The 54813-nt window shown below is 69.0% G+C and carries 52 protein-coding genes (1 of these 52 only partly in view); 17 read left to right on the forward strand and 35 right to left on the reverse strand.

The features are described from left to right. Positions 1-35, reverse strand: the start of a protein-coding gene (locus F3T56_RS30485; protein WP_149828555.1) for a YnfA family protein. 307 nt of this gene lie to the left of the window's left edge; 35 of the gene's 342 nt are visible here — the first part of the coding sequence; its start codon is at positions 33-35; its stop codon lies off the left edge, out of view. Positions 36-122: 87 nt separating this feature from the next. After that, positions 123-1316: an RtcB family protein gene (locus F3T56_RS30490; RefSeq protein ID WP_149828614.1), complete on the reverse strand. Its 1194-nt coding sequence runs from the start codon at positions 1314-1316 to the stop codon at positions 123-125. Positions 1317-1520: 204 nt separating this feature from the next. Between F3T56_RS30490 and F3T56_RS30495 the strand changes: the two genes are divergently transcribed. From F3T56_RS30495 to F3T56_RS30505, 3 genes are all read left to right on the forward strand, one after another. Beyond that, entirely contained in the window at positions 1521-2360 is an 840-nt protein-coding gene (locus tag F3T56_RS30495; RefSeq protein WP_149828556.1) for a DUF3558 domain-containing protein, read from the forward strand. A gap of 102 nt (positions 2361-2462) precedes the next feature. Continuing rightward, positions 2463-3452, forward strand: a complete 990-nt coding sequence (locus F3T56_RS30500; RefSeq protein ID WP_172639218.1) for a hypothetical protein — start codon at positions 2463-2465, stop codon at positions 3450-3452. 191 nt (positions 3453-3643) lie between these two features. Then, entirely contained in the window at positions 3644-4975 is a 1332-nt protein-coding gene (locus F3T56_RS30505) for a DUF2637 domain-containing protein (protein WP_149828615.1), read from the forward strand. Between the two features lie 22 nt (positions 4976-4997). Here the strand turns inward: F3T56_RS30505 and lysS are convergent, their stop codons facing one another. Beyond that, positions 4998-6743 (reverse strand): lysine--tRNA ligase, encoded by a 1746-nt coding sequence (gene lysS / locus F3T56_RS30510; RefSeq protein WP_149828558.1) that lies wholly within the window; start codon positions 6741-6743, stop codon positions 4998-5000. Positions 6744-7147: 404 nt separating this feature from the next. Here lysS and argS point away from each other — a divergent pair, with 404 nt between their 5' ends. Continuing rightward, a complete protein-coding gene (gene argS, locus F3T56_RS30515; RefSeq protein WP_149828559.1) occupies positions 7148-8923 on the forward strand; it encodes an arginine--tRNA ligase in 1776 nt (591 codons plus the stop codon). A gap of 77 nt (positions 8924-9000) precedes the next feature. On the opposite strand, the gene F3T56_RS30520 is transcribed toward argS, so the two are convergent. After that, entirely contained in the window at positions 9001-9708 is a 708-nt protein-coding gene (locus F3T56_RS30520; RefSeq protein WP_149828560.1) for a hypothetical protein, read from the reverse strand. 145 nt (positions 9709-9853) lie between these two features. Here F3T56_RS30520 and F3T56_RS30525 point away from each other — a divergent pair, with 145 nt between their 5' ends. Both F3T56_RS30525 and F3T56_RS30530 read left to right on the forward strand, forming a co-directional pair. Next, a complete protein-coding gene (locus F3T56_RS30525; RefSeq protein WP_425473662.1) occupies positions 9854-10111 on the forward strand; it encodes a hypothetical protein in 258 nt (85 codons plus the stop codon). Positions 10112-10329: 218 nt separating this feature from the next. Continuing rightward, positions 10330-10554 (forward strand): DUF4253 domain-containing protein, encoded by a 225-nt coding sequence (locus F3T56_RS30530; protein ID WP_149828561.1) that lies wholly within the window; start codon positions 10330-10332, stop codon positions 10552-10554. A gap of 13 nt (positions 10555-10567) precedes the next feature. On the opposite strand, the gene F3T56_RS30535 is transcribed toward F3T56_RS30530, so the two are convergent. Continuing rightward, positions 10568-11740, reverse strand: a complete 1173-nt coding sequence (locus F3T56_RS30535; RefSeq protein WP_172639223.1) for an aminotransferase-like domain-containing protein — start codon at positions 11738-11740, stop codon at positions 10568-10570. 234 nt (positions 11741-11974) lie between these two features. On the opposite strand from F3T56_RS30535, the gene F3T56_RS30540 reads away from it, so the two are divergent. Next, complete coding sequence (locus F3T56_RS30540) at positions 11975-12904, forward strand: phosphotransferase family protein (protein ID WP_149828563.1); 930 nt, start codon at positions 11975-11977, stop codon at positions 12902-12904. A 151-nt stretch (positions 12905-13055) separates the two neighbouring features. Here F3T56_RS30540 and F3T56_RS30545 read toward each other — a convergent pair whose 3' ends face one another. Continuing rightward, positions 13056-13958, reverse strand: coding sequence for an SAM-dependent methyltransferase (locus F3T56_RS30545; RefSeq protein ID WP_149828564.1), 903 nt, complete (start codon positions 13956-13958; stop codon positions 13056-13058). A gap of 250 nt (positions 13959-14208) precedes the next feature. Between F3T56_RS30545 and F3T56_RS46480 the strand changes: the two genes are divergently transcribed. Then, on the forward strand, positions 14209-14370 hold the full coding sequence (locus F3T56_RS46480) for a hypothetical protein (protein ID WP_172639219.1): 162 nt from the start codon (positions 14209-14211) through the stop codon (positions 14368-14370). Between the two features lie 6 nt (positions 14371-14376). Here the strand turns inward: F3T56_RS46480 and F3T56_RS30550 are convergent, their stop codons facing one another. After that, a complete protein-coding gene (locus tag F3T56_RS30550; protein ID WP_149828565.1) occupies positions 14377-14742 on the reverse strand; it encodes a DUF805 domain-containing protein in 366 nt (121 codons plus the stop codon). 87 nt (positions 14743-14829) lie between these two features. After that, complete coding sequence (locus tag F3T56_RS30555) at positions 14830-16206, reverse strand: helix-turn-helix domain-containing protein (protein WP_149828616.1); 1377 nt, start codon at positions 16204-16206, stop codon at positions 14830-14832. A 265-nt stretch (positions 16207-16471) separates the two neighbouring features. Between F3T56_RS30555 and F3T56_RS30560 the strand changes: the two genes are divergently transcribed. Further along, positions 16472-17245, forward strand: a complete 774-nt coding sequence (locus F3T56_RS30560; RefSeq protein ID WP_149828566.1) for a DUF4232 domain-containing protein — start codon at positions 16472-16474, stop codon at positions 17243-17245. Positions 17246-17438: 193 nt separating this feature from the next. Here the strand turns inward: F3T56_RS30560 and F3T56_RS30565 are convergent, their stop codons facing one another. After that, complete coding sequence (locus F3T56_RS30565) at positions 17439-17840, reverse strand: ATP-binding protein (RefSeq protein ID WP_149828567.1); 402 nt, start codon at positions 17838-17840, stop codon at positions 17439-17441. A 121-nt stretch (positions 17841-17961) separates the two neighbouring features. Here F3T56_RS30565 and F3T56_RS30570 point away from each other — a divergent pair, with 121 nt between their 5' ends. Next, a complete protein-coding gene (locus F3T56_RS30570; RefSeq protein ID WP_149828568.1) occupies positions 17962-18150 on the forward strand; it encodes a DUF397 domain-containing protein in 189 nt (62 codons plus the stop codon). 18 nt (positions 18151-18168) lie between these two features. Here the strand turns inward: F3T56_RS30570 and hemB are convergent, their stop codons facing one another. Next, positions 18169-19161, reverse strand: a complete 993-nt coding sequence (gene hemB / locus F3T56_RS30575; protein ID WP_149828569.1) for a porphobilinogen synthase — start codon at positions 19159-19161, stop codon at positions 18169-18171. 241 nt (positions 19162-19402) lie between these two features. Between hemB and F3T56_RS30580 the strand changes: the two genes are divergently transcribed. Then, positions 19403-21169, forward strand: a complete 1767-nt coding sequence (locus tag F3T56_RS30580) for an APC family permease (RefSeq protein WP_149828570.1) — start codon at positions 19403-19405, stop codon at positions 21167-21169. On the opposite strand, the gene F3T56_RS30585 is transcribed toward F3T56_RS30580, so the two are convergent. From F3T56_RS30585 to F3T56_RS30620, 7 genes are all read right to left on the reverse strand, one after another. Then, on the reverse strand, positions 21153-22856 hold the full coding sequence (locus F3T56_RS30585) for a hypothetical protein (protein ID WP_149828571.1): 1704 nt from the start codon (positions 22854-22856) through the stop codon (positions 21153-21155). The genes F3T56_RS30580 and F3T56_RS30585 overlap by 17 nt on opposite strands. Further along, a complete protein-coding gene (locus tag F3T56_RS30590) occupies positions 22853-23881 on the reverse strand; it encodes a hypothetical protein (protein ID WP_149828572.1) in 1029 nt (342 codons plus the stop codon). The genes F3T56_RS30585 and F3T56_RS30590 overlap by 4 nt, the downstream gene beginning before the upstream one ends. A 5-nt stretch (positions 23882-23886) precedes the next feature. Further along, positions 23887-24258 (reverse strand): hypothetical protein, encoded by a 372-nt coding sequence (locus F3T56_RS30595; RefSeq protein ID WP_149828573.1) that lies wholly within the window; start codon positions 24256-24258, stop codon positions 23887-23889. 97 nt (positions 24259-24355) lie between these two features. Next, entirely contained in the window at positions 24356-24706 is a 351-nt protein-coding gene (locus F3T56_RS30600; protein ID WP_149828574.1) for a hypothetical protein, read from the reverse strand. A 67-nt stretch (positions 24707-24773) separates the two neighbouring features. Further along, complete coding sequence (locus F3T56_RS49850) at positions 24774-25286, reverse strand: hypothetical protein (protein WP_342787005.1); 513 nt, start codon at positions 25284-25286, stop codon at positions 24774-24776. Between the two features lie 956 nt (positions 25287-26242). Then, positions 26243-26917 carry a class I SAM-dependent methyltransferase gene (locus F3T56_RS30615; protein WP_149828575.1) on the reverse strand — a complete coding sequence of 225 codons (675 nt, stop codon included), beginning with the start codon at positions 26915-26917 and terminating at the stop codon, positions 26243-26245. A 156-nt stretch (positions 26918-27073) separates the two neighbouring features. Next, positions 27074-27601, reverse strand: coding sequence for a glycine-rich domain-containing protein (locus F3T56_RS30620; protein ID WP_246204045.1), 528 nt, complete (start codon positions 27599-27601; stop codon positions 27074-27076). A 105-nt stretch (positions 27602-27706) separates the two neighbouring features. On the opposite strand from F3T56_RS30620, the gene F3T56_RS30625 reads away from it, so the two are divergent. Beyond that, positions 27707-29002: a helix-turn-helix domain-containing protein gene (locus F3T56_RS30625; protein WP_149828576.1), complete on the forward strand. Its 1296-nt coding sequence runs from the start codon at positions 27707-27709 to the stop codon at positions 29000-29002. A 495-nt stretch (positions 29003-29497) separates the two neighbouring features. Here the strand turns inward: F3T56_RS30625 and F3T56_RS30635 are convergent, their stop codons facing one another. Then, a complete protein-coding gene (locus F3T56_RS30635; RefSeq protein ID WP_246204047.1) occupies positions 29498-29734 on the reverse strand; it encodes a hypothetical protein in 237 nt (78 codons plus the stop codon). Then, positions 29731-29943 carry a hypothetical protein gene (locus tag F3T56_RS30640; protein ID WP_149828578.1) on the reverse strand — a complete coding sequence of 71 codons (213 nt, stop codon included), beginning with the start codon at positions 29941-29943 and terminating at the stop codon, positions 29731-29733. Before F3T56_RS30640 ends, F3T56_RS30635 begins: the two co-directional genes overlap by 4 nt. Positions 29944-30231: 288 nt before the next feature. Between F3T56_RS30640 and F3T56_RS30645 the strand changes: the two genes are divergently transcribed. After that, a complete protein-coding gene (locus F3T56_RS30645; protein ID WP_149828579.1) occupies positions 30232-31068 on the forward strand; it encodes a helix-turn-helix domain-containing protein in 837 nt (278 codons plus the stop codon). After that, on the forward strand, positions 31065-31274 hold the full coding sequence (locus tag F3T56_RS30650) for a DUF397 domain-containing protein (protein ID WP_149828580.1): 210 nt from the start codon (positions 31065-31067) through the stop codon (positions 31272-31274). Before F3T56_RS30645 ends, F3T56_RS30650 begins: the two co-directional genes overlap by 4 nt. 177 nt (positions 31275-31451) lie before the next feature. Here F3T56_RS30650 and F3T56_RS30660 read toward each other — a convergent pair whose 3' ends face one another. The 9 genes from F3T56_RS30660 to F3T56_RS30695 all read right to left on the reverse strand — a co-directional run bounded on the left by F3T56_RS30660 (position 31452) and on the right by F3T56_RS30695 (position 44054). Continuing rightward, positions 31452-33002 carry an HsdM family class I SAM-dependent methyltransferase gene (locus tag F3T56_RS30660; protein WP_149828581.1) on the reverse strand — a complete coding sequence of 517 codons (1551 nt, stop codon included), beginning with the start codon at positions 33000-33002 and terminating at the stop codon, positions 31452-31454. 1215 nt (positions 33003-34217) lie between these two features. Beyond that, positions 34218-34475: a restriction endonuclease subunit S domain-containing protein gene (locus tag F3T56_RS30665; protein ID WP_149828582.1), complete on the reverse strand. Its 258-nt coding sequence runs from the start codon at positions 34473-34475 to the stop codon at positions 34218-34220. After that, positions 34472-36748, reverse strand: a complete 2277-nt coding sequence (locus F3T56_RS30670; RefSeq protein WP_342787006.1) for a DEAD/DEAH box helicase family protein — start codon at positions 36746-36748, stop codon at positions 34472-34474. The genes F3T56_RS30665 and F3T56_RS30670 overlap by 4 nt, the downstream gene beginning before the upstream one ends. Further along, the gene (locus F3T56_RS48400; protein ID WP_246204049.1) at positions 36676-37764 is read right to left on the reverse strand and encodes a type I restriction endonuclease; all 1089 of its coding nucleotides are present in this window, start codon (positions 37762-37764) and stop codon (positions 36676-36678) included. The genes F3T56_RS30670 and F3T56_RS48400 overlap by 73 nt, the downstream gene beginning before the upstream one ends. Positions 37765-38231: 467 nt before the next feature. Then, on the reverse strand, positions 38232-39968 hold the full coding sequence (locus F3T56_RS30675) for a bifunctional uroporphyrinogen-III C-methyltransferase/uroporphyrinogen-III synthase (protein WP_149828583.1): 1737 nt from the start codon (positions 39966-39968) through the stop codon (positions 38232-38234). After that, positions 39965-40933 (reverse strand): hydroxymethylbilane synthase, encoded by a 969-nt coding sequence (gene hemC, locus F3T56_RS30680; RefSeq protein ID WP_149828584.1) that lies wholly within the window; start codon positions 40931-40933, stop codon positions 39965-39967. The genes F3T56_RS30675 and hemC overlap by 4 nt, the downstream gene beginning before the upstream one ends. Further along, a complete protein-coding gene (locus tag F3T56_RS30685) occupies positions 40930-42642 on the reverse strand; it encodes a glutamyl-tRNA reductase (protein WP_149828585.1) in 1713 nt (570 codons plus the stop codon). Before F3T56_RS30685 ends, hemC begins: the two co-directional genes overlap by 4 nt. Beyond that, positions 42639-43394 (reverse strand): redox-sensing transcriptional repressor Rex, encoded by a 756-nt coding sequence (locus F3T56_RS30690; protein WP_149828586.1) that lies wholly within the window; start codon positions 43392-43394, stop codon positions 42639-42641. The genes F3T56_RS30685 and F3T56_RS30690 overlap by 4 nt, the downstream gene beginning before the upstream one ends. A gap of 369 nt (positions 43395-43763) precedes the next feature. After that, on the reverse strand, positions 43764-44054 hold the full coding sequence (locus F3T56_RS30695; protein WP_149828587.1) for a glutaredoxin family protein: 291 nt from the start codon (positions 44052-44054) through the stop codon (positions 43764-43766). A 140-nt stretch (positions 44055-44194) separates the two neighbouring features. Between F3T56_RS30695 and F3T56_RS30700 the strand changes: the two genes are divergently transcribed. The 3 genes from F3T56_RS30700 to F3T56_RS30710 all read left to right on the forward strand — a co-directional run bounded on the left by F3T56_RS30700 (position 44195) and on the right by F3T56_RS30710 (position 47952). Continuing rightward, complete coding sequence (locus F3T56_RS30700) at positions 44195-45133, forward strand: HAD family hydrolase (RefSeq protein ID WP_149828588.1); 939 nt, start codon at positions 44195-44197, stop codon at positions 45131-45133. Between the two features lie 567 nt (positions 45134-45700). Further along, positions 45701-46477: an ECF subfamily RNA polymerase sigma factor, BldN family gene (locus F3T56_RS30705; protein WP_149828589.1), complete on the forward strand. Its 777-nt coding sequence runs from the start codon at positions 45701-45703 to the stop codon at positions 46475-46477. Positions 46478-46728: 251 nt separating this feature from the next. Next, entirely contained in the window at positions 46729-47952 is a 1224-nt protein-coding gene (locus tag F3T56_RS30710) for a DUF5667 domain-containing protein (protein WP_149828590.1), read from the forward strand. Positions 47953-48176: 224 nt separating this feature from the next. On the opposite strand, the gene F3T56_RS30715 is transcribed toward F3T56_RS30710, so the two are convergent. The 7 genes from F3T56_RS30715 to F3T56_RS30745 all read right to left on the reverse strand — a co-directional run bounded on the left by F3T56_RS30715 (position 48177) and on the right by F3T56_RS30745 (position 54663). Continuing rightward, a complete protein-coding gene (locus F3T56_RS30715) occupies positions 48177-49292 on the reverse strand; it encodes a lysophospholipid acyltransferase family protein (RefSeq protein WP_149828591.1) in 1116 nt (371 codons plus the stop codon). 14 nt (positions 49293-49306) lie between these two features. Continuing rightward, positions 49307-50389, reverse strand: a complete 1083-nt coding sequence (locus F3T56_RS30720; protein WP_149828592.1) for an NAD-dependent epimerase/dehydratase family protein — start codon at positions 50387-50389, stop codon at positions 49307-49309. A 272-nt stretch (positions 50390-50661) separates the two neighbouring features. Then, positions 50662-50760, reverse strand: a complete 99-nt coding sequence (locus F3T56_RS30725; RefSeq protein WP_003948845.1) for a 30S ribosomal protein bS22 — start codon at positions 50758-50760, stop codon at positions 50662-50664. Between the two features lie 165 nt (positions 50761-50925). After that, positions 50926-51138, reverse strand: coding sequence for a helix-turn-helix domain-containing protein (locus tag F3T56_RS30730; RefSeq protein WP_172639220.1), 213 nt, complete (start codon positions 51136-51138; stop codon positions 50926-50928). Between the two features lie 129 nt (positions 51139-51267). After that, positions 51268-52101, reverse strand: a complete 834-nt coding sequence (locus F3T56_RS30735) for a phosphatase (RefSeq protein WP_172639221.1) — start codon at positions 52099-52101, stop codon at positions 51268-51270. 212 nt (positions 52102-52313) lie between these two features. After that, positions 52314-53489, reverse strand: a complete 1176-nt coding sequence (locus F3T56_RS30740; RefSeq protein WP_149828595.1) for an acetoin utilization protein AcuC — start codon at positions 53487-53489, stop codon at positions 52314-52316. Next, the gene (locus tag F3T56_RS30745) at positions 53440-54663 is read right to left on the reverse strand and encodes an MFS transporter (protein ID WP_149828596.1); all 1224 of its coding nucleotides are present in this window, start codon (positions 54661-54663) and stop codon (positions 53440-53442) included. Before F3T56_RS30745 ends, F3T56_RS30740 begins: the two co-directional genes overlap by 50 nt. Positions 54664-54813: the final 150 nt, after the last annotated feature.

A 54813-nucleotide genomic window follows, 5' to 3' on the forward strand; every position in this document is an offset into this window, starting at 1 on the left:
AGCACGAACAGAACGACGGAACGGGCGATCACCATGCCGGCAGCTTCGCACGGCGCTCCGGGTGGGGGTTCTTGGCCGCCAGGCAAGTGAGGCCCCCGGTATCGACCGGGGGCCTCGCCCCTTCAGCCCTTCACACAGACGACCTGCTTCAGTTTCGCCACGACTTGCACAAGGTCCCGCTGTTGGTCGATGACCTGCTCGATCGGCTTGTACGCGCCCGGGATCTCGTCCACGACGCCGGAGTCCTTGCGGCACTCCACGCCCCGCGTCTGCTCCTCCAGGTCCTTCGTCGAGAAGCGGCGCTTGGCCGCCATCCGACTCATACGCCGACCGGCCCCGTGCGACGCCGAGTTGAAGGCCTTCTCGTTGCCGAGCCCCTTCACGATGTACGAACCCGTGCCCATCGAGCCCGGGATGATCCCGTACTCGCCGGAGCCCGCGCGGATGGCGCCCTTGCGGGTCACGAGCAGGTCCATCCCGTCGTAGCGCTCCTCGGCCACGTAGTTGTGGTGCGCGCTGATCTCCGGCTCGAAGGTCGGCTTGGCCTTCTTGAACTCCTTGCGGATCACGCCCTTCAGCAGCGCCATCATGATCGAGCGGTTGTACTTCGCGTACTCCTGCGCCCAGAACAGGTCGTTGCGGTACGCCGCCATTTGCGGAGTGTCCGCGACGAAGACAGCGAGGTCGCGGTCGACCAGATTCTGGTTGTGCGGAAGCTTCTGGGCTATGCCGATGTGGTGCTCGGCGAGTTCCTTGCCGATGTTCCGGGAACCGGAGTGGAGCATGAGCCAGACAGACCCGATCGAATCAATGCAGACCTCGACAAAATGGTTGCCGGAACCAAGCGTTCCCATCTGCCTTCCCGCCCGTTCGTGACGGAATTTGACCGATTCCGCCACCCCGTCGAACCTCCCCCAGAAGTCGTCCCACCCCGCGGTCCCGAACCCGTGCAGCTGCCCGGGATCCACGGGATCGGCATGCATCCCCCGCCCCACCGGAATCGCCTGCTCGATCTTCGACCGAAGCCGAGACAGGTCCCCCGGCAGGTCATTGGCCGTCAGGGACGTCTTCACCGCCGACATCCCGCAGCCGATGTCCACGCCGACCGCCGCCGGACACACGGCGCCCCGCATCGCGATGACCGACCCAACCGTCGCGCCCTTGCCGTAGTGGACGTCCGGCATCACCGCCAGCCCCTTGATCCACGGCAGAGTCGCGACGTTCCGCAGTTGCTGGAGTGCTCCGTCCTCGACCGACGCGGGGTCGGTCCACATGCGGATGGGTACCTTCGCGCCCGGTATCTCGACGTACGACATCTCGTCCTCAAATCCCCCGAAAGAAAGCAAAAGCATGAGAAGGCAAAACCGGCGCCAAGGTCGACGAAAGGGATGCCGGACCGGCGTTCACGGCATTGCGTGCGATACACATGGTGCCCGGGGGTCACCCCCGGGCGGCAAGTGAATAAGCACAGGACAGCGCAGCGCAGGTGTCCCCAGGGACCCGTCGAGAGGAGCCTCACCGTGCAGCGGAAGGCGTACGTACCGGGCGTCGCCATGCTCCTCGCGGCAGTGCTCACCGCGTGCACCGGCTCGGAGGACAGCGGTTCGGCGGACGACCCGCTCCCGGGCGACGCCGCCGCGACGGCGTCCACCGCCGAGCCCGGCCGCTACGACACACTCCCCGAGCCCTGCGGTTCCATCGAGCACGGCACCCTCGACTCCTTCCTCCCCGGCATCAAGCAGCTCACGGACGAGGAGCAGCGGCAGCAGGCGTACGAGGGCGCAGCGACGCAGACGTACGACACGGACCGGAAGGCGGGCTGCCGCTGGAAGGTGGAGTCGGCGACGGCGACGGACTATCTGTTCGTCGATTTCGAGCGTGTGGTGTCGTACGACGGCGCGGTCAGCGACGACAGCAAGGCACAGGAGGTGTACGGCGGCAAGGTGGAGGCGGCGGACCTGCCGGAGCCGTCGCCCAGCGAGTCGGCCGATGAGTCCGCAGACGACTCCACCGCCTCGCCGTCGGACGGCACCGCCTCGGGGTCCGCATCCGCGTCCGATTCGCCCGATTCCTCCAATTCGCCCACCCCTTCCACCACGGCCAGCCCGACCGCCTCCGAGACCCCGGCCTCCCTCCAGCCCCGTACACTCGACGGTCTCGGTGACGAGGCGTTCCTGGACGACGCGCTCGGGACGAGCCGGCAGCGGACGGTGACTGTGGTCTTCCGCACGTCGAATGTGATCGTGACGGTGGAGTACGAGGAGCAGCCGGCGACCACGACGGACGTGCCGGACAGTGAGGAAATGCAGGACAGGGCATGGAAACTGGCCGAGCGGCTGGCGGAGTCGTTCGACGACTGAGCGGCCGGTGGGGGTGGTCCGGGCGTCCGGTCGAACCCCCTGAATCAGGACCGCACTTCTTCCTCACCGCGTACGGTGGCCCCTCGGACCCGTTTGGACGTCATGAGTGAAGGAACCATGCAGCGAGCCGCAGAGTCAGTTCAGCATCAGTCGCGAATCGAGCGAATGGAGCGAGTCGAGCGTTCCGTGCGTGCCCCTCGCGCGCGGGTCCTCGTGGGTGCCGCCGTCGTCCCGATGATGCTGTTGGCGGTCGGCTGCTCCTCGGGCTCGGACTCCGACAGTGCCTCCGCCGACGACGCGCCGTCGGAGGTGGCCGAGTCGGCGCTGAACGACACGTCCACGCCGGAGGTGGTCGAGGCGGCGTACGCGGTGCTGCCGAACGCGTGTGAGGTGTTCTCGCAGAAGACGTTGAAGTCGCTGGTCCCGGAGGGCGCGAAGTCCGGAAAGGCGATCAACACCGCCGAGGCGAACGTGACCGGCGACTGCCGTTGGACCAGCCTCGACGACAACGGTGTGGACGGCTCCCAGTACCGCTGGTTGAGCGTGTCGCTGCATCTGCTGGAGTCGAACGCGGCGAACGGTCCCGGTGAGGACCGGGCGCACACGGCGTTCGAGTCGAAGGTGACGGCGGCGCAGGCCGTGGACGGTGCGAAGAAGGTCAAGTCGGAGCCGGTGACGGGCACGGGCGACGAGGCGACGGCGGTGAGCTACGACCTGGAGAAGAAGGACGAGGGCACCTTCAAGCAGCAGACGATCGTGGTGCGTACGGAGAACGTCGTCATCACGCTCGACTACAACGGCGCGGGCCTGGCCGGTGAGAAGGCCCCGGACGCGGCCGCGTTGCTGAAGTCCGCGAAGTCCGCCGCCAAGGAGGTCGTGGAGGCGGTCGAGGAGGCGAACGAGAGCGACAGCGCCGCCTCGAAGTCCCCGTCGTCCGGTGCGACGAAGACTCCGTCGAAGGGCGCGACCAAGGGTTCGTCGTCCTCGGACGGTTCCGGATCGGACGTGAGTTCCGACTCCGACTCCTCGGGCTCGGGCAGCTCGACGACCGGAGGCTCTTCGTCCAGTGACAGCCGCAAGAGCTCGCGGTAGTGCCCAACTCGTAATGATCGACTGGTAAGTCGCAGTCCCACCAGGACTTTTGCCCGAGCCCGGCCCCCTGTCGAGGCCGGGCTCACCCCACGCCGGCAACGAGTTCGCCGCACACATGTGCCACCCTGTTGCGCGCAACAACACGCAAGGGGAGGGGAGTACGGGTGGCCGCGCCAATGCAGCTGACTCGAATGCACCGCGTTCTCATCGGCGTGGTCGTGTTCGGCGCCGTCATCATCGCCGGGATCGGCTTCGCGGGTTCGTACGCGGCCGTGCGGGAGCTGGCCCTGCAGAAGGGCTTCGGGAACTTCTCGTACGTCTTCCCGATCGGTATCGACGCCGGTATCTGCGTCCTCCTCGCCCTGGACCTGCTCCTGACGTGGATCCGCATCCCTTTCCCGCTGCTGCGTCAGACGGCGTGGGTGCTGACGCTGGCGACGATCGCGTTCAACGGCGCGGCGGCGTGGCCGGACCCGCTGGGTGTGGGTATGCACGCGGTGATCCCGGTCCTCTTCGTGGTGTCGGTCGAGGCCGCCCGCCACGCCATCGGCCGCATCGCGGACATCACCGCCGACAAGCACATGGAGGGCGTCCGCCTCACCCGCTGGCTCCTCTCCCCCCTCCCCACGTTCCTCCTCTGGCGCCGCATGAAGCTGTGGGAGCTCCGCTCCTACGACCAGGTCATCAAGCTGGAGCAGGAACGTCTCGTCTACCAGGCCCGCCTCCGCTCCCGTTACGGCCGAGCCTGGCGCCGAAAGGCCCCGGTCGAGTCCCTGATGCCCCTCCGCCTGGCCCGCTACGGCGTCCCGTTGGCGGACACGGCCTCGGCGGGCTTGGCAGCGGCGGGCATCGAGCCGGCCCTGCTCCCCCCGGCGCCCGTCGAGATAGCTGCGGGCAGTCGTGCCGCTGGGGCGGCGCCCGTCCCACAGAAAGCGGCACCTCCCAGCGGGCAGCGCCCCCAACTCGGCAGCGCCCCCACCCAGCAGCCTGAACTCGTCCTGTACGAGGAGCAGGCCCCCCAGGAACCCCCGGCCGACGAAAGCCCTTGGCTCCACGCCCGCCACCCCCAGGAGGTCCCCTACCAGGGCGGCTACGACCCCTCGTACGAACCCGAGGAACAGTACGGCGAGTGGTACGAGGAGCAGGACCCGGAGCAGTACCAGCAGTACGAGCCGGACCCCCGGGACCCCCGCTACCGGCAGCAACAGTTCGAGGCCCCCGAGCCCCAGGACGGCGAACCCTCTCCGGAGGAGACCGGCAGCTTCCCCGTCCCGGCGGGCCCCGGCCGCATCCGCGAGCTGGGCGAGGGCGGCGGCACCCCGGAACCGCCGCAGCCGGACGAGGAGTCGTACTACCAGGTCTTCAAGCAGTCGATAAACGGCAGCTACCCGACCCCTCGCGAGCTCATCGACAACGTGGCGGCCGAGTTCGGCGTCACCCTCCCCGCGGAGGAGTCGAAGCGCATGGTCAACCGCTTCACCAACCGCCACACGGCGGAACTGGAAGAGGACCACATCGCGTAACCCGCATACGTACGACTCGGAGTTACTCCCCGAGCAGGGCCCGCACCCGCTCCTGCCCCACCGCGAGCAGCAGCGTGGGCAGTCGCGGGCCGGTGTCGCGCCCGACGAGCAGGTGGTAGAGCAGCGCGAAGAACGACCGCTGCGCGGTCTTGATCTCCGGCGGCAGCTCCTTGGGCGTGGCGTCGGCGGCGAACCCGGCCTGGACCTTGGGCACGCCGTAGACGAGGTGGGTGAGCCCGTCGAGGGACCAGTGCGACGAGAGCCCCTCCAGCAGCCGCCGCAGCGAGCCCTGTGCCTCCTCGTCGAGGGACTTCAGCAGGTCGAGGTCGGGTTCGGTGCGCACGATGGTCCGCTGGTCGGCGGGCACGTGCGTGTTGATCCAGGCCTCGGCCTTGTCGAGCCGCGGCCGTACGTCGTCGAGCGTGGCCAGCGGGTCGGTGGGGTCGAGTTCGCTGAGGATGCGCAGGGTCTGATCCTCGGCGCCCGCGGTGATGTCGGCGACGGACGCGAGGGTCCGGTACGGCAGCGGGCGGGGCGTACGAGGCAGCTCACCGCCGGCGGTCCGTACGGCCCGCGAGTGCGCGGCGATGTCGGCGGGCAGTGCGGACCCCTCCGCCACCTTCGCGTCGAGCTTGTCCCACTCGTCGTAGAGCCGCTGGATCTCCTGGTCGAAGGCGATCTTGAACGACTGGTTGGGCCGGCGGCGGGCGTAGAGCCAGCGCAGGATCTGCGGCTCCATGATCTTCAGCGCGTCGCCGGGAGTCGGCACGCCACCCTTCGACGACGACATCTTCGCCATCCCGCTGATGCCGACGAAGGCGTACATCGGCCCGATGGGCTGCTTGCCCCCGAAGATCCCGACGATCTGCCCGCCCACCTGGAACGACGAACCGGGGGACGAGTGATCCACCCCGCTCGGCTCGAACACGACGCCCTCGTACGCCCACCGCATCGGCCAGTCGACCTTCCAGACCAGCTTGCCGCGGTTGAACTCGTTCAGCGCGACGGTCTCGGAGAAGCCGCAGGCGGTGCAGGTGTAGGCCAGCTCGGTGGTGTCGGCGTCGTAGGCGGTGACGGTGGTGAGGTCCTTCTCGCACCGCCCGCAGTAGGGCTTGTACGGGAAGTACCCGGCGGAGCCGCTGCTGCCGTCGTCCTCGGCGGCGGCACCGGACCCCTCGGCGGCCTCCAGCTCGGCCTCGTCAACAGGCTTCTGCTGCTTCTTCGCCGCCGCCGGGCCCTTCTTGGTCCGGTACTGGTCGAGGATCGCGTCGATGTCACCGCGGTGCTTCATGGCGTGCAGGATCTGCTCGCGGTAGACCCCGGAGGTGTACTGCGCGGTCTGGCTGATCCCGTCGAACTCCACGCCCAGCTCGGCGAGCGCGTCGATCATGGCGGCCTTGAAGTGCTCGGCCCAGTTGGGGTGGGCGGAGCCCTGGGGGGCGGGCACGGAGGTGAGCGGCTTGCCGATGTGCTCGGCCCAGGACGCGTCGATGCCGTCGACGCCGTTCGGGACCTTGCGGTACCGGTCGTAGTCGTCCCAGGAGATGAGGTGCCGGACCTCGTGGCCGCGCCGCCGGATCTCGTCGGCGACGAGGTGGGGCGTCATGACCTCCCGGAGATTGCCCAGGTGGATGGGCCCGGACGGGGAGAGCCCGGACGCGACGACAACGGGTTTGCCCGGGGCCCGACGCTCCGACTCCTCGATGACCTCATCCGCGAAACGGGAGACCCAGTCGGTGGTCTCGGTGCTCTGAGCCACGATCGGCACGTCCTCTTTTTCTTAGTTCTCCAAGATCGACCGGTACGGTCCCCGGCCGACGTGGCCATTCTCCCAGCTCTGGCCAGAACAACGAAAACGCCTTTTCACTCCGTGGGTCAGCCGGGGCGCCTGGTAGCTCGGGACTGCGGGTGCGACTGGCGGCTACCGGCCCGGTGGGGGCTGGTCGCGCCACGCGGCGGAGCCGCATATCGATACAGCCCCGCGCCCCTTGAAAGCTACGGGGTGCCGCCGGTCTTTCAGGGGCGCGGGGAACAGCGCGAGCAACCACAACCCACCCGCAGCCGCCATCGAAGCGAACCCCCACCCCATGAGGCGGGCCCGAAAAACCCCTTTACCCCCCGTGGGATACTGACTCTCTATCCATCCCCACGAGGAGAACGGCACCCACTCCTATGGCCCCGGTCACGTCCCTCACCGCCTCCGTCAACGCGCGCCTCGCCGACGCCCTCTCGGCCACCCTGCCGGAGGCCGACGTCGACCCGCTGCTGCGGCGCAGCGACAGGGCGGACTACCAGGCCAACGGAATCCTCACCCTGGCGAAGAAGGCGAAGGCCAACCCCAGGGAGCTGGCCGCCCAGGTCCTGGCGAAGGTCGAGTCGGGTGACCTGCTGAAGGAGATCGAGGTCTCGGGCCCCGGCTTCCTCAACATCACGCTCACCGACAAGGCGATCGCCCGGAACCTCGCGGAGCGCTACGCGGACCCGGACCGCCTCGGCGTGGCCCCCGCGGAGCACCCCGGCACGACGGTCATCGACTACGCCCAGCCGAACGTGGCGAAGGAGATGCACGTCGGCCACCTCCGCTCCGCGGTGATCGGCGACGCGGTCGTCCAGATCCTGGAGTTCACCGGCGAGAACGTGGTCCGCAGGCACCACATCGGCGACTGGGGCACCCAGTTCGGCATGCTGATCCAGTACCTGGACGAGCACCCGCACGAGCTGGACCACGAGAAGAGCGACGACCTCCAGGCGTCCGGCGAGGAGGCGATGTCGAACCTGGACCGCCTCTACAAGGCGGCCCGGAGGCTGTTCGACGCGGACGAGGAGTTCAAGACGAGGGCCCGCCGCAGGGTGGTGGACCTCCAGGCCGGCGACCCGGCGACGCTGGCCGCGTGGCAGAAGTTCGTGGACGAGTCGAAGATCTACTTCTTCTCCGTCTTCGAGAAGCTGGACATGGAGATCCGGGACCCCGACATCGTCGGCGAGTCCGGCTACAACGACATGCTCGCCGAGACCTGCCGTCTGCTGGAGGAGTCGGGCGTCGCGGTCCGCTCCAAGGGCGCGCTGTGCGTGTTCTTCGACGACGTCAAGGGCCCGGACGGCAACCCGGTCCCGCTGATCGTGCAGAAGTCCGACGGCGGCTACGGCTACGCGGCGACGGACCTCTCCGCGATCCGCGACCGCGTCTTCAACCTGAAGTCGAACACCCTCCTGTACGTGGTGGACGCGCGCCAGTCCCTCCACTTCAAGATGGTCTTCGAGACGGCCCGCCGCGCCGGCTGGCTGAGCGACGGCGTCAAGGCGCAGCAGCTCGCCTTCGGCACGGTCCTCGGCAAGGACGGCAAGCCGTTCAAGACCCGTGAGGGCGAGACGGTCCGCCTGGTCGACCTGCTGGACGAGGCGATCGACCGCGCCACGACGGTGGTCCGGGAGAAGGCCGAGAAGGTGGGCCTGACTGAGCAGGAGATCGTCGAGAACGGCCGTTACGTGGGCATCGGCGCCGTCAAGTACGCCGATCTGTCGACGTCCGCCGTCCGGGACTACAAGTTCGACCTGGACCAGATGGTCTCGCTGAACGGCGACACGTCCGTCTACCTCCAGTACGCGTACGCCCGTATCCAGTCGATCCTCCGCAAGGCGGGCGCGGCCGCCGCCCCGGCCGCGCACCCGGAGCTCGAACTGGCCCCGGCGGAGCGCGCGCTGGGCCTGCACCTGGACCAGTTCGGCGAGACCCTCACCGAGGTCGCGGAGGGGTACGAGCCGCACAAGCTGGCCGCGTACCTCTTCAAGCTGGCGACCCACCTCACGACGTTCTACGACCAGTGCCCGGTTCTGAAGGCGGACACCCCCGCCCAGATGGAGAACCGTCTGTTCCTGGTCGACCTGACGGCCCGCACCCTGCACCGGGGGATGGCTCTGCTGGGGATCCGGACGCCCGAGAAGCTGTAGCAGCCAACAGCGCGTCGCCGGCCTGTTGGAGCGCCCCCCGTGGCGCCCCAACAGGCCGGTGGATCAGAGGTTGCGGATCACTTGTTGACGAGCCTGGCCGTGTACTTCGCGTTGACGACGACGGTCCGCTGCTCCTTGACGAGCGAACCGGCACCGGCGGACTTGTAGAGCGGGGTGGCCTTCCAGGTGCTGACGGCCCAGATGTTGTTGCCGGAGGCCTTGAGGCTGTCCTTCTTCGCCGGCGTGATGGCGTAGGCGCCGTTGAGGTTGGTGACGGACCTCTTGAGCTTCGGCGACTTGACGCCGCCCTTGACCGTGTAGGACAGAACGGTCTTCTTGGTGATGACCGGCAGGTCGTAGATGCGCTCGGTGGCGGTGAAGGTCAGGGTGATGTGCCGCCCGGCCTTGTCGGTCTTGTTCACGGCCTTGACGTTCGCGACGAAGCGGACGTCCACGTTGTGGAGGGTCTGGCTGGTGCCGCCCCGGGTCACATAGCCGCCGTTCCTGACGTCGAACGCCTTCTGGATCCTCTGGTTCTGCAGGTAGTCGACGAACTTCTGCTGCTTGGCCTTGGGCAGCTTGTCGAACGCCTTGAGCAGCTTTATGGAGGCGGCGGCTTCGTCGTTGTTCTTCAGCCAGGCGCGGTACTTGGCGACGGTGAGCTTGGCCGGCTTGCCCTGCGGTGCGGCGACGGCGGTGCCCTGGGCGGCGATACCGGTGAACAGCAGGGCGCCCGCGCCTACGGCGAGCACGCCGGAGCGGGTGAGAGTGGTGAGTGTGCGCATGGCAACGACCCTATTTTTCTCGGCAGTTGACCGAAATCGGCTCTTCGGGCACTGCCCTTCTGGACACCACCGAACGGCACACAAGGGACAGCACACGGGCGGGCCCGGGGAGTGACTGTCAGTGCCTGCCCCCACAGTCACCGGCATGGCGACACTTCCCAACCCGCTGCCGAGGCTGGCGGCCGACCCGAGCGGTCGCGTGCTCGGGCTTGAACTCCCGCTGCCCCCAGGGAGGTTGATCGACACGACGGACGAGGGCCCCTGGCACGAGCCGCTGCTGTGGTGCGCCGACGAACCGGCCGCGCCCAGCGCCTGGACCGCCGTCCAGCCCGCACGCCGCACGGCCGGCCTCCTCCCGGTGCTGCTGGACGTCGGCGGCGGTCAGGGCGGCCCGGAGGAGTAGGAGCTGATGCCCGGGGAGATGTCCTACCGTTCCGGGAGGCCAGTTCCCTGACGCGATCTGGCCAGTTGGCTTCGGCCAGAGGCGACGGGGAGGCCCCGGACCATCTCTCTGGTGGAGCGGGGGCCCCGCACGCTGGCGCCGTACCCGGCGTCCCAGATCGCACGGCAACGCTAACCCGACTGGCCTACGGTGCTGCAAGCCTGCGAGCTGACCATCACATGATCGAGTTAAAGCGGCCTCATGTGCACTCCTCGGCGAACAGTTGCCAGTTGATCGTCTCGGTGGCGGCCCCGCCCACCACCGAGGCCGATGCCGAAGCGGTGGCCGCCGAGCACTTCGCCTTCTGCCCCGACAACATCCACCAGGGCACCGCGGACGGCTCCCTGCGCACCTACGTCCAAAGCCTGCTGGGCGAACACACGTGGTCCTTCTGGTGGGACTGATCCAAGCCCCGGCCTACGCCCCCAGCCCCTTCCCCAGCCTCCGCAGCCCCTCCCGAATCTCCTCCGGCGCCTGCGTCACGAAGCAGAGCCGCAGGGTCGCCCGGTCCGGTTCCCCGGCGTAGAAGGGCGCCCCGGGCACGTACGCGACGTCCTGTTCGACCACGCGGGGGAGGAGGGCGGTGGTGTCGTACGAGGAGGGCAGGCGGGCCCAGAGGAACATGCCGCCCTCGGGGCGGTTCCAGGTGGAGCCCTCGGGGAGGGCGTCCGGCAGTCCCGCGAGCATGGCGTCGCGTCGCTCGCGGTAGGCCGCCGCGACCCGGTCCACATGCGCGTCGAGGTCACGGTCGGCCAGGTAGCGTGCCGCGGCGAGCTGGTTGAGGGTCGGGGTGTGCAGGTCGGCCGCCTGCTTGGCGACCGCGCAGGCGCGGCGGAGCCCGGCGGGGGCGCGCAGCCAGCCCAGCCGCAGACCCGGGGCCATAACCTTGGAGAAGGAGCCCAGCAGCGCCGTACGGTCCTCGGCGCCCGGGTGGGCGGCGATCCACGGCAACCGCTCGCCCTCGAAGCGGAGTTCGCCGTACGGGTCGTCTTCGACGATCCACAGGCCGAGCCGGGCCGCGACGGCGGCGACGGCGGCCCGTCGCTCGGCCGGCAGAGTGCGTCCGGTGGGGTTCTGGAAGGTGGGGACGGTGTAGAAGAGCTTGGCCCGGGTCCGCGCGACGAGCTCCTCCAGCGCGTCCGGATCCACTCCGCCCTCGTCGCCCGGCACGGCCACCACCCGCGCCCCCGCGAACCGGAACACCTGAAGCGCCGCCAGATAGCACGGGTCCTCGACCAGCACGACATCGCCCGGGTCGACGAGCGCGGTGGCGAGCAGCGACAGTGCCTGCTGCGACCCGGTGGTGACGAGTACGTCGTCGGCGCCCGTCGGCAGCCCGCGGGCCCGGTACCGCGCGGCGAGCGCCTCCCGCAGCACCGGCTCGCCCTCGGTCGTCGCGTACTGCAGGGCCTGCCCGGCCGACCCGGCGAGGACATCCCGGTACGCCGCCGCCATCCCCTCGGTGTCGAAGAGCTCCGGCGCGGGCAACCCACCCGCGAAGTTGACGACTTGAGGCCGCGAGGTGACGGCGAGGATATCCCGTACGGGGGAACCCTGGACGGCCGTCACCCGCCCCGCGAAGCCGGGCACGGGTGCGCCGGCGCCGACCGTCGCCCCATCCCCTTCACCGCCCACGACCCCCGCGCCCCCGACAAACCGCACGTCATCCACGCCTCGCCCAGCATCCACTGCACCCACCCCACAGCTCTCGGCACGAACGGACGGCAGGACCCCGTCCCGCCCATACCATAGATCGATACATGCCCCCTACATCCACCCATTCCGCGATGCGAGCACCCGCCCGCACCCCCTAGGCTGCCGCGCATGCTGCCCAGCGTGGACACGAACGACGAGTTGCGAGAAGTCGTCAGTGACGAGGCGCTGCTGCGGCCGGCTGCCCAGGATCTCTGTGGTCAGCTCGGCCTCGCAGGCGCCCGGATCGTACGTTTCCCAGAGGGCTCGCTGCCCGTGTACTCGGTCGGCGACGCCCTCGTACTGAAGCTCTATCCGGGTTTCGAAGCGGCCGAAGCCGTCAGAGAGGCCCACCTGTTGGCCCGCCTGTGGGGTCAACTTCCCCTGCCGACACCCCGATTGCACGCGGCCGACCAGTACAAGAACGGCTGGCGCTATGTGCTGATGTCCCGGCTGCCTGGCGAGGACCTCAACGAGGCCTGGCCGCGCGCCTCCCGGGCGTATCAGGAGCGGATCGTCGCCGAGGCGGCCGAGTGCCTCGCCGCCCTGCACGACCTGGACGCCGCCCCGATGGCCGCGCTCGTCGGACCTCCGGACTGGGCCAGGTTCATGGCCGGACAGCGCGCGGCCGCGGTCGAACAGCAGGTCGGCGGCGGTCTGTCGGCGCCCTGGCTGGAACAGATCCCGGACTTCCTGCGCTCCGTCCCACTACCCGCCCCGCGCCGCCCGGTGCTGCTGCACACCGAGTTCATGCGCGAGCACCTCACCGTCGACCCGAACGACGGCTGGCGCCTCACCGGCCTGTTCGACTTCGAACCCGCCATGGTCGGCGCCCCCGCGTACGACTTCGTGAGCGTCGGCCTGTTCCTCACCCGCGCCGACCCCCACCTCCTCAAACTCTTCTACGAGGCCTACGGCCAGCTCCCGTTCGCCCCCCGCGAACTCATGGCCTATGCCCTGCTGCACGTCTACAGCGACCTGAACTGGTACCTACGCACCCTGCCGACGCCCCCGCGCAAGGACTTCGAGTCGTTGGCGGAAACATGGTTCAGCGTCCCGTAAGGGGCTTTAGGTGCGCAGGCCCGGTCTTTTCGAGGGGCGCAGCCCGAGTCTTTTAGGGGCGCGGGGCTGTGCCGATATGCGGCTCCGCCGCGTGGGCGCGACCAGCCCCCACCGGCCCGCAGCTACCCACAGCCCAATCCGCCCCTACGTCTTACGCCTTCCGCCCCATCGCCGCATACACATTGATGTCCGCGTCAGTCACATCGTTGATGTCCCGATACCGAACCTTGTCAATATCGTCCAGCTCAGCCAAGGTCTGCGGCTCAACCGCCGGAGGCACAGGCGCACCACCCGAGAACCGCCAGTGATGCGCGGGCACAACCCCCGGCTCATCCACCACGAGGTCGCTCTGCTCGAAGAAGCGGGCGACCTCGTCCTTGGTCCGCAGCACGAAAGTGAACCCCCGCTCGGTGTACGTCCGCTGCACCGCACGGATGCTCGCGGGGTTGAGGTCCTCCGTGAGGTGGCTCAGCACCAGCCGGCTCCCGGAGGGCAGCGCGTCGACCAGCTCACGTACGACGGGGTAGGCCTTCTCGTCCTCGACGAAGTGCAGGATCGCCACGAGGCAGAGCGCGATCGGCTGGTCGAAGTCGAGGGTCTTGGCGGCCTGTTCGAGGATGTGCGCCGGCGACTTGAGATCGGCGTCGATGTAGTCGGTGGCGCCCTGGGGCCCACTGGTCAGCAACGCGCGGGCGTGGGCGAGCACCACCGGGTCGTTGTCGACGTACACGACCCGCGACTCGGGGGCGATGGCCTGGGCGATCTGGTGGACGTTCTCCGCGGTCGGCAGCCCGGTGCCGATGTCGAGGAACTGCCGGATGCCCTCGTCCTGGGTGAGCGTGGTCACCGCGCGGCGCATGAAGTCGCGGTTGTGCCGTACATCGAGGTACCCGCGCGGGTTGGCGGCGAGCCCGGCCGCGGCGGCCTCGCGGTCGACGGGGTAGTTGTCCTTGCCGCCGAGGAAGACGTCGTAGACCCGTGCGGGGTGGGCCTTGGTGGTGTCGATCCTCTTCCGCAGCTCGGCGGGGTCCTGGCTGAGCGCGTCACCGGCCATAAAGCTCTCCCTGGAGAGTCGCATCGTTAAAGGAGCAACAACTTAACTCTCAGGGCGACTTGATAGTGCCCGGATGCGGTTCCCGGTCTTGCGGGGCGTCCCGTACCGCTCCCCCATGGGACGCCCTTTTCGCAGGTCAGGGCGTGGGACACGGCTTGGACGTCCCATGTGTGCCCACTCCTGTGGCGTACGGGACGGATCACATCACATGCTGGCCCCACACCCAACGCCCCCCATGGAAGGGACCGTCATGCCTGCCCGCGTCGCCTCCCCCACCGTCACCCGTCTCTTCGCCCCGGCGCTCGCTCTCGTCCTCGCCGGATTCCTGACGCTGACGGCATGCGAGGACGGCCAGGGCGTACGGGACGAGGGCCCGGCGGCAACGGCACGCGTCACCGCCGACCGCTCCTAGGCTCTCCTAGCCGGCGTCGGCGAGCGTCTGAAGTTCCTTGGGGTTGGGACCGTACTTGTTCTGCCCCCGCTCACCCTCGGTGGCGGTGAAGACGAGCATGACGATGGTGCCGATGCAGGGGATGAACGAGATGAGGACGAACCAACCGGTGCGCCCGGTGTCGTGCAGCCGCCGAACGGTGACGGCCAGGGAGGGCACCAGGAACGCGGCGAGGAAGACGAACTCGGGGATCTCCGAGTCGATGTTGCGGCCGAGGGCCCACACCCCGAAGTAGATCAGCGAGCTGATCAGCGTGAACATCCAGTACTCCATGCGGCGCGCGCGTCCGCTGAAGACCGCGTACTTCTTGAGCACGACGAAGAACCAGCTCATGACTTCCCCCGGGAATCGGCATCGGCCGTTCCGAGCGGATCAGCCAGGCGCAGAACGTATGTTCATTGATGAGAACTCGTCAATTCCTTATCCCTCTGCCCCCTGCTCTGCCCCCTGGTCGCCCAGTGTCGTCCCCTCCTCGACCCACTTCGGGCCACCGAGCGGATACTCGTAGGCCGGGCGCCCGTTGTTGCCGCTCGTGCGGAACGGGGTGCCGTTGTTGTCCACTTTCAGCGTGCCGCTGCGGGAGCCGCTGGACCACTTCAGCTCCAGGTGCCAGCTCACGTAGTACGCGGAGGCGTCGGCAGTGATGTAGTAGACCTCCGGGTCGGATTCACTGACCGAGTACGGGAAGTCCTTGCTCCCCGCCTTGGGGAGGACCTCGGGACGCGTGGCGTCGAGGGCGACCGTGAAGGACCGCGTCGGAACCCCGGCACCGCACCCGACGCCGGGGTACCCCATGACGTAGTCGTTCCAGGCGAGCGGCGAACGCTTCTCGATCATCCGGACCTTCAGGCTGTCCACCACCACCGTCTCCGCGCCGGTGCCCTGCACGGTGAGCGTCACGAACTGTTTCCCCGACGACACGGCCCCGGCCGCGGCCACCCAGGCGGGCGCGTCCTGCTCCAGCGGCGGCGCCGCCACCTCCTCCGGCTCCCGGTCGGCCAGATACCGCTGCCCGCACGGGCTCTCCCAGGTGTACGGCTGCACCTTCACGGTCAGCGGTACGGCGCCGGACTCGGAGCCGGCGCCGCCCGCCCCGGGGCTCGTCGGGGTGGATCCGGCGGCGGCCGACGCACCGGCCTTGGCCCCCTTGCCGTCGCCCTTGTCCTTACCCTTCTTCCCGGCGGAGGCGGAGGGCGAGGCACTCGACGGCAAAGCCGAAGCACTCTCGCCGTCTTCGTCCGTACCCCCGGCCCCGGCGGACGCGGCCCCGACCTTACGCTCGCTCCCGTCCTCCGCCCCACCGGACGGCAGGCTCATGGCCAGGGTGACGGCCCCGAGCACAGCGGCGACGGCGACCCCGGCGATGAGGGCGACACGCGTACGGCGACGGGTTCGGGGCTCCCGAGTGCCGGAGGGACCCCCCTCAAGGACGTCCCCCGGGAGCAGCAGGCCCTCCGGGCTCGCCCCCGCGCCCGAAGACACCGCCTCCGAAAGCGGCGTATCCGCATCCACCGCGTCCGCCGCAGCCGCCGCCCCAGCCCCCGGCTCAACGCCCTTGCGCCCCCGCGTCGCATCCGCGAGCACCCACCTCCGGTGGAGCTCGACAAGCTCCTCCGGAGCCGCCTTGCAGAGGCGGGCGAGCCGCTCCACGGGCGCGTAGTCCGTGGGTACGGCGTCCCCGTTGCAGTACCGGTGCAACGTCGACGTACTCATGTGGAGCCGCTTGGCGAGCACGCCGTAGCTGAGTCCGGAGCGCTCTTTCAACTCCCGCAGCAGCGCGGCGAAATCGGCCGCCATGCCGTTCCCGGAACCGCTCTCCGACACACTTCCTCCGTCCACCTCGTCCCGTTCCCGCGTTCCAGGGAAGGGACGTATCCCCAGGTCAAAGCCGGTGTGGGCGTTCCAGCGTCCCTGATCGTCCGCCAGGTGTGGCGGCTGGGACGGATCACCGCACAAGCTCTGGTCATCCAAGCACGCCGCCCCCGGCAGACCGGTCGAGCGGCACGGCTTCGACCACGTGTTCTCGGCCTCTTCAACCGGCTTTGTCCGAAAGGGATTCATCATGCGCACGTTCCGCACCGCTCGTACCGTCCGAGTCGGCCGCCCGGACCGTCTGCTCGCCGCGACCGGAGTCGCCCTCGCGGCCCTCGCCCTCACGGCGTGCGACAACGGAATGGGCACCCGGGACGAGGGTGCGCCGGGCGGCTCCACCTCGACCTCGCAGACCACCGGCACCTCGGGCACGACCGCCGACGGCACCTCGGGCACGACCGCCGACGGCTCCACGGGCTCGACCACCGGCGGCTCCACGACCGACAATGCCTCCTCCACGACGGGTACCGGCACCGGCACCGACGCCGACAAGACCTCCGCGAACGGCGGGACCGACGACCCCGCCGACCCCGCCAGCCGTGTCACCTGCAACGGCTCCAACACCACGGTCACCGTTCAGCCGGTCTCCCGCCCGCTCAACCACATGCTGATCACCGTCAAGAACACCGGCTCGAAGTTCTGCGACCTCTACTACAACCCCTCGGTCCGGTTCGGCGAGGCGCAGTCGGCGCCGCGCGTGATCGAGGACTCCCAGCCGCAGGCCGTGGTGACCCTCGCCCCCGGCGAGTCCGGCTACGCGGGTGTCCTGCTCTCCTCCGCCGACGGCAGCGGCGAGAACGGCACCACCGCCCACAAGCTCACCGTCGGCTTCCAGGGCCTCGAGCCCGGCAGCAACGGCGGCCCCTCCGCGCTCCCGTCCCTCCCCGCCGAGGGCGTGTACTACGACAGCACCCTGGCGGTCACGTACTGGCAGTCGAGCATGGACGACGCCCTGTCCTACTGAGCGACATCACGCCGAGGCGGCCAATGGCCCTCCACCGAGGGCCAGGGACCTCCCACCCCCACAGCCGGCACCCACGAGGGTCCGTCAGCACCACTCGTCTTCTCGCCGCCAGCCTCATCGCGCTGACGGCGTACGACGGCGGCCAAGGCGTACGAGACGAGGGCCCAGCCTCGACGCCACACACTGCGGACCCTCATGCGACGACCCACTCGCACCACACCACCTTCCCGGGGTTCCGTTCCCCGACTCCCCACTTGTCACTGAGCGCGGACACGAGCATCAGCCCTCGCCCTCCGTCGTCGGGCTCCTCGTCGACGCGCGGCTCACCGGCCCCGCTGTCGTGCACCTCGGCCCGCAGCACGCCACCGTCGAACCCCAGCCGCAGCGGGAACCCCCGCCCCGGCGGCACCCCATGCACAAGAGCGTTGGTCGCCAACTCACTCACACACAGCGACACATCACCACTGCGCTCGGCCTGGGCCAGCCCCCAGTCGGCGAGCGCCGTCCGCGCGAAGCCCCTGGCCGCGGGCACGGATCTGCGGTCGCGGCGGTAGAAGCGCTCGCGGACGACAGGGAATTGAATCTTCGCGTTCACGAGACAGGAGTCACAGTCCGTGGCCACACTGGTGCAGTGCGCAATCCCGTACAGATTTCACGTACGGGGTGCCCGACCGAACGCAGCGCTCTGCCCTGTTGGACCGCATGCTGGGGGAGCCATGATCAGCGCGCCGCACTGGTTCAAGTCGACGTACAGCGGCGACGAAGGCGGCGCATGCATAGAGGTGGCCGTCACCCCCCACGCCATCCACATCCGCGACTCCAAAACCGCGGAGGGCAACGACGGCCCCACCTTCACCACCTCACCGGAGGCCTGGTCGGCCTTCACCGCCTACGCGGCCCACTGACCCGCCAGGTACTGGCGCTCAGCGCACCATCCGCGCAGCCTCAACAGCCCAGTACGTAAGGACGTTCTGCGCCCCAGCCCGCTTGATGCCGGTCAGCGTCTCCAGGATCGCCCGGTCCCGGTCGATCCACCCCTTCTCCGCGGCGGCCTCGACCATCGAGTACTCACCGGAGATCTGGTAGGCGACAACCGGCACATCCACGGAGTCGGCCACGCGCGCGAGGATGTCGAGGTAAGGCCCGGCCGGCTTGACCATGACCATGTCGGCGCCTTCCTCCAGATCGAGGGCAAGCTCGCGCAGCGACTCCCGCACATTGGCAGGGTCCTGCTGATACGTCTTCCGGTCGCCCTTCAACGACGAGGCGACGGCCTCCCGGAAGGGCCCGTAGAAGGCAGACGCGTACTTGGCGGTGTAGGCCAGGATCGCCACGTCCTCCCGCCCGATCTGATCGAGCGCATCACGAACGACCCCGATCTGCCCGTCCATCATCCCGCTGGGCCCGACCACATGCGCGCCCGCATCCGCCTGCACCTGGGCCATCTCGGCGTACCGCTCAAGAGTCGCGTCATTGTCGACGCGTCCTTCGGCATCGAGCACCCCGCAATGCCCGTGATCGGTGGTCTCGTCCAAACACAGATCGGACATCACCAGCAACTCATCGCCGACCTCGGCCCGCACATCCCGGATCGCGACCTGAAGAATCCCGTCCGGGTCGGTCCCCGGCGTCCCCAGGGCGTCCTTCTTGGACTCCTCCGGCACCCCGAACAACATGATCCCGGAAACCCCGGCCTCAACGGCCTCCACCGCGGCCTTCTTCAAACTGTCCCGGGTGTGCTGCACGACCCCGGGCATGGCCGCGATCGGCACCGGCTCACTGACGCCCTCCCGTACGAACGCGGGGAGGATGAAGTCGGCCGGGTGAAGCCGCGTCTCCGCGACCATCCGCCGCATCACGGGCGACGTACGCAGCCGCCTCGGCCGCGTACCGGGAAAGGATCCGTACTTCGACATACACCTACGCTACGCCCGCGCCAGCACCCCCTTTGCCAACACGGCGTCGGCGATACACGGCGATACGCGCGGCAGCTTTCACGACTTCGCCTCACCCCACGTGTCCACTCATGCGTAACCTGTGAAGATGAGCAGCTCATGGGGGACAGCGACCGTAAAAGGCCTGGCGGGAAGGCTGACACACAGGGAAATCCTTGATCCCATGGCTGGTCCACCGGAACTCCGGTAAAGGGGGAGAGCGTTGGGGCGGACGAGCGGTCGGGGCACATTGCAGGACGGTTCGGCGGAGGACGCGGACGAGCGGCGTCGGCTCTCCACCCTGGACCTCGTGGGTCTCGCCGCCGGCGGTGTGGTCGGTTCGGGGTGGCTGCTGGCCGCCGGTCCCGCCTACGCCGAGGCCGGCATGGACGCCGTATGGGCGTGGGTGATCGGCGGGGCGCTGATGCTGCTGATCGCCGCCGTGATGGTCGAACTGGGGATCGCCCTCCCCAAGACGGGCGGGCTGATCTTCCTGCCGCTGCAGGCCGCCGGACCGCTCGTGGCCACGGTGGTGGCCGCCGCGCTGTGGATCGTGTACGCGGTGAACCCGGCGAGCGAGGCGGTGGCCATGGTCCGCGGGCTGGCGCACTGGGTTCCCACACTGCTGGACAAGAAGGGAGACCACTACGACCTCTCCCCCACAGGCTGGCTGTGTTCTGTCGGCTTCCTGGCGCTGATCATGGGGCTCAACCTGCTGCCGCCGCGTCGGCTGATCAGGCTGAACCTCTTCGTCACCGTGGTGAAGGTCCTGATCCCGGTACTGATCATCATCTGCCTGTTGCGAGCCGGAGCCGACAGCTGCGAGCCGGCCGACGTCTCGTGGTATCTCAGCGAGCAGTCGAGGAACCTCGGAACCAAGCCCGGGGATCTGTCGCCCCTGTACGTCGTGCTGGGCGGCGGCGTCATCTACGCGTACATCGGTTTCCAGGCCCCGCTCGACTTCGCCGGCAACGTCAAACGGCGCGGCGTGGGCGAGGCCGCGCGGCTGCGGTGGGCGGTGTACGGCACCATCGTCGGCGCGTTCCTGCTGTACACGGCGCTGCAGTGGGTGTTCGTCAGACACTGCGGCAGGCTCGACGCAAGCATGCTCGAATCGCCGTACTCCCAATTCGCCTTCGGCCTGACGCTGTTCTGGCTGGCCTGGCTGGTCCGCCTCGACGCGATCGTGTCCCCGATGGGCTCCGGCATCGTCTTCACACACGCGCTGACCCGGGAGGTCGCCGCCCTGAGCCGCGCCCACCTCACCCACCGGGGACTGCAGACCGCGCGCCGGGCCTCGTTCCGCTTCCGGGGCGCCGAGATCGACGCCTACTGGATGATCCTGCTGGTCAACTTCGCCATCGGCCTGCTGGCACTCGTCGTGGTACAGGGCACGTGGGAGGAACTGGTCGCCCTCAACAGTGTGCCGACGCTGGTGGTGTACACCATGCCAGGCGTCGTCCTGGTGGCGATGAAACAGCTGGAATTCCGGGGAACGCGCCGGATGGTGCATCTGGCCCTCTCCTACGCCACGTTCGTCGCGATCGCCGTCGTGATACACGAGGCGAAGTGGGACGACGTGTGGCGGGGCATGGCCGCCATCGGAATCGGCTCAGCGCTGTTGCTGGGGCTGCCGTGGCTGGCGAGGATCGACCTGCCTTTGGTGGGGCGCCTGTTGCGCCGCTACGACGCGCGGGACCACGTCTCCCGTTTCGCCGCCCCCGGCGACCCCGCGGTACGGCCGGTGCTGCTGTTCCTCACGCATCTGGCGGTGCTCGTGCTGTGCACGCTGCTGCGGTACCTGGACGAGAGGGACGGCGAGGCCGACCTGCTGGCCAAGGTGACGCCCGTGGTCGCCGCCCTCTCGGCGGCCATCGTGTTCCCGCTGCTGGTACGGGCCTGCCGGCGCTACATGGCGGCCGTATCGCCCACCTTGCCCGCTCCCCGACACGAGGCGCGCGTGGAGCCGCCCGTCACCGCAGGGACTTGATGACCCAGTCCGCCGCCTCGCACCGCCCGGCCGCCCGCAACGCGGCCACCGCGTCGTCCCGGTGCCCCACGTCCGACCAGCGGCCCACGGTGGCCCGCAGGAGCAGCTCCGCGTCCGGCAGCGGCAGCTCCAGCACCCGGCCGACGACCTCGACGACATCGGCCGGAGTCACCAACTGCTCGTTCTCCAGCAGCCGTTCGAGCAGTGTCCAGGCCACTTTGTGCAGCCCGGCGCGGTGCAGACGTCCCGCGACATCGGCGACCAGCGCGGCGTCGACCGGCAACTCGTGGGACGGGTCGGAGAGTTCACGGCAGGCGGCACGTACGGCGGCCGCGTGCCTGGCGTCGTGCAGCGCGCGCAGACACTCCACGAACCAGTCCCGGTTCCCGCCGGGGCCCATGACGTCCATGGCCAGCCGACGCCCCGCCTCGTCCGCGGCCCGGGTCCGGTCCCGGCTGCGCTCGACACGGCCCAGCAGGGTCACCAGATCGGCGCCGGAGCGCTCCTCGACCCGTACGGCGGCGACGTGGCACAGCAGCCGGGAGCACTCGGGGGCGGCATCGTCCAGCCGCAGCCATTCGCCCAGTTGCCTCAGCGCTTCGAGCGAGCGGGGCGAGGCACCGGGGTCGGGTCCCGCCACGATGTCGGCCAGCAGATCCCGGGTGGTACGGGTGAGGGCCGGCTCCTTGTACCAGGACGCCACGAGCACGGCCAGCTCCTGCACGTTGCTGTGCCCTGCCGCGTAGTGCCGCACCAGGGCGCACTTGGCCGGGGCCGCCTCGTCCTTCGCCAGCATCGCGCAGAGCTTCACCACGTGCCGGGGCTGTGTGGTGCGGCCGATGTGCTCGGCGAGGGCGTCGTGGCCGGTGCCGCGCCGGGCGATCAGTTTCGCCACCAGTCGCCGGGTCCGCTCCACCTCGGTCGCGTCCGAGGCGTTGAGCCGCTCCTCGACCCAGTGCTCCAGGACCCGCCCGGCCGGGCTGAGGTGCTGGAACGCGCCCGCCAGGTCGGCCATCTCCTCGTCGTCGCCCGCGCCGGCGGCGCCCGGCGGGCTGTCGGCGAGCGCCCGCAGGGTCAGCCCGAGCAGCCGGTCGGCCTCGCGTTCGCAGCCCTCGTCGCGGAGCGCGGTGTGCAGCAACGCCCTGTCGAGGTTGGTGCGGCCGGAGCCCGGGCTCGCGAACACCTGCACGGTGCGCTTCGCGAGCGCCGACTGCCGCCGCTCCAGCACCCGCACGAACACCGCCACATCGAACGCCGTGCGCTGGCAGGCCACGTCGTGCACGATGCTCGCGGTGATCGGGGCGCGCTCGCCGCCGGACTCCGCCTCCTGCTGCATCAGGGCCAGCTCGGCCGCCTCCCCGACCGGCCGTGACAGGGCCGCCGTCGCCATCAGCATGACCGCGTCCCGCGGGTCGAAGTGGTGGGCGAGCTCGACCAGTTCCTCGACCGGACGGCGCAGGGCGAAGGCGTGCAGGGCGCGCATGGCCATCGCCTCGCGGTGCTCCTCCCGCATCCTGCTCAGGATCAGCACGAACTGCCTGACCTGCATCTGCGTCACCCAGGCGTACACCTCGTTGAGCGACTCGGCCAGGTCCGGCTGGAACAGGTGGTCGGTGCGGCGGACACCCTCGGCGCCGTTGGCGGCATTGCTGCCGTTGACTCCGTCGGTGCCGTCGATGGCGGTCATCCGCCGCCCAGCATCGCGGGTTCGATCTCACCCCAGTACCTGACGAAGTCGACCGGGTTGCTCAGCAGCTCGCCGGCCCTCAGGTCGACACGGCGGGCCAGGTCGCGGCTCTGCTCGTCCCCGCTCTTCAGCCGCACCACCACGCGGCCCGCGAGATCCGGGCGGCTCATCAGATCGCCCAGGTTGCGCTCGCCGTTGAGAAGCAGTTCGCGGACCCACTCGTCCACCGTGGCCGGCGTGCGCGTCCGGGGCCGGCGGCCCTTGGCGTGGTTGGTGAACAGCGCGGTCGCCTCCGAGGCGTCGTTCAGCAGCATGCGGGGCGCGTGGTGGACGCCGCACTCATGCATGCTCTCGTCGATGCCGGCGCGAAGCGCGCCGAGGGTGAGGTCGTCGGGGTGGTCGGGCATGCCCTGCCCCAGCACGTTCAGCAGATGGCCGCTGAACGGCGTGCAGGTGTCGAGGGGCCCGGGCAGGTTCGCGCAGGCATCGGCCCACGCGTTGTGGATGTTGCCGCCGACCGCGGTGAGTACGCAGGTGCCCTGGAGGCGGGTGCCGAGGGCGCCCGGCAGGGCGGACTCGGGGCCCAGGTGGGGCAGCATGTTCGAGTAACAGCAGTCCGCGATCAGGACTTTGAGGCCGGCCTTGCTCTTCCTGATCGCCCGGTACACGTACCACGCGGACAGCCAGGTCCAGGGCTCGTTGATCCGGGAGGAGCCGACCGCGAAGTGGACCTGGCCGCCGGGCACGTCCTGCCAGTACGCGCCGTGCCCGACGTACACCACCAGCAGCGTGTCCTGAGGCCCCTCACCCGCCGCGGCCGCCTCGTGGAGGGCACGCATCACACCGTCCGCGGTCCGCGCCTGCCGCGGCTCCAGCACCGTGAACCGGGACGCGTCGCCCCACTGGGGGTCCCGGGCCAGCGCGGCTCCGTACGCACGGGCGCTCGCCTCGATCGTCGGATACCCGTCGATACCGGAGTCGTCGTCGTACGTCCCGACCCCTATCACCAACGCCCGCGATGCCATGCCGGTCAGCTCCCCTCGGGGTCGTCGGAGCGCTGCGGGGGCTCCGGGTCCCGCGTGGGCTGTGGGGGCTCCGGGTCCCGTACGGGCTGCGGAGCCTGCGGGGGCTGGACGACGATGGTGACGATCGGCGGGTCCAGCCGTCGGCCCCGCCAGTTGTCGACCGCTCGTTGCACGGCGACCTGCACCACGGCCCCGGCGACACCGCCCAGCAGGGCCTCCAGCATGGTGACGGCGAGTTCGCCGCCGAGGGTGCCCTTCTGCCCGGCCGTCTCGAGCCGCCACGCCAGCCCCGTCTCCCGCCCCAACTCCTCCAGGAGATCCTGCGGCTCGTCCAGCCCGACCGGTCCCTCGACCTTCACGGAGATCATCGCTGTCATCTCCCGTGCCTCCCCCGCTGCGCAGTGACATACACGTCCACTCTGCCAGCGCGAACACGGACTCCGCGAGGGTGAACCGAGGCACACCGCAAGCTTCTTACGCCCCCTGAACGCCGCCCTCACGGGTACGAGGTCCTTCCTCGCCCCTGACGACCCGCAATGCGGGCCCCGGCGCGAACTCACCGATCTCATATGCGGCATCTCGCCAGTGGGCGGCCAGGTCCAGCTGGCGTTGAGGGTCATCCGATACGGGTGGCCCCGGCTGGCAGGGCAGGAGGGGATACAGCACGGCCACGGCGAACCGAACGGCGTGCATGGCGGCCCCGGCGTGGGGTTTCGCGTAACCCTCCCCCGCGCCCGTCAGCTTCAGGGTTTCCAGAGCGGCAGCGGTTCCGCGCAGCGTGTTGTACACCTGCACGTAGGCGGAGTGGGCCGTGTGATCAGCCATGTGTACTCCTCAAAGGTGGTGGGAATCGGTCGAGCTCCGGCGGGCTCCCGGCGCCCCGCAAAGGGCCCTACGGCGGCTCAGGCCGCACGGACGGGTCAGGTCCCGTCGCCCCGGCGATATGGCGGTCGCGTTCGGCACGGCAGTCTCGGCACCAAGTTCCCTCCGGCGCGCGGAAGGCACGATCACAGCCGCCCGCGCAGTCCACCATGCTGTACGACGGGGACGGCTCGACGTCCGGAGCCGGGGCCCGGGGAACCTCCGGCAAGGGCGGCAGCGGTGGTGGCAGCAGTTCCCGCAGCCGGTAGGCGAGAAAGCTGGCCGGATTCTTGAGGAGGGCGGGAATGTCGGCCGTCATGGCGTGGTGCACCGCGGCTCTGCTGGCACCGTTGTCGAGCCAGGCGATGACGGCCGGAGTGAGGCGGCGAACGTCCCGCTGCGAGAGCGTGAACCGGTCGTCGGTACGACGCAGGCCCACGAGCAGGGCGACGGCCTTGTCGTGGTGCTCGCTGTTGGACGGCTCGGGTCCGGGGGGCTCGGGTGCGGGCGGTGCGAGGTCTTTGTGGCCGGGCTCGTCATTCACGACCGGCGGGACGGAAACCGCAGGGGTGACGGGGGCGACAGGGCCCGTGGAAGCATCGGGAGCTTCCGGAACCACGGGCGCTGAGGGAGCCAGGGAGGCAGTGGGCCCCACGGAGACGGCGGAAGCAACTCCGTCGGCCGGGCTGGGCCTCACCACCGCGACGGCGACGACCGGCCCGCCCGCCACCCCCTCACGGGCTCGCGTGAGCGCCGGAGCGTTGTACGCGTACGTACGCGTGACCACGCGCCCACCGTCGGCCCGCTCGCGCACCCGCTCGATATAGCCGTGCGCCTCCAGCTCACGCAGGGCGAAGGCGATCCGGTCCCGGCCCTCGGGAAAACGCTCGGCAAGGGTACGGATGTCGGCGGAGGCGCCTTGGGGCAGCGAAAGGATGTGGGTCCGAGCCCGATGGCGGTCAGGGACAACTCTCGGTGCTGCGCGAGGTGGTTGCCGATGATCGTAAACCGGTCAGGCTGGTACTCCCTGATGTGGGTGACCCCGGAATGGGTGGTGCTTCGCCGAACAGGCGGCTGCGGGCGCACCGCGCCGCTAGGCTTGGTCTCAGCCATAGGGAAGAGCCTCTAGATCTTCCTCGGTGGTCAGGCCCTCGCACTGGGAGGTGGAAGTCCCGGCGGGGGCCGACGCATGTCTGCGGTTGTCTCCGCCGAGCCTGCACGCCCAAACCGCCACCGCGCCAGCCGAGTTGGGATGATTCACTCCAGCGAGTGACGAAAACGGGGTTTGGTTGGTTTGGAGGGCTTCTCTCCCAAGAGTTCTTTCTCCTTTATGGCCCGCCGCCCCGTCGCACGGCCCACCGGGACCCGGCTTTCCGGGCTCCGGTTCAGCGTTCAGCGTTCAGCGTTCAGCGTTCAGCGTTCAGCGTTCAGCGTTCAGCGTTCAGCGTTCAGCGGCCGAACGGCGCGGTGGACACTGGATTCGTGAGTGTGCGGGGCGCGTTACGCAGGAGCCTGCGCGCGCACCATGAGCGTGCCCAGGCTCCCCGGTTCCGGAGCACTGAGGATATGGGCGTCAACGTCGGTGAAGCCGTGCCGCTTGAGGATGTCCGCCCACGTCTGCGGGGCGTACTGCCAGCGAAGCACCGTCAGCTCTCGCTCGCGCCCTTCGAGCCACTTCCCCCGCATCGGCTGAGGCCCGTGGGACCCGGCGACCGGTTCGGCCTGCGAGAAGGCAAAGACGCCGCAGGGGGACAGCCGCTTGAAGACGCAGGGAAACAGGTCCTCCGGGTCTGTGAACCACACGGCCCCCCACACCGAATAGATCGCGTCGTACTCCGTGGACGTGGACGACAGGTACGTGCACACCTCGCCGTGGACGAACGACAGTCCGGGGGTGTCCTTCCACCAGGAACGGGCACGTTCGACCTGGACAGGGGAAAAGTCGACACCGGTCACTTCGACGCCCTGATGAGCTAGGTGGGCGGCCTCCTTGCCCTCCGCCGGCCCGAGCTCCAGCGCGCGGCGGGGAGTGCCGAGGACTTCGGCGCCGGGGCCGTGGCCGGGGTACTGCGTCCAGTCGAAGCGCTCGGGCGACGGCGCCGGTTGGAGCCCTTCGCCCTTGTGAGGCTTGTACTTGTCCCAGTATTCGGCCGGTGTCATCGGCGCGTGAGGCATGGAACTCCTCGGAAGGATGGAGTGACCGGTGTCCCTTGAGCTGGACACCGTATCCGGCCGTTCTCCCACGCACGGGCGAATGACACCACCTCGCCCGGATGCACACGCGAAGGGCCCGGGAGCGCTCAAGACGCCCCCGGGCCCGACCGGTTCAGGTCAGTGGCAGTCCGCCCCCGGACTGCACGGACCGCATGCGCCGTAGTCGCGCTCCCAGAGCTTCCAGTCCACTTCAAAGCCCGCGTCGGCGATGATCTGCGCCGTGCGCTCCACAGAGCCGTCGTACTTGAACTCGATCTCGGGGATGTGCTCCAGGAACTTGCCATCGAAGTGCTCCGCACAGAACTCGCGGTAGTTCTTGGTGTCGAGGATGAAGACGTGCACCGCCATGTCGATCAGGCGGCCACAGCACATCTCCAGGCCCTGGCCCCACTTCTCCATGGCCGTGATCAGGTACGAGACTGCCGCCCCGAACAGCCGGTTGGCCATCACCTCGTCCACCGGGTGGTCACGCATCAGGAGCTGGATCTCCCGGTCCCACACCTCCCGCTTCACGTAACCCCGAGGGTCTCGAACCTTGGTGTCCACTGCTGGCGTCATATTGCCCTCCGTGGCTTCGTCGGGGCCCGCCGCTCCGAGCGGGCCGTAGTGGAACGACACCACCAGCCGACAGCGCGAAGTGGTCAACTGCCCGGCCGTGCACGCAGTTTGCAGATGCTGCACACGCCGTCGACGCGCCCTTCCCCACTGGCTACCGTGGATGGGCCCGGCCCCTGGCCAGTGGGAGGCGCGATGCGCACCATGGACCCGCTGTGGAGTTCCGCTCAGGCCCGTACGCTCGTGGACCGCCAAGACCCCGGAGGACTCATCCGCATGGGCCGGGTCTGGCGGGGATGGCGGCAAGCCGACCTTGGGGCGCGTCTTGGCTGCTCCGCCTCCACCGTCTCCCGAATGGAACAACGGGGCAGCCGAACGGCTGACCTGCACCTCCTGCGCCGGGCAGCCCACGAGGTCGGCGTGCCACCCCAGGTCTTAGGAGCGGCACTCGGATTGAGCGTGCTCCAAGCCACTAGAGTGGCGGCCGATGGTCCACGTTGCGCCAAGGAGGACCCCATGCGCCGCCGGACACTGCTCGCGGCCGCCGGGCTGACGGCCCCCGCTCAGCTCCTCGCCTGCGTGGACGATGCCCTAGCGATCACGCCTGCCCCGACCGGCTCGGCCATTCCCCTCGATACCCGCCTCACGCGGGCACGGTCTCTCTTCGACGCGGGCAGGCACACTGACCTTCTCGAAGCGCTGCCCGGGCTCCTCGCCGACGCCCATGACGCCGCCCGGTCCCGGACGGACCTTGCACACGCCCGGCTCTCATCGTGCTACAGCCTGGCCGCCCAGCTCCTCGTCAAGATCGGTCGCTACGACCGGGCCCGCCTCACCGCAGACCGCGCCACCGTCTACGCGGAACTCTCTGGCTCCCCACTGGCCACCGCCGCTGCCGCCCGGGAACTGAGTATCGTCCTGCGCCACCAGGACCAGCCGGGAGCCGCTCAGCGCCTGATCCTGAGCGCTGCCGCCCAGGTCGAGGCCACGGGGCTGAGGACTCCCGCACAGTCGGCGGCCTACGCGCAGATGCTGTGCACCACGGCGTACACGGCTGCGCGCGCCGGAGACCGGGAGCAGGCGCTGACCATGATCCGCGAAGCGTCCCAGGCCGCGCGTAATCTCCCGCAGCAAGCCCCGGCGGGACGCTTGTTCCCCATCACCCCGGCAGCCGTCGACCTCTACGAGGTCGGCGTTCACTGGGCGCTGGGTGACGCCGGGTCCGCCATCCAGGCCGGCCAGGCGTTGCACCCGGACCAGTTTCCCACCGCCGAGCGCAAGGGACGGATGCATACCGATCTCGGCCGTGCGTGGTGGCAGTGGGGCAAGCCGGAGCAGACAGCCCACGAGCTGCTTTCCGCCCTGCGCGTCTCCCCCGGAGAAGTCCGAGACCGCCCAGCCATCCGGCAGATCGTCCGCGACCTGTCCACGCGGCACCCGCGGGTGAGCGGCGTCCGCGAGTTGGCCGTATCGACCGGCCATCGCGGCTGAGCGCCAGCCGTCGCGAGCAGGGGCGGGAGCTCAGGCGGGGAGATGGAGACCCCGTTGGCGCTGCATGTGAAGCTTGGCAAGGGCCGCCAGTTGTCGCTGCTCCCACGCTGAGGCCGGTCGAACCGCGACCCTGCTTGTACGCCACTCAAGGCCGGTGGGACGGGCGAGGAAGACCACCGCGCCCTGAATGCCCGTGATCCTCGCGGGCATGTCGTAGTGCCGGTCATAGACGACCTGACCAACCCTGAGTTCGTCCGCTTCCGTTCGTACTCCTCGGGCCGGTCGCCGCCCTACCGCTCTCCTCATCGCTCCGTCCTTCCTCGGCATCGCTCGCACTCCGGGACACGACACGGCGGGTAGTCCGACCCGGGGAGGTATACGACGCCGGAAGCCACGTCCAACGCCCCTCCGTACTCCGTCCACCACCCCGCAGGGCGGGCCCCGTACGGGGTGCCCGCGAACCGGTCGGCCGTTTCCTCCGGCGGCATCGCCACTTCACAGCCCTCGGCGAGTACGGCGGTTGGCCTCAGCCACCCGGGGAACCAGAAGCTCACGGGTGGTCGGTCGGCGGAACTCCGCCGTGTCCCACTCCTCACCGTTGGGCGCTCTCAGGGTCAACGTCGAGCCGTCCCAACTCACGACAGAACCGACGCGGCCCGTACGGGCATCGGTGGTCCAGTCCCCCAGACCGGGCACGTACGCGGGCTCCTCGTTCGTCTCGAAGGCGTTCACGCCGCCATCTCCTTCGCGTCCGTTGCCCGGCGGTGCGGGTGCTGACTGATCACGTCGTTGGTGCTCCGGAGGCTTACGACGCTGCCCAACCGTCGAGCCGCTTCCCGCTTCGTCACGGCGGCAGTGCAGACGGGGCAGCCGTCCACGGGTACGGGCTCAAGGGCCGGTGCGCGCAGTGCCGGAGTCGTCGCCGGCGTCTCGCTGGTCACCCCCACAACCTCCTCTGAAGTCCAGCCTCAACGGCCCGCAACAGCTCGGGGGTTGGTGACGCGTAACCGGTGCGTGGAACCCACTTCGGGGCGAGTCGCCAGAAGCCACCGGCTTTTGCGAGTGCTTCCAGTTCTGCCACACCGTCAGCCGGGGCCGCCCGAGCCGTCTCTTGATCGGACACGACCGCTCCTCTCCGTAGCGCTTCCACTACCAAGCGGGTTCAGCGTGGCCTGCGGTGGGGAAACAATCAACGTGTCAGACAGGGACGAAAGATTGGTGAAAGCCCTTTGAACCGCAAGGAGTTGGACCCGGACAGTTCTCCCCAGGCTGCCTTCGGTGCGCGTTTGCGCAGCGCACGGGAGGAACGCGGCTGGACACAGGAGGACTTGGCGGAGCGGGTGGGATATGCCAGTTCGCATATCTCAGCCGTAGAAACTGCTCGGAAGATGCCGACCTTGCGCTTCGCGCGCAGTGTGGACCTCGCCTTCGGCATCGCGGATACAGCGGACACATTCGAGCGCCAGTGGCGCGAGATCCGCCACGGCAGCCTGTTGGAGGGTTTCCCACAGTTCGTCGACCACGAGAAGCGCGCGGCAGAGATCCGACTGTACGAAGTGGGGGTCATTCCCGGCCTGCTTCAGACGCCGGAGTACGCAACGATCGTGGCGGACAGCGCCGTCAAGCGGGGGGCGATCACCGCCGAGCAGGCAGAGGAGCGGGTCACGCTCGTCGCGGAGCGGCAGACCGCGCTCGTCCGGACGCCCCCACCGCTGATCTTCGCGGTGCTGGACGAAAGCTGTCTGCGTCGACCCATCGGCGGACCCGCCGTCATGAACGCCCAGTTGGAGCGGCTGATCGAGTTCGCCGAGCTGCCGAACACCGTGCTCCAGATCGCTCCGTTCAGCATGGGCGAGCGCCGACCGCTCAGCCTGCCGGTCTACATCCTGACGATGGCGGACCGCTCGCTCTTGTCGTACGCCGAGTCCGCCCAGCGGGGTCATCTCGAACGAGACGGCAGGTTCGTCCTGCCCTTGCTGGCGGCCTACCATCAACTACAGGCTGAGGCTTGCTCGCAGGCGGAATCCGTGGCCATGATCAATCAGTTGCGAAAGGGCACCCCGTGACGACCGAATCCCCCCGTTGGTTCAAGTCCTCGTACAGTGAGAACGGCGGCGCCTGCATCGAGGTCGCCGGAAACCTCGTCGCCTCGCGCGGCGTGGTCCCCGTCCGTGACTCCAAGAACCCGAACGGTCCGGTTCTGGACGTCCCCGCCGAAGCGTTCTCGTCCTTCGTGGCGGGCATCAAGGCCGGAGAGTTCGGCTCTGTCTGACCGCTCGGCCCGGCACTCGACTTCGAGCCCGGCGCCTGGTCGTCGTTCGTCGCTGCCGTCCGGCGTGACGAGTTCCCCGTGTGAGTCTGACCCGACCACGTAATGCCCCGCCGCTCTGCGAGGAGCAGCGGGGCATCACTGTCGCGTATGGCGCCGCCGTCGGCCCGGCGGCCCTGCTCACTGCTCTTCGGCCGGGCCCCCGCCCACCATGCTGTCCGTACCCCTCGCCTGCTGAAGCGTCTCCGCGATCGCGGCGAACTCCTCAAGCGCGGCCTGGAGGTCCTCGACGATCTCGGCGACCAGTACCTCGGGCGCGGGCAGGTTGTCCGCGTCGTCGAGGCTCGGGTCACGCAGCCAGCTGATGTCGAGGTTGGCCTTGTCGCGGGCGATCAGTTCCTCATACGAGAACGCCTTGAACCTCTCGGTCTCCACGCGCTTGGAGCGGTCCTCGCCGGGCTTGTAGCACTGGACGAAGTCCTCAAGGTGACCCCAGGTGAGCGGGTTCTGCTTGAGCGTGAAGTGCTGGGCTGTACGAAAGTCGTAGACCCACAGCTTCTCGGTCCACGGCTGGTTGGGACGAGCCGGCTTGCGTTCGAAGAACAGCACGTTGGCCTTGACACCGCCCGCGTAGAAAATGCCGGTGGGCAGGCGCAAGAGCGTGTGGACGTCGTACTCGTTGAGCAGCCGCCGCCGGATGGTCTCACCGGCTCCGCCCTCGAAGAGCACGTTGTCGGGAACGACGACAGCGGCCCGTCCGTGGATCTCCAGCAGCGAGGCGATGTGCTGGACGAAGTTGAGCTGCTTGTTGGTCGTGGTGACCCGGAAGTCGCGCCGCTCGTATGCGATCGCCTCGCGGGCGGCGGAGCCGTCGTCGCCGTAGACGGTGATGGACGACTTCTTCCCGAAAGGCGGGTTGGCCAGGATCAGGCTCGCGCGCTTGTCAGGCGGGGCGGCGAGGGCGTCCTTGGTTTGGACGAGGGCGGGTCCGGTGGGCTGGCCGATGCCGTGCAGGAAGAGGTTCATAGCGGCAAGACGGGCGGTGTTGCGGACCAGTTCCGTGCCCCAAATACCACCGCTGCTGAGGTGCTTGCGCTGCTCGGGGGTCAGCTGGTTGCCGTACTCGTGCAGGATGTACTCCGCAGCGGCCAACAGGAAGCCACCGGTTCCGCAGGCCGGGTCGGTGATCGTGTCGTCCGGGGTTGGGCGGACGCAGTCGATGATGGCCTGGATCAGCGACCTAGGGGTGAAGTACTGCCCCGCACCGGACTTGATGTCTTCCGCGCCCCGGGACAACAGCTCCTCGTACGCGTCACCCTTGATGTCGGTCTTCTGCCCCGACCAGTTCTCCTTCTCGATCAGGTCCTTGACCAGGCGCTTGAGCTTGGCGGGGTCGTGGATGCGGTTCCGGGCCCCGTTGAAGATGAGGTGGAAGGTGGTGTCCTTCCGCTGGTTGCCCAAGTCATCGAGGAGTTGGGCGTAGGCGGCTTCGAGGGCGGCACCGTCGTACTTCAGTAGCTCGGGCCAGCCACGGTTCTCCCAGACCGACCCCTCGGGCATGATCTGCTCGCGGAACATCGGCGGGCGGGTCTGCGCCTCGTGCGCCATCTTGAGGAACACCAGAAGCGTCAACTGCTCGACGTAGTCGATGGTGGAGACGCCGTCGTCCCGCAGGACGTGACAGTAACTCCAGAGCTTGTCGACGAGCCGACGGGCCTCGGTCGTGGTCACGCGGGGATCTCCAGGTCAAGGGTGGGCTGGGTGGCGGTGGCGAGGGCGGGAGCGTCGGCCGGGGGCCGCGGGGGCGCGTCCGGTGCCGGTGCGGTGTCCGGGGTGCGCTTGCGCTGGGCGGGTGTCCGGCGGGGCTTCGGCCCCGGGACTTGGTCGGTCCGGCTGCTTCGCGCTCGGCACGGATTCGGGCGAGTAGGGCGTCGGCGGGCTCGTCGGTGGGGGCCTGGGGCACGAGACGGCCGGCGAAAGCCTCGGCGAGGAGTGAGCGGCGGAGGGTGACACTTCGTCGTTTACTGAGGGACACCGTGTGAGTGAGATGCCTGGCTTGTTGCTCGATGTTGGACCACTGAGCGCATAGCGCTCGCTGAGTCGGCAGGTCTGGCAGCGGGAACTCAATCGCGCCAAGGATCTTTTGATTGACCTTGTGGATACCCGCTGTAGTACGCGCCTGGCTTTCGATCTGGCGTCTCACTGCCAAGGACGACCAGATGATGCGCAGATACTCCGGCATGATCTTCTTCGTGTCAGGGCGCGCCCGAATAATGGTATCCGGGTAAGCAACGGGAGCTGAGGCATCGACAACGAGCGCCCCACGGCCGACCAGAGAAACCGAACCATTTCCGCGAGCGACGAGGAAGTCACCTGGCTGGACGAGGAACGGCTCCGCGTCGCTCTCTTCCCAGTCACCCTCCTTGCGTTGCATGAGGTCGACGTAGGTGTCGGATAGAGCAGTAAGCCGAAGCACGGGGAATCCACCCGCTCGGGTCGGGACAGATCGACCATTCGCCAGACCCGTAGTCAAGACGTCGCGAAATTGGACTGGGGCGTGGGCCGACGTCATCCTATGGAGCGCTGCTTGGAGGTACCGTTCGATGCGGCGGGCGCTGAGCTGGAGAGTTCCATCAGCCGCGTCGAGGCGCGACAGTTGCTCTTCGAGCGCTACAACGATGCGCCGCTGCTCCTCAACCGGCGGCAACAAGCACTCGATTTCCGTGAGCGTCCCCTGAGAAATATTCCGCATCGAGTCCTTCGTACCGGTGGCGCGTTCAGAGATCTGGCCTCGGATGCCTGGCGACGAGAGGAGATATGCCAGCCACTCCCGGTCGATCCCGTCAGCCGGGACAAGGCGAAGACTCTTGTCGCTGAGAAGCAGTTGGGGGCGGCACTTACGCACAAGCACGGACGCCCCTACATAGGCCGCCGTGTTCGCCCGACTCAGCAGGACGTCACGTCCCCCGGCCGAATCTCGTACTCAGGGTTGAAGGGAAACTCCGCAGGTACGGCCTTGTTCTCCCCCTCATCGAATTCACCCCAGGTCATGGCGCTGACCTTGATGACACCCCACTCTTCAGCCGACGCCGGCCGAGGTTCACACTTGTAGGACTTACCCGCCTCAATCCGGGCAAGGATATCGCCGAGCCGAACCCGGACCCATCCCTCCGGCAGTTCCGAAGGAATACCGCCCTCGCTCACGCGCCCAACTCCCGTCCCAGCTCACCCAAAATCTCAGCCCCCCGATCGGCCCCGAATTCCCGAAGGAACCCGTCCACGCCCCCACGCTCGATGAAGGGTACGTCCTTCAAATGCTCGGGCTCGATCGCCGCATCCGTGGCGATCACGTCCACCATCCGGTCCAGCCACCACACCTGATCCGCAGTGAAAACGGCCCCCGCCTGCTCCTGCCGGACCTGCCACGCCGCGTACCGTTCCTCCACCAGCGCCCGGTACGGCCGTACCTCCTGATCCAACCCCAGCTCGAACCGCAGCAAGCCGATCAGGTCGACAACACCAGCCGCTCCTCTCGGATACCGAGCCGCCTTGCCCAGCTGCACATACGCGTCGTACAGCCGTGCCGGAGTCCACTGGAACGGAGGACGCTCGATCTTGCGCGCGAGGTCCCGCAGCCGCCGGTAGACCTCCTTCGGGTCGCGCCGCTCGCTGAACGCGATGTTGAACGCGGCGATCTCATCCCGGTGGTCCTTCAGGTACTGCTGCCAGGAGGACACACGCCGAATCGCCAGCTCGTCCGCCGTGATGCCGCGCGCCTCCTTCACCTCGTCCACGCTCACCTCGTCTATGACGATGTCGTGGGCGCGCCGCATCGACATCAGCCGATCCCTCAGCTCACGGTTCGAAGCGATCGGCTTCAGCACCTCCAGCATGTCCTGCCGAACCTGCTCCTGCCCCCCGATCCGTCGCGCCCTCTCCTGCTGATCAGGGTCCACGGACCGAACCAGACCGCCCACGATCTCCTGGAGCGGCTGGCCGGCGAGTTCCTCGACCTCCTCGCGCTCCTCAGGAGTGAGCTGCCGGTTAAGGCGCGCCAGGCGCCCCGCCAGCGTGGCGACCTCGTCCTCCGTCATCGCCAGCCCGGCTGTCTTGGCCATCAGCCTCTCCAGCGGGATCTTCCGCTCGGAGACTCGGTTGAGAGGGCGCGCGTCCACGCGGGGCGAGTCCGTGACGCCGACCGCGTCAACGATCACGAACCGTTCCTTCACCTCGGCGTCAGGCGTGACCGCCTGGAATTCCGCGGCATCGATCGTCCGCGAACCCCGCCCCTTCATCTGCTCGAAGTACGCCCAGCTCTTCACGTCCCGCAGGAAGAAGACACACTCCAGCGGCGGGATGTCCGTCCCCGTGGCGATCATGTCCACGGTCACCGCGACCCGCAGCTCGGGGCTGTTCCGGAACGCCTTGATCAGCTCGGCAGGCCGCTTCGCCGCATGCGTGATCTTCATGCAGAAGTCGTCGCTCTCGCCGAACACCTGCCGCACCATCTGCACGATTTCATCGGCGTGGTTGTCGTCCACGGCGAAGATCAGCGTCTTGGGCACATGCGTGCGCGACCGCTGGACCTCTCCCTCCCCCACGGGCGGAAAGATGTCCGTGAACAGGTGCTGCCGGAACGTCTCGACGACGAGCTTCAGCTGCCCCTTGCTGATGACCTGGCGGCCCAGCTGGGACGCCTTCCACTCCAGGTCCTCCTCCAGCTCCTGGTACCGCTCCCGCCGGGTCTTCCGCTCCCGCATCGGCACGACCGTCTCGGCGGGGATCGTGCCGCCGTTCTCCCCCAGCTCCGTACGGATACGGAAGACATCGAAGTCGACGTTGACGCCATCGGCGACAGCCTGCTCGTACGGGTACTCGCTGACCAGGTTCTGGAAGAAGAACCCGAAGGTCTGGGCGACCGGGGTGGCGGTCAGCCCCACCATGTGAGCGTCGAAGTACTCCAGCACCGCCCGCCACTTGCCGTAGATGGAGCGATGGCACTCGTCGACGACGATGAGGTCGAAGGACTCCGGCGGCAGGGCCGGGTTGTAACCGACCTCCACCGGCTCGTCGACCAGGTCGTACCGGTCGAGCGCCTCGTTGTTGTCGTCCGCGCTCGGCACCGCCTGGCCCGTCAGCGCCATCCACAGCCGCTGCACGGTCGACACCACCACGTGCGCGGAGCCCAGGACGGTGTCCCCGGCCATCCTCTGCACGACGTACAGCTCGGTGAACTTACGCCCGTCGTCCGGTGTGTCGAAGTTCTCGAACTCGGTCGCGGCCTGGCTGCCCAGGTTGTTGCGGTCGACGAGGAACAGCACTCGCTTGGCACCCGCGTGCTTGAGCAGCCGGTAGCTCTCGCTGACCACCGTGTACGTCTTGCCGGCGCCGGTCGCCATCTGGATCAGGGCGCGCGGGTCGTCCTTGGCCAGGGAGCGCTCCAGGCCCTCGATCGCCTTCTGCTGGGCGGGACGCAGCGGTCCGGGTCGAGGAACGTCTGCGGCAGGCGCCGCATCCGGGCACGCAGGGTCGGCGCCGTGGGGTCGGCCTCGGCCTCGTCGACCCAGCGGGCGATCGTCTCCGGGCGGTGCACGGCGGAGACGTCACGCGTACGCGGGGAAGGGTCGAGCGCGTTGTGGAAGCGGACCGTGTTGCCGTCGGCCACGTACCGGAAGGGCAGGCTGGCCCGCCAGGCGCTGAGCTGCTGGCTGCGCGTGAGCCCGGTGGCGTAGCGCGAGGCCTGCTGCATAGCGGCCTCCAGATCAGCGCCTTCCCGCTTCGCCTCTATGACACCGACCAGGCGCTGGTCGACGTAGAGGAGGTAGTCGGCGCGACCGACGGCGGTGGAGACTTCCCGTACGGCGACGCCCCGGCCCGCGAAGAGGTTCTTGGCGCTGTCGTCCTGGACGGCCCAACCCGCCTTCTCCAAGATCTGGTCCAGCTCGGCACGGACCTGCGCCTCGCTCATCGGCGGGCGAGCCGCCTTCTGCGCGTAGGCGATGAACTCGTCGCGCTGCGAGGCACCGTCCAGCGGCCGGGCGGCGGTACGCGAGTCCAGCGCCGAAGCCGTCAACTCCGTGATCTTGCCGCTCAGTTCGGCGATCACGTCGTGCAGGGCGGCCCGCTCGACCTCGGCACGGGACAGTTCCGCCTCGGCCTGCGCGCGGGCGGCCTGCTCACGCTCCAGCCGGTTCTGCTTGCCGTCGTAGCGGAGCCGGGCCTCCTCCAGCTTGCGGCGGTAGGCGTCGAGTTCGGTACGGAGCTGCTCCAGCTCCTGCGCGTCGGCGGCCGTCTCGGGGGCGGGGGAGGCAGACGGGTGCGCGGGCGGCAGGAAGACGCGGTGCGTGGTGTCGGACTGGTCGAGGGAGCGGTGCAGCCAGTCACCGAGCCGGAAGCAGGTCTCCACTGCCTGAAGTGCGGCGCGCACATTGGCGTAGTACTCGTGGACCGCTCGGTTGCCCGTCGTGCGGATCCCTTCGAACCACGCACCCACCTGGGGAACGAGAACGCCTGCCCGGGTCAGGGCATTTATGCGGTCGACCTGCCCTGTTGCCGGGAACGGTGACGTTGACCAGGGTCACCAGGTGCTTGGCCATGATCTCGCCGAACAGACGAGCCTTCACCATGGCCGCGTGCGGATCTGTATGGACGTACGACTCCGCCGCACAGCCGAGCGTCACCAGTAAAGGCTCGTGCCTGATCAGGTGACCGAAGTTGGACGAGCCCGCAGCCAGTCGCCTGACCTGCTCGTCGTCGCCACCAGCCGTGTTGCCCGCCGTTCCGATCACCATGTGGTCCCCACGTTTCCCGCGTTCATGCCAGAGCAAAGCCTTGCAGGATCACATGAACACTCAAGAATCGCAAGGTAATTGCGTGCAGGAATCCGTGCGCCTGATCGGATCGACGGAGAAACGGGCCAGGGGCGGCGTATCTCAGGAACCGCCGCCCCCTACGACCGCCTCAGGTAGTAGACCGCCTCCGCCGAGCCCCCGGCCGCCGCTCACTGGGCCGAGTAACCGGATCCCCCGCCTCCACAGCCGCGGCCCGCCGCCGCAACCCGAAGTCGGCCAACGCCTCGGCGAGCTTGTGCACAGACGGCTCCGGAGCCATCACATCCACCCGAAGCCCATGCTCCTCGGCGGTCTTCGCGGTAGCCGGCCCAATACAGGCGATCACGGTCACGTTGTGCGGCTTCCCGGCGATCCCCACCAGGTTCCGCACGGTGGAAGACGACGTGAACAGAACCGCGTCGAACCCACCCCCCTTGATCGCCTCCCGAGTCTCAGCCGGCGGCGGCGAGGCGCGCACGGTCCGGTACGCCGTGACGTCATCGACCTCCCACCCGAGCTCGATGAGACCCGCCACCAACGTCTCCGTGGCGATATCGGCCCGAGGCAGGAACACCCGGTCAATGGGATCGAACACAGGGTCGTACGGCGGCCAGTCCTCCAGCAGCCCGGCCGCGGACTGCTCCCCCGAAGGCACCAGATCCGGCTTCACGCCGAAGGCGACGAGCGCCTTGGCCGTCTGCTCCCCCACCGCCGCGACCTTGATCCCGGCGAAGGCCCGCGCATCGAGCCCGTACTCCTCGAACTTCTCCCGCACGGCCTTGACCGCGTTCACCGAGGTGAAGGCGATCCACTCGTACCGCCCGGTCACGAGCCCCTTGACGGCCCGCTCCATCTGCTGCGGCGTCCGCGGCGGTTCGACGGCGATCGTCGGCACCTCGTGCGGGACGGCGCCGTAGGACCGCAGTTGGTCGGAGAGCGACGCGGCCTGCTCCTTCGTACGCGGCACGAGAACCCGCCACCCGAACAGGGGCTTGCTCTCGAACCACGACAACTGGTCGCGCTGGGCCGCGGCGGAACGCTCGCCGACCACGGCTATCACCGGCCGCCCGCCCTCCGGCGAGGGCAGCACCTTGGCCTGCTTCAGCGTCTGGGCGATGGTGCCCAGCGTCGCGCTCCAGGTCCGCTGTCGGGTCGTCGTACCGGCGACGGTCACGGTCAGTGGCGTATCGGGCTTGCGCCCGGCGGCGACCAGCTCACCGGCCGCCGCGGCCACGGTCTCCAGCGTCGCCGAGACGACGACCGTGCCGTCCGAGGCGCCGACCTCGGTCCAGCACCGGTCGGAGGCGGTACGGGCGTCCACGAACCGGACGTCGGCGCCCTGCGCGTCCCGCAGCGGCACACCGGCGTACGCGGGCACGCCCACCGCGGTCGCCACCCCGGGCACGACCTCGAACGGCACACCCGCGGCGGCGCACGCCAGCATCTCCTCGGTGGCGTACGTGTCGAGGCCGGGATCCCCGGACACCGCACGCACGACCCGCTTGCCGCCCCGCGCGGCCTCCATGACAAGATGTGCCGCATCCCGCACAGCGGGTGCACCAACGGTTGTTGACGCGCCGTCAACAACCGTCAGCTGAGGCGTGCCCGTGCCCGAGAACGTGTCCGCGGCGGACACCGCGTTCGGGGACGGGGACGGCGGCGGGCTCGAATCGGTGTCGAGCAGGGCGACGCCGGAGCGGGCATGCACACGTACGACGTCGAGCACGTCGTGCTCGGCGACGAGAACGTCCGCGTTCGCCAGCGCCTCGACGGCGCGCAGTGTCAGCAGTCCCGGATCCCCGGGTCCGGCACCGAGGAAGGTGACGTGCCCGTGTTCCGGACCGGCGGGAAGGGTGGTGGGGCTCAATGTGCTCGCTCCCCCATCAGACCGGCCGCGCCCTTAGCGAGCATCTCGGCGGCGAGTTCACGGCCGAGCGCCATTGCTTGGTCGTACGTCTCGGGCACGGGACCGGTGGTGGACAGCTGCACCAGCGTCGAGCCGTCGGTCGTGCCGACGACGCCGCGCAGGCGCATCTCCTTGACAGTCTGCCCGTCGGCCAGAAGGTCGGCGAACGCACCCACAGGTGCGCTGCAACCGGCCTCCAGGGCGGCGAGCAGGGACCGCTCGGCGGTCACGGCGGCCCGAGTGTACGGGTCGTCGAGCCCGGCGAGCGCGGCGATCAGTTCCGCGTTGTCGGCGGTGCATTCGATCGCCAGTGCCCCCTGGCCGGGGGCGGGCAAAACGGTGTCGACCGAAAGGAAATCGGTCACTTCATCACTGCGCCCGATCCGGTTCAGTCCGGCGGCGGCCAGAACGACGGCGTCCAGCTCACCCTTCCGCACATACCCGATCCGGGTGTCTACATTGCCGCGGATCGGCACCGTCTCGATCGTCAGCCCATGGTTGCGGGCGTACGCGTTGAGCTGGGCCATCCGCCGAGGCGAACCGGTACCGACGCGGGCGCCCTCGGGCAGCTGCTCGAAGGCGAGCCCGTCCCGGGCGACCAGCACGTCCCGCGCGTCCTCGCGCACCGGCACGGCGGCCAGCACCAGCTCGGCGGGCTGTGTGGTGGGCAGGTCCTTGAGCGAGTGCACGGCGAAGTCGACCTCGCCGCTCAGCAGCGCGTCGCGCAGCGCGGTGACGAACACACCCGTGCCGCCGATCTGCGCCAGGTGCTCGCGGGAGACATCGCCGTACGTCGTGATCTCCACGAGTTCGACGGGCCGTCCGGTCAGGCCGCGCACGGCGTCCGCCACCTGCCCGGACTGGGCCATGGCGAGTTTGCTGCGCCTGGTCCCGAGCCTCAGTGCCCTCTGTTGCGGCTCACTCATGATCGCCCTCGGTTCTCGGCGTCGTTCTCGGTGGTCTTGCTGTCCTCGGCCCGGGACACGGCGGCGACCGTCTCCTGGTCCAGGTCGAACAGGGTCCGCAGCGCGTCCGCGTACCCGGCGCCGCCGGGCTCGGCCGCGAGCTGCTTGACCCGTACGGTCGGGGCGTGCAGCAGCTTGTCGACGACGCGCCGCACGGTCTGGGCGATCTCGCCGCGGTGCTTGTCGTCGAGCCCGGGCAGCCGGCCCTCCAGGCGGGCGATCTCGTTCGCGACGACCTCGGCGGCCATGGCGCGCAGCGCCACGACGGTCGGTGTGATGTGCGCGGCCCGCTGAGCGGCGCCGAACGCGGCCACCTCGTCCGAAACGATCCGCCGCACCATGTCCACGTCGGCCGCCATCGGTGCGTCGGCCGAGGCCTCGGCGAGCGACTCGATGTCGACCAGCCGTACACCCGCCAGCCGGTGCGCGGCCGCGTCGATGTCCCGGGGCATCGCCAGGTCCAGCAGCGCCAGCACGGGGGCGGGCCGGGGCACCTCGACGACCGGCTCGGGCCTGCGCAGCTCGGTGATCCGCCCGGTGCGGGCCACGGTCGCGGCGAGCGCGGTGATCAGCTCGGCGTCGGCGGCGGGGGTGCGTCGCCGGTCCCGGATGTCGACCGTGGCGTTGTCGACCCAGGCCGCGTGCTGTTCCAGCGTCGCCGCGTCCATCCCGGCCACCGCGGCCTCCCCGAGCACGGAGAAACCACCGCCCTGCACGGCTCCGGCGGAGAGGTCGAGCGGACAGTTCTCGTCGGTGCCGACGGACGTGGGCGGCAGCACGGGCCGTACATGCGTACGGGTATCCGGTGCGGCGGGGGCGCCCTCGGGCACCCGGCCCTCGACCGCCGCCGCGACCACGTCGGCGGTGAGGACCAGGCCCGTGGCGCCCGTGCAGGAGACAACGACATCGGCACGTGTCAGCTCGGCCGGCACCGACTCCATCGGTACCGCGCGGGCCAGCACGTCCGTTTCGCCCTGCTCGGTGATGATCTGCGCGAGCCGCTCGGCACGGTCGTACGTCCGGTTGGCGATCACGATCTCAGCGACGCCGGCCCGCGCGAGCGTGGCGGCGGCCAGCGACGACATCGACCCGGCGCCGATGACGACGGCCCGCTTGCCCGCGGCCCAGCTCTCGACGTCCCCGCCGGCGGTGAACTGCTCCAGGCCGAAGGTCACCAGCGACTGCCCGGCCCGGTCGATACCGGTCTCGGAGTGCGCCCGCTTACCGACCCTCAGGCCCTGCTGGAACAGGTCGTTCAGCAGCCGCCCGGCGGTGTGCGTCTCCTGCGCGCCGGCCAGCGAGTTCTTGATCTGCCCGAGGATCTGCCCCTCGCCGACGACCATGGAGTCGAGCCCGCAGGCCACGGAGAACAGATGGTGGACGGCCCGGTCCTCGTAGTGCACGTACAGATAGGGCGTCAGCTCGTCGAGCCCCACCCCGCTGTGCTGGGCGAGCAGCGTGGACAGCTCGGCGACGCCCGCGTGGAACTTGTCCACGTCCGCGTACAGCTCTATGCGGTTGCAGGTGGCGAGCACGGCGGCCTCGGCGGCCGGCTCGGCGGCGACCGTGTCCTGAAGCAACTTGAGCTGCGCGTCCGGGGACAGCGCGGCCCGCTCCAGCACACTCACCGGAGCACTGCGGTGGCTCAGCCCGACGACCAGGAGACTCATGCCGGCATCACGGCGGGGACATCCCCGTCCGGCCCTTTCCCTGCCTCCTTGGGAGTCAGGGTCACGGCCGCGGTCTCAGCCGCGGCCTCCTCACCGGCCTTGCGCTGCTCGTGGAAGGCGAGGATCTGCAGCTCGATCGACAGATCCACCTTGCGTACGTCGACACCGTCCGGCACGGAGAGAACGGTGGGCGCGAAGTTCAGGATGGACGTGACACCTGCGGCGACGAGCCGGTCGCAGACCGGCTGGGCGGCACCGGCGGGAGTGGCGATCACACCGATCGACACCCCGTTGCCCTCGATGATCTTTTCCAGATCGTCCGTGTGCTGGACCGGAATCCCCGCGACCGGCTTCCCCGCCATCGCCGGATCGGCGTCTATCAGCGCCGCGACCCGGAAACCACGGGACGCGAACCCGCCGTAGTTGGCCAGCGCGGCGCCGAGGTTACCGATACCGACGATCACGACCGGCCAGTCCTGGGTCAGCCCCAGCTCACGCGAGATCTGGTAGACGAGATATTCGACGTCGTAGCCGACCCCACGCGTCCCGTAGGAACCCAGGTACGAGAAGTCCTTGCGCAGCTTCGCGGAGTTGACCCCGGCCGCGGCCGCCAGTTCCTCGGATGAAACGGTGGGTACCGAGCGCTCCGACAGCGCGGTCAGGGCGCGGAGGTACAGCGGAAGCCTGGCGACGGTGGCCTCGGGAATCCCTCGGCTACGGGTCGCCGGTCGGTGAGTTCGGCCAGTTGCCACGGTGCTCCTGCGGGTAGAGCGGGGCTGCGGGCGGTCATGCGTCCGCAGACCGCCCCGTCGACAGCAGGCTATGTCTTTGTGAACGCGTGCACAAAGATGGTGTCCGATTTGCCCGGCCAACGTGACCGGGGTCACGCACACGCGACGCACGCGTACGGAACCGGCACGCGTGCGCCTTCGTTCCTCACCAGGCGCCTTGCTAGACGGGGGCAAAACCGCACACTCTCCTCACGCATCCCGCCCCCGAGACCAACCAGCCCATCGATCCTAAGCGACTTTTGGGACCACTTGGACTGGTCGGTCAGGTCACATCTGCGTCATGACCGTGCGACGACCCGGCGACAAGGCTGGGCCACGACTACGTCCGGGCTACGTCAGGGCTTTGCGAAGGCGGTCCTCGTTCACGCGCCAGAAGGTGTGCTGCGCGCCGTCCACCAGCACCACCGGGATCTGCTCCCAGTACTGCCGGTGCAGTTCCTCGTCCTGGGTGATGTCCTTCTTCTCCCAGGGCACCCCAAGTTCACCGCACACCTTCTCGACCACCACCTGCGCGTCATCGCACAGATGGCACCCCGGCTTCCCGATCAACGTGACGAGCCGCTCACGAGGACTCCTCGACGTCCTCGACGCCCGCCGAAACATGGCACTCATGCCGGCCATTGTCACCCACCTGCCACTCACCCGTTTCGCACGCGGACGCGCCGAGGTGACCACTTCTTTAACGACACGGTCGCGGAGAGTTCACAGCCTGCAAACCTCTCGACTCCGGAAGTACCGAACAGACTGGCTATGCTCACGACATGGCCGCTCTCGGATGGCTCACTCCCCGTAGGCGCTCCGCCACGGCGCGGAGCGTTTTGGCAGGCGAGGCCTCGGCGGAGGCAGCGCGCAAGTCCTCCCAGGAGTTGGAGGAGGTCGCCCCCGCGCCCGACACCGCTGCCCGGGAACCGGAGTTCCCGGTCCTCGGCGACGACAAGGCCGCCGCGTTCTTCGACCTCGACAACACCGTCATGCAGGGCGCCTCCCTGTTCCACTTCGGCCGGGGCCTGTACAAGCGCAAGTTCTTCGAGACGCGCGACCTCGCCCGATTCGCCTGGCAGCAGGCCTGGTTCAGGCTGGCGGGCTCCGAGGACCCCGAGCACATGCAGGACGCCCAGAACTCCGCCCTCTCCATCGTGCAGGGCCACCGCGTCGCCGAACTCACGATCATCGGCGAGGAGATCTACGACGAGTACATGGCCGAGCGCATCTGGCCGGGCACCCGGGCGCTTGCCCAGGCCCACCTGGACGCGGGCCAGAAGGTCTGGCTGGTCACCGCGGCCCCCGTCGAGATCGCCCAGGTCATCGCCCGCCGCCTGGGCCTGACCGGCGCCCTGGGCACGGTGGCCGAGTCCGTCGACGGCGTCTACACCGGCAAGCTGGTCGGCGAGCCCCTCCACGGCCCCGCGAAGGCGGAGGCGGTCCGCGCCCTGGCCGCGGCGGAGAGCCTGGACCTCTCCCGCTGCGCCGCGTACAGCGACTCCCACAACGACATCCCCATGCTCTCCCTCGTCGGGCACCCCTACGCCATCAACCCCGACTCCAAACTCCGCAAACACGCCCGAGAGATGGACTGGCGCCTCCGCGACTACCGCACCGCCCGCAAGGCCGCCAAGGTAGGCCTCCCCGCAGCAGCAGGCGTAGGCGCGGTAGCCGGCGGCACAGCAGCAGCCATCGCTCTGCACCGCCGCCGCCGGTAGGCACGAGTTAGGCAGTTGGGCGACTGCGGGTGAGCGGGGGCTGGTCGCGCAGTTCCCCGCGCCCCCGAAAACCGGGGCTGCGCCCCTGCTTTTCATCGGTCCGCAGGGCCGTGTCTTTCAGGGGCGCGGGGAACTGCGCGACCAGCCCCCACCGACCCGCACCCGCCAACGCACCCCCGCCCCCGCCCCATTAGGCGCCCAGGGGGTCGAAGGGGCACAGCCAGGGCACAGCCCCTGGGGATGGGAATGGGTAGGGGCGGCGGGGGCGAATCCCGCTGTCATACCCCCACTGCCCCCCCGCCAGACGACTCATCCGCACCCGACCACAACACGCCCCGCACCTTGACGGAACGCGAACCCAATCGATCAACAACCGATCACTCACCGGCACTTGAACAGCCGTCAATCGGTAACAGAAGCGACGTAATCGATGATTTGAGCAACTGGGTGTAGCAGTGCCTGCACGAAGCGTTATTCTCCTCAGACGCAAACCGGTACCCCTCCGTCGCTACGACGGGTGAATGGTCCCGTACTGCACGTGATGGAAGCTCTGCCTCTGGGAGTCCCGTGTACCCACACGTCGGGGTTGACGCCTCGGGCCTGGCTACGCTGCGCGCAACAGTCAACGAACTGTTGCGCGGCTTCGTCCCCACCGCGTACGCCGTCCCCGCCCTCGCCTCCGCCACCGCGCCCGTAGGCCCGTGCTACGCACTGGCCGACGGCAGCGCGGCGGTGGGCAGACGAGGCCGTTCGGGATCCACCGCCACGACCACCCGCCGTCCAGCCGCGGACAGCGACAGCGCCCGCATGATGGACCTCGTCGAACGCGCCCAGTCCGGCGAGGCCGAAGCCTTCGGCCGCCTGTACGACCAGTACAGCGACACCGTCTACCGCTACATCTACTACCGCGTCGGCGGCAAGGCGACCGCCGAGGACCTCACCAGTGAGACGTTCCTGCGCGCCCTGCGCCGCATCGGCACGTTCACCTGGCAGGGCCGCGACTTCGGCGCCTGGCTGGTCACCATCGCCCGCAACCTGGTGGCCGACCACTTCAAGTCCAGCCGCTTCCGCCTCGAGGTCACCACCGGCGAGATGCTCGACGCCAACGAGGTCGAGCGCTCCCCCGAGGACTCCGTTCTGGAGTCCCTCTCCAACGCCGCGCTCCTGGAGGCCGTACGCCGCCTCAACCCCCAGCAGCAGGAGTGCGTCACTCTTCGCTTCCTCCAGGGCCTCTCCGTCGCCGAGACCGCCCGCGTCATGGGCAAGAACGAGGGCGCGATCAAGACCCTCCAGTACCGCGCGGTGCGCACCCTCGCCCGCCTCCTGCCGGACGACGCCCGCTGAGCCGCACCCGACAGCACCGGGCCGCACGCTCCGCGACATTCAACTCACCCTGCGTAGAAGTCCGTTGGCTTCCCCGCCCGATCATCCGCCGTCCGTAACCCAAGTGCCGCGCCGCTCGTTGTCCGGGATACAGGCTCCCTGTGGTCACACCTGACCGACACCGATCACCCGATCGTGTGGATCGGCCCAGGACGTGCAACCCTCAGGACCCCCTGGGGAGTCGACCGTCATGACGAGAGGAGGTGCCGCCAGTGATCGCAAACGTATCGGCACACCGGCGGGCGAACGCCTTCGCCCAGGCCCTGGAGGAGCAGTCCGACCGGGGCACGGCGGCCGAGCAGTCCGAAGAATCGGCACCGGCCCCGGCGGCGGAACAGACCGAGCAGGGCCGCCTGTTGACCCTGGCGACCGGTCTCGGCGAGCTGCCCAAGCCAGTGCTCGACCCCGAGGTCAAGGTCGTCCAGCGCGCCCAACTGGTGGCCGCGATGGAAGCCATGCTGCGGGACGGCACGGTGCCGGGAGGCGAGGCGGCGGACCCTTCAGTGCCCGAGCAGCGATCGGGCAAGGCACGAGGCGCGCACCGGGCAAGCCCACTGGGAAAGTTGCGACCACGTTCACGGCTGACGAAGGGCCTCGCCGCGGGCGGGCTCAGCGTCGGTGTGGCCGCGGGAGCCTTCGGCGGTGTGGCCGCCGCCAGCTCGGACGCCCTGCCCGGTGACTCGCTCTACGGCCTCAAGCGCGGCATCGAGGACGTGAAGCTCACCCTGGCCGACGACAGCGACGACCGCGGCCTGCTCTATTTGGACCAGGCGTCCACCCGGCTCAGCGAGGCCCGCAGACTGATGGAGCGCGACCGCAGCGGACAGCTCGACCACGAGTCCGTCGGCGAGGTCCGCCGCGCCCTCACCGGCATGCGGCACGACGCCTTCGAGGGCCACCGCCTGCTGCACGAGGCCTTCCAGCGCGACCCCGGCTCCCTGGGCCCCATCCAGGCCCTCTCAGCCTTCTCCCAGTCCCACCGGGAGACCTGGGGCGCCCTGCGCGACCGACTGCCCGTACAGCTCGGGGACGTCAGTCAGCAGGTCTCGTCGGTCTTCGCCGCCATAGACGAAGAGGTCGCCCCGCACCAGTCGCTGCTGCCACAGCCCCCCACCCAGGGCGGCAACGACGGGCAGCGCTCCACGGACTCCGGCGCCCCCGGCTCCACGAACCCCGGCCAGTCGGCCACCACCACCCCCGGCGGCTCCGCCAACGGCACCCAGGACACCAGCGGCAAGCCCAAGCCGTCCACCTCCGACAGTACCGCCGAAGGCCTCGTCGGCGGCACCACCGGCGACCTCCTGGACCCACCCCTGGACGCCACCGGCCCCAGCTCCCCATCCACCGACAAGCCCACACCACCCGACGTAACCCTCCGCCCTCTCCTCCCGGGCCTCATCCCGGGCCTGGGCATCGAGGGCGAGAACACGAACTAGGCAGTTACGACGGTGGGGGCGTCCTTCTCGAAGGAAGGGCGCCCCCACTGCGCATAGCTGCGGGCAATCGGGCCTCTGGGGCGTCTGCCCACCCCTGTCGTCACAGCTGCGGGCAATCGTGCCGCTGGGGCGGCACGGGTGGGCGCAGCGGCACCTCGCAACCGCCGAGCAGCGGACCCAACCCCCGCCCGGCACCACCCGCCGGACGCCAAGTCACCCCACCCTCAGAAGAACACCGACCGCCGCTGTACCAGCAACTTGTACAACGTGTGCTGAATCTGCTCCCGCACCTGATCCGTCAAGTTGAACATCAACATCGGATCCTCGGCCGCCTCCGGCGGATACCCATCCGTAGGAATCGGCTCCCCGAACTGAATCGTCCACTTCGTCGGCAACGGCACCGCCCCCAACGGCCCCAGCCACGGAAACGTAGGCGTGATCGGGAAGTACGGAAAGCCCAGCAGCCGCGCGAGCGTCTTGGAGTTCCCGATCATCGGATAGATCTCCTCCGCCCCCACGATCGAGCACGGAATGATCGGCGTACCGGCCCGCAACGCGGTCGAGACGAACCCACCCCGACCGAACCGCTGCAGCTTGTACCGGTCCCCGAACGGCTTACCCAGCCCCTTGAACCCCTCCGGCATCACCCCGACGAGCTCACCCTGCTGCAGCAACCGCGAGGCGTCCTCCGCGCACGCGAGGGTGTGCCCGAGCTTGCGGGCCAGCTCGTTGACCACCGGCAGCATGAAGACCAGGTCCGCCGCGAGCAGCCGCAGATGGCGCCCGGCGGGATGGTTGTCGTGGACGGCGACCTGCATCATCAGGCCGTCCATCGGCAGCGTCCCGGAATGGTTGGCGACGATCAGCGCGCCGCCGTCCGTCGGGATGTTCTCGATGCCCTTCACCTCGACCCGGAAGTACTTCTCGTACACCGGCCGCAGCAGGGACATCAGGACCTGGTCGGTCAACTCCTCGTCGTAGCCGAAGTCGTCGACCTCGTAATCACCCGTGAGCCGCTTGCGCAGGAAAGCGAGACCGCCCGCGATCCGTCGTTCGAGACTGCTGCCGTTCTGCGCCTCGGCGGCCCCCTGGGGCGGCTCCGGCTTCTCCCGTGTCACAGGGACATCATCGGCGCTGGTCGGCCGTCCGGGGAGAGGCTGGACCTCACCGGTCTCACGTGCCTCACGCCCTTCACGACCTTCACGTCCCCCATGGACGTCACGGACGACCGCGGGCTCGCCCTTGCGCCGGCTCCCCGCGCCCCGGCGGCGCGGCGGGCGCTGCGTGGAACCCCCGCGCGTCCGGTCGTCGTCGAACGGAATGACCTTGGCATCCGCCATCGTTGATGCGCTCCTCAGTTGGCGCTCTGCGTCGGGGGCTGCCCACCGCCCAGAACGGACAAGGGCAATGCGGGGACGGGCAGTGCGGCGATCCGGTCGATGGCCCCCGCGACGGCCTCCGGGGGCAGCAGGCCGGGCCCGCGGCTGCGCGCGAAGTCCGCGAAGGTCTCCGCGGTCGTGTACTTGGCCCGATAGCCCAGCGTCTCGCGCATCTGGTTCGTCGACACGACCCGGCCGTGGGTCAGCAGCCGCAGCTGCTCCGGCGAGAAGTCCGAGACGCCGAGCGTACGGACCATCGAGCCGAACCAGCTGACCGCCGGCATCAGCAACGGCACGGTCGGCCGCCCCAGGCGCCGCGCGCACTGCGAGAGCAGCAGGACGCCGTCGCCGGCGATGTTGAACGTGCCGCTGTTGAGCGTGCCGCGCTCCGGCTCGTGCGAGGCGATCCGCAGCACCTCGATCACATCGTCCTCGTGCACGAACTGCAGCCGCGGGTCGTAGCCCAGCACGGTCGGCAGCACCGGCAGCGAGAAGTACGAGGCGAGCGGCGAATCGGCGCTCGGCCCGAGGATGTTCGCGAACCGCAGCACGCACACGGCCACGTCGGGGCGACGCCGCGCGAAGCCCCGCACATACCCCTCGACCTCGACGGTGTCCTTGGCGAAGCCGCCGCTGGGCAGTGACTTGGGCGGCGTGGTCTCGGTGAACACGGCCGGGTCGCGTGGCGCGGACCCGTACACGTTCGTACTGGACTTCACGACCAGCCGCTTGACCGACGGGGACTTCTGGCAGGCACCGAGCAGCTGCATGGTGCCGATGACGTTGGTCTCTTTCAGCGTGGCCCGGCCGCCGCTGCCCAGCGGGGTGCCCGTGACGTCCATGTGCACCACGGTGTCGACGTTGTGCTCGGCCAGCACTCGGGCTATGGCCGGGTGCCGGATGTCGGCCTGCACGTAGTCCGCGCCGCCCAGATGGTGCGCCGGGGACACCGCGTCGACGGCGATGACCCGCTCGACCTCCGGGTCACGCTGGATCCGCCGAACGAACCGGCCGCCCAGCTGACGGGCCACCCCGGTCACGAGCACGACCTTCCCCAAGACAGCGCCTTCCTTCCCGACATCGGCACCCATAGGCGTAACTCTGCTCGTACTCTGCCGCGTTCCCCGTGTACGGCCACGTTAGCGGGTCGGTGTTGCGCTGTGATGACCACGACCGCGCCAACGACCGGCAAAAACATGTGACCCCCCACCACTGAGGTGGGGGGTCACATGCAACGCGCTCTCAACAGCCTTCGCGTAAGCGTGCAAGGCGTACGACCCTCGTACGAAACGGGGGTCGGCCAGGGCCCCTTTTCAGGGCCCGGACCGCCTTACTTCTTGTTGCGACGCTGAACGCGGGTGCGCTTGAGCAGCTTGCGGTGCTTCTTCTTCGCCATCCGCTTGCGCCGCTTCTTGATAACAGAGCCCACGACTACCCTCGCTCACTTCTCATCACTCGGTGTTTGGGCGCCATGGGCCCATACGACCTACGAGGGGCCAGCCTACCCGCCCGAGCGCTGAGGTCGTAATCGAGGTGAACCGGAGGTTCCCGGAAGCCCCGCAGGACCTCCGGGATCCCTTCGGACCGGTGGCCGTCAGGCCGTCTCCACCCCCACATAGCTATCGCGGAGGTACTCGTGAACCGCTTGCTCCGGCACCCGGAAGGACCTGCCCACCCGGATCGCCGGCAGATGACCGCTGTGCACCAACCGGTACACGGTCATCTTCGACACTCGCATCACCGAGGCGACTTCCGCCACGGTCAGGAACTGAACCTCGTTCAGAGGCCTCTCGTCAGCTGCAGCCATGACACACCTGAACCTTCCGCACTCGACGGCCACCGGCTTCCCCTTCCGGTGACTCTTCGTCGCTGCGTGCTCACTCCCCAATGTAGGGGCGGGTGATGCGAGTGGGGAAGAGGGGATGCCATCGGCGTCTTACTGTGACAGACACGCCCGATTGAGTACGTAGCGGGTCAGCGGTCGGTAGTAACCAGACCGCACACCGTCATCAAGTGGAACGGCGACGGACACCTGCCCCTCCGCCTCCCCCACGAAGAGCGCGGGATCGTCCGTATCGGCGAGCCCGATCGCCTCGAACCCCAGCTGACCTGCTCCGCAGACCCATCCGTGGTCCCCGACCACGAGTTCCGGGAGCGGCCCGCCACCGTCCGCCGCGGCCGCCAGAACCCTCCGAACCGGGAGGGGTGAATGCGTGTGTACGCCGGTCGCACAACCAGGGCGCAACGCGGGCGCCTCGCGTACGACGGCGACTCCTCGTACGTAGTCAAGGTTGTACGTGCGTAGACCGAACCGGGTCGTTATGTCGACACGTCTACCCATCGCGGGGGTGAGAACCTCACACCCCATCGCCGACAAGGCGTCCGCCAACGCACCGTAGAAGCCGATCAGCCGATGCGGATGCCCGGTCCCGAAGAGCACCGGCCCACCACTGTGAGCGACCGCCCCCAGCCGCTCCGCGAACCGGTCCAACGCCGCCAGCGTCCGCCCCGGATCAATCACATCCTGCCCGGATGTACACCCCGGATCGGCCGAAACCCCACACCTCTCGGCCATCAACCCGAGCACATCCCGCTGCCGCCAGGCCAACTCCGGATCAAGCCCGATCAAAAACCGAGGATCCCGAGCCGCAAAGAGCCGATAACTCCGCAGACTCGACTCCCGCGAAGTAGCAACCTTCCCAGCCAACCCAGCCCCCACAAGATGCGCCCGCAGCCCCCCAACACCCACCACGCTCCGATGCTGCCGCATCAATGTCCCCGACGCTGCCGAAACCCCTGCTCGAACCACACAGTCGGCGTAACGACCAACGCGCCCCTTCAGGGGCGCGGGGAACTGCGCGAGCAACCACAACAAACCCGCACCCGCCCCAAACAGAACCCCCCGAGCTACAAGGCGCAGGGGGTAATAGGGGCACAGCCCCTTGAGGATGGGACGAGTAGGGGCGGCGGGGGCGAAAGCCCCTACGGCAACAGCCCCCGCAACGGAAACACAGCCTTACGCGCAGCCAGCACCGCCTGGTCCAACCGATCCGCAGGGTCGTACCCCGCCTCCCAGGAAGCCCACCCCACAGGCCACCGCCCATCAGTCATCCGAGCCGGCGCCAACTGCCTCGTACGAGCAAAGACCTCCTGCCGCCACCCCTCAGGAATCACACTCTCCGGCGCGATCTCCCGCCCCGCCACAATCCCCACCAGATGGGTCCACGACCGCGGCACCACATCCACCACCGCGTACCCACCCCCACCGAGCGCGACCCACCGCCCCTCGGAATGCTCATGGGCCAACTCATGCAGAGCCACCTGCACCGCCCGCTGCGCATCCAACGACACCGCCAAATGCGCCAACGGATCCTCGAAGTGCGTATCGGCCCCGTGCTGAGTCACGAGCACCTGCGGCCGAAACTCGGCCAGCACCTCCGGCACCACCGCATGAAACGCCCGCAACCACCCCGCGTCCCCGGTCCCCGCCGGAAACGCCACATTCACGGCCGACCCCTCCGCACCCGGCGAGGCCCCCGTCTCCTCAGGCCACCCGGTCTGTGGAAACAACGTCCGAGGATGCTCGTGCAACGAGATCGTCAGCACCCGCGGATCCTCCCAGAACGCCGCCTGCACCCCGTCCCCGTGATGCACATCGACGTCCACATAGGCGACCCGCTCGGCCCCCAGCTCCAACAACCGCGCGATGGCGAGCGAGGCATCGTTGTAGATACAGAACCCAGACGCACCGCCCGGCATCGCATGATGCAGCCCACCGGCGAAGTTCACCGCGTGCAGCGCGCCCCCCCGCCACACGGCCTCAGCCGCCCCCACCGACTGCCCGGCGATCAACGCGGACACCTCATGCATCCCGGCGAAGGCGGGATCGTCGACGGTCCCCAACCCATACGCCTGGTCCGCACCCCCAGGGTCCGCGGACGCCGCCTTGACCGCCGCCACATAGTCCTCACGGTGCACCAGCCGCAGGGTCGACTCCCCCGCGGGCTTCGCCGAGACGACATCCATCTCCCGGTCGAGCCCAAAGGCACTCACCAGACTCCGGGTCAACGACAGCCGGACCGGGTCCATCGGATGGTCCGGGCCGAAGTCATAGCCCGTTACTGCCTCGTCCCACATCAGCTGTGCGCGGCCGCTCATGCCCGCCACCGTATCGGTCCGGCTGAGTCTCGAACGAGCGGGCGTACACCAATGTGACCAGCACCAACACCATCGGCACGAGCATCGCCCCGCGATAACTCCAGAGATCTCCCAGCGCCCCCACCAACGGAGAACCGATCAAAAACCCGACATAGTTGAAGATGTTAAGCCGAGCAACAGCAACATCCGAAGCGCCTGGGAACAGCCGCCCCGCCGCCGCGAACGTCTGCGGCACCAGCACACACAGCCCGAGCCCCAGCAGCGTGAACCCGAGCATCCCGACCCAGGCCCCCGGCGCCCCCGCCACCACCGCGAACCCGAGCGCCGCCACCACCGCCCCAGCCCGTACGACGGCCACGGCCCCGAACCGCCGCACCCCGAAGTCCCCGATGGCCCGCCCGAGCAGCGTGGTGACCATGTAGACGTTATACGGCACGGTCGCAAGCTCCTCGCTGCTCCCGAGCACATCCTCCAGATACTTCGCACTCCAGTTGGAGACGGTCGAGTCCCCGATGTACGCGAAGCACATCACCAGACAGAGCGGCAGCAACATCGTGAACGCCACGGACCCACCGCCCCCCGCGGCGGCGGCGTCCTCCTTCTTCTCCTCCACGGCCCCCGCGTCGACGTACCACCGGCTCCCGACCAGCGCGGCCGGCAGCAGCACGGCCACCACCGGCAGATACGACACAAGCAGCGGCAGCTCCCAGTGCGCCCCGGCCCACGCCAGCGAGGCCCCGGCTATCCCACCCAGGCTGTACACCGCGTGGAAGCCGAGCATGATGCTCCGCCCGTACGACCGCTGCAGGCTCACCCCGAGCATGTTCATCGACGCGTCGAGCGCCCCGACCGCCAACCCGAAGGCGGCCAGCGAGACACCCAGTGCGACCATGTGCTCGCCGGCCCCCACCCCGAGCAGCGCCAGGAGCACGACGGGCTGCGACCACCGCAGCACACGACTCGGCGGGATCCTCTTCACCAACTGCTCGGTGCAGACACTCCCCAGACCCGCGAGAACCGGCACCGCAGCGAGGAAGGCAGGCAGCAGCCCGTCGGAGACCCCGTACCGGTCCTGGATTGCCGGAATCCGCGTCACGAGCAGCGCGAAGGCGACGCCCTGGGCGAAGAAGCTGAACGCCAACGCGGCCCGACCGCGCCGCAGCACATCTGTCATGGCGGAACAGTAGGGGTCATGCCCTACTCATGGGTAGGGGGAAGTTGAAGATTGCTCAACTCCTCAGGCTGACCACGACCCTAAACGCAAAAAGGCCCACACCATTTCTGGTGTGGGCCTTTCGCACTATTTGTTCGGCGGTGTCCTACT

The organism is Streptomyces tailanensis, from assembly GCF_008386495.1.
Taxonomy (GTDB): Bacteria; Actinomycetota; Actinomycetes; order Streptomycetales; family Streptomycetaceae; genus Streptomyces; species Streptomyces tailanensis.

Bases quoted from the DNA above. Each gene is read 5' to 3' on its own strand.
- F3T56_RS30555 (WP_149828616.1), bottom strand. From the start codon at position 16,206: ATGGCGGCCGATTTCGCCGCGCTGCTGCGGGAGTTGAAAGAGCGCTCC.
- F3T56_RS30745 (WP_149828596.1), bottom strand. From the start codon at position 54,663: ATGACAGATGTGCTGCGGCGCGGTCGGGCCGCGTTGGCGTTCAGCTTC.
- F3T56_RS30740 (WP_149828595.1), bottom strand. From the start codon at position 53,489: ATGAGCGGCCGCGCACAGCTGATGTGGGACGAGGCAGTAACGGGCTAT.
- hemB (WP_149828569.1), bottom strand. From the start codon at position 19,161: ATGTCGAAGTACGGATCCTTTCCCGGTACGCGGCCGAGGCGGCTGCGT.
- F3T56_RS30730 (WP_172639220.1), bottom strand. From the start codon at position 51,138: ATGGCTGCAGCTGACGAGAGGCCTCTGAACGAGGTTCAGTTCCTGACC.
- F3T56_RS30590 (WP_149828572.1), bottom strand. From the start codon at position 23,881: ATGGCATCGCGGGCGTTGGTGATAGGGGTCGGGACGTACGACGACGAC.
- F3T56_RS30715 (WP_149828591.1), bottom strand. From the start codon at position 49,292: ATGGCGGATGCCAAGGTCATTCCGTTCGACGACGACCGGACGCGCGGG.
- F3T56_RS30505 (WP_149828615.1), top strand. From the start codon at position 3,644: ATGCACCGCGTTCTCATCGGCGTGGTCGTGTTCGGCGCCGTCATCATC.
- F3T56_RS30600 (WP_149828574.1), bottom strand. From the start codon at position 24,706: ATGGCTGATCACACGGCCCACTCCGCCTACGTGCAGGTGTACAACACG.
- F3T56_RS30500 (WP_172639218.1), top strand. From the start codon at position 2,463: ATGAGTGAAGGAACCATGCAGCGAGCCGCAGAGTCAGTTCAGCATCAG.
- F3T56_RS30695 (WP_149828587.1), bottom strand. From the start codon at position 44,054: ATGGCCGGCATGAGTGCCATGTTTCGGCGGGCGTCGAGGACGTCGAGG.
- F3T56_RS30570 (WP_149828568.1), top strand. From the start codon at position 17,962: ATGATCAGCGCGCCGCACTGGTTCAAGTCGACGTACAGCGGCGACGAA.
- F3T56_RS30560 (WP_149828566.1), top strand. From the start codon at position 16,472: ATGCGCACGTTCCGCACCGCTCGTACCGTCCGAGTCGGCCGCCCGGAC.
- F3T56_RS30685 (WP_149828585.1), bottom strand. From the start codon at position 42,642: ATGAGTCTCCTGGTCGTCGGGCTGAGCCACCGCAGTGCTCCGGTGAGT.
- F3T56_RS30615 (WP_149828575.1), bottom strand. From the start codon at position 26,917: ATGCCTCACGCGCCGATGACACCGGCCGAATACTGGGACAAGTACAAG.
- F3T56_RS30540 (WP_149828563.1), top strand. From the start codon at position 11,975: ATGCTGCCCAGCGTGGACACGAACGACGAGTTGCGAGAAGTCGTCAGT.
- F3T56_RS30595 (WP_149828573.1), bottom strand. From the start codon at position 24,258: ATGACAGCGATGATCTCCGTGAAGGTCGAGGGACCGGTCGGGCTGGAC.
- F3T56_RS30585 (WP_149828571.1), bottom strand. From the start codon at position 22,856: ATGACCGCCATCGACGGCACCGACGGAGTCAACGGCAGCAATGCCGCC.
- F3T56_RS30490 (WP_149828614.1), bottom strand. From the start codon at position 1,316: ATGTCGTACGTCGAGATACCGGGCGCGAAGGTACCCATCCGCATGTGG.
- F3T56_RS30530 (WP_149828561.1), top strand. From the start codon at position 10,330: ATGATCGAGTTAAAGCGGCCTCATGTGCACTCCTCGGCGAACAGTTGC.
- F3T56_RS30545 (WP_149828564.1), bottom strand. From the start codon at position 13,958: ATGGCCGGTGACGCGCTCAGCCAGGACCCCGCCGAGCTGCGGAAGAGG.
- F3T56_RS30700 (WP_149828588.1), top strand. From the start codon at position 44,195: ATGGCCGCTCTCGGATGGCTCACTCCCCGTAGGCGCTCCGCCACGGCG.
- F3T56_RS30625 (WP_149828576.1), top strand. From the start codon at position 27,707: ATGCGCACCATGGACCCGCTGTGGAGTTCCGCTCAGGCCCGTACGCTC.
- F3T56_RS30735 (WP_172639221.1), bottom strand. From the start codon at position 52,101: ATGCGGCAGCATCGGAGCGTGGTGGGTGTTGGGGGGCTGCGGGCGCAT.
- F3T56_RS30525 (WP_425473662.1), top strand. From the start codon at position 9,854: ATGGCGACACTTCCCAACCCGCTGCCGAGGCTGGCGGCCGACCCGAGC.
- hemC (WP_149828584.1), bottom strand. From the start codon at position 40,933: ATGAGTGAGCCGCAACAGAGGGCACTGAGGCTCGGGACCAGGCGCAGC.
- F3T56_RS30520 (WP_149828560.1), bottom strand. From the start codon at position 9,708: ATGCGCACACTCACCACTCTCACCCGCTCCGGCGTGCTCGCCGTAGGC.
- F3T56_RS46480 (WP_172639219.1), top strand. From the start codon at position 14,209: ATGCCTGCCCGCGTCGCCTCCCCCACCGTCACCCGTCTCTTCGCCCCG.
- F3T56_RS30550 (WP_149828565.1), bottom strand. From the start codon at position 14,742: ATGAGCTGGTTCTTCGTCGTGCTCAAGAAGTACGCGGTCTTCAGCGGA.
- argS (WP_149828559.1), top strand. From the start codon at position 7,148: ATGGCCCCGGTCACGTCCCTCACCGCCTCCGTCAACGCGCGCCTCGCC.